This is a genomic window from Porticoccus sp. GXU_MW_L64 (genome assembly GCF_052983295.1).
Map to the genome: position 1 here is coordinate 1 of NZ_JBRKJK010000017.1, position 57,671 is coordinate 57,671.

At 55.4% G+C, this 57,671-nt stretch carries 56 protein-coding genes and 1 other RNA gene; 24 read left to right on the top strand and 33 right to left on the bottom strand.

Annotated elements, in window-relative coordinates; translation table 11 throughout:
• Positions 1-369: 369 nt before the first annotated feature.
• On the top strand, positions 370-534 hold the full coding sequence (locus tag ACVBEJ_RS12635) for a hypothetical protein (protein ID WP_447129999.1): 165 nt from the start codon (positions 370-372) through the stop codon (positions 532-534).
• A gap of 77 nt (positions 535-611) precedes the next feature.
• Entirely contained in the window at positions 612-980 is a 369-nt protein-coding gene (locus ACVBEJ_RS12640; protein ID WP_447130000.1) for a metal-dependent hydrolase, read from the top strand.
• Positions 981-1,111: 131 nt separating this feature from the next.
• On the opposite strand, the gene ACVBEJ_RS12645 is transcribed toward ACVBEJ_RS12640, so the two are convergent.
• The 3 genes from ACVBEJ_RS12645 to guaB all read right to left on the bottom strand — a co-directional run bounded on the left by ACVBEJ_RS12645 (position 1,112) and on the right by guaB (position 5,104).
• Positions 1,112-1,528 (bottom strand): integrase arm-type DNA-binding domain-containing protein, encoded by a 417-nt coding sequence (locus tag ACVBEJ_RS12645; RefSeq protein ID WP_447130001.1) that lies wholly within the window; start codon positions 1,526-1,528, stop codon positions 1,112-1,114.
• 308 nt (positions 1,529-1,836) lie between these two features.
• Entirely contained in the window at positions 1,837-3,414 is a 1,578-nt protein-coding gene (guaA, locus tag ACVBEJ_RS12650) for a glutamine-hydrolyzing GMP synthase (protein ID WP_447130002.1), read from the bottom strand.
• 217 nt (positions 3,415-3,631) lie between these two features.
• On the bottom strand, positions 3,632-5,104 hold the full coding sequence (gene guaB, locus ACVBEJ_RS12655; protein ID WP_447130003.1) for an IMP dehydrogenase: 1,473 nt from the start codon (positions 5,102-5,104) through the stop codon (positions 3,632-3,634).
• Positions 5,105-5,408: 304 nt separating this feature from the next.
• Here guaB and xseA point away from each other — a divergent pair, with 304 nt between their 5' ends.
• Complete coding sequence (gene xseA, locus ACVBEJ_RS12660) at positions 5,409-6,767, top strand: exodeoxyribonuclease VII large subunit (protein ID WP_447130004.1); 1,359 nt, start codon at positions 5,409-5,411, stop codon at positions 6,765-6,767.
• Between the two features lie 139 nt (positions 6,768-6,906).
• Here the strand turns inward: xseA and ACVBEJ_RS12665 are convergent, their stop codons facing one another.
• The 21 genes from ACVBEJ_RS12665 to trmJ all read right to left on the bottom strand — a co-directional run bounded on the left by ACVBEJ_RS12665 (position 6,907) and on the right by trmJ (position 26,850).
• Complete coding sequence (locus ACVBEJ_RS12665; protein WP_447130005.1) at positions 6,907-7,626, bottom strand: DUF481 domain-containing protein; 720 nt, start codon at positions 7,624-7,626, stop codon at positions 6,907-6,909.
• 32 nt (positions 7,627-7,658) lie between these two features.
• Entirely contained in the window at positions 7,659-8,396 is a 738-nt protein-coding gene (locus tag ACVBEJ_RS12670) for a DUF481 domain-containing protein (RefSeq protein ID WP_447130006.1), read from the bottom strand.
• A 2-nt stretch (positions 8,397-8,398) separates the two neighbouring features.
• On the bottom strand, positions 8,399-9,817 hold the full coding sequence (der, locus tag ACVBEJ_RS12675; RefSeq protein WP_447130007.1) for a ribosome biogenesis GTPase Der: 1,419 nt from the start codon (positions 9,815-9,817) through the stop codon (positions 8,399-8,401).
• A 111-nt stretch (positions 9,818-9,928) separates the two neighbouring features.
• Complete coding sequence (gene bamB / locus ACVBEJ_RS12680; protein WP_447130008.1) at positions 9,929-11,083, bottom strand: outer membrane protein assembly factor BamB; 1,155 nt, start codon at positions 11,081-11,083, stop codon at positions 9,929-9,931.
• Between the two features lie 13 nt (positions 11,084-11,096).
• Positions 11,097-11,792, bottom strand: a complete 696-nt coding sequence (locus ACVBEJ_RS12685) for a YfgM family protein (protein WP_447130009.1) — start codon at positions 11,790-11,792, stop codon at positions 11,097-11,099.
• A gap of 109 nt (positions 11,793-11,901) precedes the next feature.
• The gene (hisS, locus tag ACVBEJ_RS12690; RefSeq protein ID WP_447130010.1) at positions 11,902-13,176 is read right to left on the bottom strand and encodes a histidine--tRNA ligase; all 1,275 of its coding nucleotides are present in this window, start codon (positions 13,174-13,176) and stop codon (positions 11,902-11,904) included.
• Between the two features lie 60 nt (positions 13,177-13,236).
• Positions 13,237-14,361 (bottom strand): flavodoxin-dependent (E)-4-hydroxy-3-methylbut-2-enyl-diphosphate synthase, encoded by a 1,125-nt coding sequence (gene ispG, locus ACVBEJ_RS12695; RefSeq protein WP_447130011.1) that lies wholly within the window; start codon positions 14,359-14,361, stop codon positions 13,237-13,239.
• Positions 14,362-14,574: 213 nt separating this feature from the next.
• Complete coding sequence (locus tag ACVBEJ_RS12700; RefSeq protein ID WP_447130012.1) at positions 14,575-15,006, bottom strand: helix-turn-helix domain-containing protein; 432 nt, start codon at positions 15,004-15,006, stop codon at positions 14,575-14,577.
• Between the two features lie 39 nt (positions 15,007-15,045).
• Complete coding sequence (pilW, locus tag ACVBEJ_RS12705; RefSeq protein WP_447130013.1) at positions 15,046-15,831, bottom strand: type IV pilus biogenesis/stability protein PilW; 786 nt, start codon at positions 15,829-15,831, stop codon at positions 15,046-15,048.
• Between the two features lie 14 nt (positions 15,832-15,845).
• Positions 15,846-17,030: a 23S rRNA (adenine(2503)-C(2))-methyltransferase RlmN gene (gene rlmN, locus ACVBEJ_RS12710; RefSeq protein ID WP_447130014.1), complete on the bottom strand. Its 1,185-nt coding sequence runs from the start codon at positions 17,028-17,030 to the stop codon at positions 15,846-15,848.
• Positions 17,030-17,455, bottom strand: a complete 426-nt coding sequence (gene ndk / locus ACVBEJ_RS12715) for a nucleoside-diphosphate kinase (protein ID WP_447130015.1) — start codon at positions 17,453-17,455, stop codon at positions 17,030-17,032. Before ndk ends, rlmN begins: the two co-directional genes overlap by 1 nt.
• A gap of 563 nt (positions 17,456-18,018) precedes the next feature.
• Entirely contained in the window at positions 18,019-19,953 is a 1,935-nt protein-coding gene (locus tag ACVBEJ_RS12720; protein WP_447130016.1) for an EAL domain-containing protein, read from the bottom strand.
• Positions 19,954-20,197: 244 nt separating this feature from the next.
• On the bottom strand, positions 20,198-20,392 hold the full coding sequence (iscX, locus tag ACVBEJ_RS12725; protein ID WP_447130017.1) for a Fe-S cluster assembly protein IscX: 195 nt from the start codon (positions 20,390-20,392) through the stop codon (positions 20,198-20,200).
• Between the two features lie 104 nt (positions 20,393-20,496).
• Positions 20,497-20,835 (bottom strand): ISC system 2Fe-2S type ferredoxin, encoded by a 339-nt coding sequence (gene fdx / locus ACVBEJ_RS12730; RefSeq protein ID WP_447130018.1) that lies wholly within the window; start codon positions 20,833-20,835, stop codon positions 20,497-20,499.
• 2 nt (positions 20,836-20,837) lie between these two features.
• Positions 20,838-22,703, bottom strand: a complete 1,866-nt coding sequence (hscA, locus tag ACVBEJ_RS12735) for a Fe-S protein assembly chaperone HscA (RefSeq protein ID WP_447130019.1) — start codon at positions 22,701-22,703, stop codon at positions 20,838-20,840.
• 103 nt (positions 22,704-22,806) lie between these two features.
• Complete coding sequence (hscB, locus tag ACVBEJ_RS12740; RefSeq protein ID WP_447130020.1) at positions 22,807-23,337, bottom strand: Fe-S protein assembly co-chaperone HscB; 531 nt, start codon at positions 23,335-23,337, stop codon at positions 22,807-22,809.
• Positions 23,338-23,390: 53 nt separating this feature from the next.
• Entirely contained in the window at positions 23,391-23,711 is a 321-nt protein-coding gene (iscA, locus tag ACVBEJ_RS12745) for an iron-sulfur cluster assembly protein IscA (RefSeq protein ID WP_447130021.1), read from the bottom strand.
• A 21-nt stretch (positions 23,712-23,732) separates the two neighbouring features.
• Complete coding sequence (gene iscU / locus ACVBEJ_RS12750) at positions 23,733-24,122, bottom strand: Fe-S cluster assembly scaffold IscU (RefSeq protein WP_447130022.1); 390 nt, start codon at positions 24,120-24,122, stop codon at positions 23,733-23,735.
• Positions 24,123-24,239: 117 nt separating this feature from the next.
• On the bottom strand, positions 24,240-25,454 hold the full coding sequence (locus tag ACVBEJ_RS12755; protein ID WP_447130023.1) for an IscS subfamily cysteine desulfurase: 1,215 nt from the start codon (positions 25,452-25,454) through the stop codon (positions 24,240-24,242).
• A 36-nt stretch (positions 25,455-25,490) separates the two neighbouring features.
• Positions 25,491-25,970 (bottom strand): Fe-S cluster assembly transcriptional regulator IscR, encoded by a 480-nt coding sequence (iscR, locus tag ACVBEJ_RS12760; protein WP_447130024.1) that lies wholly within the window; start codon positions 25,968-25,970, stop codon positions 25,491-25,493.
• Between the two features lie 88 nt (positions 25,971-26,058).
• Positions 26,059-26,850, bottom strand: coding sequence for a tRNA (cytosine(32)/uridine(32)-2'-O)-methyltransferase TrmJ (gene trmJ / locus ACVBEJ_RS12765; protein ID WP_447130025.1), 792 nt, complete (start codon positions 26,848-26,850; stop codon positions 26,059-26,061).
• 174 nt (positions 26,851-27,024) lie between these two features.
• On the opposite strand from trmJ, the gene ACVBEJ_RS12770 reads away from it, so the two are divergent.
• Entirely contained in the window at positions 27,025-27,828 is an 804-nt protein-coding gene (locus ACVBEJ_RS12770; RefSeq protein ID WP_447130026.1) for an inositol monophosphatase family protein, read from the top strand.
• 177 nt (positions 27,829-28,005) lie between these two features.
• Here ACVBEJ_RS12770 and ACVBEJ_RS12775 read toward each other — a convergent pair whose 3' ends face one another.
• Positions 28,006-29,427 carry an aldehyde dehydrogenase family protein gene (locus tag ACVBEJ_RS12775; protein ID WP_447130027.1) on the bottom strand — a complete coding sequence of 474 codons (1,422 nt, stop codon included), beginning with the start codon at positions 29,425-29,427 and terminating at the stop codon, positions 28,006-28,008.
• 35 nt (positions 29,428-29,462) lie between these two features.
• Positions 29,463-30,728 (bottom strand): YihY family inner membrane protein, encoded by a 1,266-nt coding sequence (locus tag ACVBEJ_RS12780; RefSeq protein WP_447130028.1) that lies wholly within the window; start codon positions 30,726-30,728, stop codon positions 29,463-29,465.
• Positions 30,729-30,824: 96 nt separating this feature from the next.
• Between ACVBEJ_RS12780 and arsC the strand changes: the two genes are divergently transcribed.
• From arsC to sppA, 4 genes are all read left to right on the top strand, one after another.
• Positions 30,825-31,169: an arsenate reductase (glutaredoxin) gene (arsC, locus tag ACVBEJ_RS12785; RefSeq protein WP_447130029.1), complete on the top strand. Its 345-nt coding sequence runs from the start codon at positions 30,825-30,827 to the stop codon at positions 31,167-31,169.
• Positions 31,170-31,264: 95 nt separating this feature from the next.
• Positions 31,265-31,861: an NAD(P)H:quinone oxidoreductase gene (gene wrbA / locus ACVBEJ_RS12790; RefSeq protein WP_447130030.1), complete on the top strand. Its 597-nt coding sequence runs from the start codon at positions 31,265-31,267 to the stop codon at positions 31,859-31,861.
• 27 nt (positions 31,862-31,888) lie between these two features.
• Positions 31,889-32,305, top strand: a complete 417-nt coding sequence (locus ACVBEJ_RS12795; RefSeq protein WP_447130031.1) for a DUF2069 domain-containing protein — start codon at positions 31,889-31,891, stop codon at positions 32,303-32,305.
• Positions 32,298-34,142, top strand: a complete 1,845-nt coding sequence (gene sppA, locus ACVBEJ_RS12800; protein ID WP_447130032.1) for a signal peptide peptidase SppA — start codon at positions 32,298-32,300, stop codon at positions 34,140-34,142. Before ACVBEJ_RS12795 ends, sppA begins: the two co-directional genes overlap by 8 nt.
• Before the next feature lie 22 nt (positions 34,143-34,164).
• Here sppA and cysQ read toward each other — a convergent pair whose 3' ends face one another.
• The gene (cysQ, locus tag ACVBEJ_RS12805) at positions 34,165-34,962 is read right to left on the bottom strand and encodes a 3'(2'),5'-bisphosphate nucleotidase CysQ (RefSeq protein WP_447130033.1); all 798 of its coding nucleotides are present in this window, start codon (positions 34,960-34,962) and stop codon (positions 34,165-34,167) included.
• A 199-nt stretch (positions 34,963-35,161) separates the two neighbouring features.
• Between cysQ and yrfG the strand changes: the two genes are divergently transcribed.
• The 6 genes from yrfG (at position 35,162) to ACVBEJ_RS12835 (ending at position 41,699) form a co-directional block, all read left to right on the top strand.
• On the top strand, positions 35,162-35,917 hold the full coding sequence (gene yrfG / locus ACVBEJ_RS12810; protein WP_447130034.1) for a GMP/IMP nucleotidase: 756 nt from the start codon (positions 35,162-35,164) through the stop codon (positions 35,915-35,917).
• A gap of 2 nt (positions 35,918-35,919) precedes the next feature.
• Complete coding sequence (locus tag ACVBEJ_RS12815; RefSeq protein WP_447130035.1) at positions 35,920-36,300, top strand: RNA-binding S4 domain-containing protein; 381 nt, start codon at positions 35,920-35,922, stop codon at positions 36,298-36,300.
• Positions 36,301-36,470: 170 nt separating this feature from the next.
• Complete coding sequence (hslO, locus tag ACVBEJ_RS12820) at positions 36,471-37,355, top strand: Hsp33 family molecular chaperone HslO (protein ID WP_447130036.1); 885 nt, start codon at positions 36,471-36,473, stop codon at positions 37,353-37,355.
• 155 nt (positions 37,356-37,510) lie between these two features.
• Positions 37,511-39,073 carry a phosphoenolpyruvate carboxykinase gene (locus tag ACVBEJ_RS12825; protein WP_447130037.1) on the top strand — a complete coding sequence of 521 codons (1,563 nt, stop codon included), beginning with the start codon at positions 37,511-37,513 and terminating at the stop codon, positions 39,071-39,073.
• 256 nt (positions 39,074-39,329) lie between these two features.
• A complete protein-coding gene (locus ACVBEJ_RS12830; RefSeq protein ID WP_447130038.1) occupies positions 39,330-39,839 on the top strand; it encodes a hypothetical protein in 510 nt (169 codons plus the stop codon).
• A 678-nt stretch (positions 39,840-40,517) separates the two neighbouring features.
• Positions 40,518-41,699 carry an ATP-binding protein gene (locus ACVBEJ_RS12835; protein WP_447130039.1) on the top strand — a complete coding sequence of 394 codons (1,182 nt, stop codon included), beginning with the start codon at positions 40,518-40,520 and terminating at the stop codon, positions 41,697-41,699.
• Between the two features lie 292 nt (positions 41,700-41,991).
• On the opposite strand, the gene rnpB is transcribed toward ACVBEJ_RS12835, so the two are convergent.
• Positions 41,992-42,355: RNase P RNA component class A (rnpB, locus tag ACVBEJ_RS12840), an RNA gene on the bottom strand.
• 203 nt (positions 42,356-42,558) lie between these two features.
• On the opposite strand from rnpB, the gene ACVBEJ_RS12845 reads away from it, so the two are divergent.
• A complete protein-coding gene (locus tag ACVBEJ_RS12845; protein WP_447130040.1) occupies positions 42,559-43,710 on the top strand; it encodes an ATP-NAD kinase family protein in 1,152 nt (383 codons plus the stop codon).
• Positions 43,711-43,819: 109 nt separating this feature from the next.
• Here ACVBEJ_RS12845 and rsmI read toward each other — a convergent pair whose 3' ends face one another.
• The gene (gene rsmI, locus ACVBEJ_RS12850; protein WP_447130041.1) at positions 43,820-44,662 is read right to left on the bottom strand and encodes a 16S rRNA (cytidine(1402)-2'-O)-methyltransferase; all 843 of its coding nucleotides are present in this window, start codon (positions 44,660-44,662) and stop codon (positions 43,820-43,822) included.
• A gap of 11 nt (positions 44,663-44,673) precedes the next feature.
• On the opposite strand from rsmI, the gene ACVBEJ_RS12855 reads away from it, so the two are divergent.
• From ACVBEJ_RS12855 to ACVBEJ_RS12870, 4 genes are read left to right on the top strand one after another with little or no spacing between them, the layout of a single operon-like run.
• The gene (locus ACVBEJ_RS12855) at positions 44,674-46,527 is read left to right on the top strand and encodes a penicillin-binding protein activator (protein ID WP_447130042.1); all 1,854 of its coding nucleotides are present in this window, start codon (positions 44,674-44,676) and stop codon (positions 46,525-46,527) included.
• 21 nt (positions 46,528-46,548) lie between these two features.
• Entirely contained in the window at positions 46,549-46,914 is a 366-nt protein-coding gene (locus ACVBEJ_RS12860) for a YraN family protein (protein WP_447130043.1), read from the top strand.
• Between the two features lie 16 nt (positions 46,915-46,930).
• Positions 46,931-47,518 (top strand): D-sedoheptulose-7-phosphate isomerase, encoded by a 588-nt coding sequence (locus ACVBEJ_RS12865; protein WP_447130044.1) that lies wholly within the window; start codon positions 46,931-46,933, stop codon positions 47,516-47,518.
• A gap of 27 nt (positions 47,519-47,545) precedes the next feature.
• A complete protein-coding gene (locus ACVBEJ_RS12870) occupies positions 47,546-48,121 on the top strand; it encodes a BON domain-containing protein (RefSeq protein ID WP_447130045.1) in 576 nt (191 codons plus the stop codon).
• 179 nt (positions 48,122-48,300) lie between these two features.
• On the opposite strand, the gene ACVBEJ_RS12875 is transcribed toward ACVBEJ_RS12870, so the two are convergent.
• From ACVBEJ_RS12875 to ACVBEJ_RS12885, 3 genes are all read right to left on the bottom strand, one after another.
• Positions 48,301-49,035 carry a LytR/AlgR family response regulator transcription factor gene (locus tag ACVBEJ_RS12875; RefSeq protein WP_447130046.1) on the bottom strand — a complete coding sequence of 245 codons (735 nt, stop codon included), beginning with the start codon at positions 49,033-49,035 and terminating at the stop codon, positions 48,301-48,303.
• Positions 49,036-49,064: 29 nt separating this feature from the next.
• The gene (locus tag ACVBEJ_RS12880; protein WP_447130047.1) at positions 49,065-50,132 is read right to left on the bottom strand and encodes a sensor histidine kinase; all 1,068 of its coding nucleotides are present in this window, start codon (positions 50,130-50,132) and stop codon (positions 49,065-49,067) included.
• A 314-nt stretch (positions 50,133-50,446) separates the two neighbouring features.
• Positions 50,447-50,728 carry a hypothetical protein gene (locus ACVBEJ_RS12885; RefSeq protein WP_447130048.1) on the bottom strand — a complete coding sequence of 94 codons (282 nt, stop codon included), beginning with the start codon at positions 50,726-50,728 and terminating at the stop codon, positions 50,447-50,449.
• A gap of 216 nt (positions 50,729-50,944) precedes the next feature.
• Here ACVBEJ_RS12885 and ACVBEJ_RS12890 point away from each other — a divergent pair, with 216 nt between their 5' ends.
• Positions 50,945-53,104, top strand: a complete 2,160-nt coding sequence (locus ACVBEJ_RS12890; RefSeq protein ID WP_447130049.1) for a putative bifunctional diguanylate cyclase/phosphodiesterase — start codon at positions 50,945-50,947, stop codon at positions 53,102-53,104.
• A 92-nt stretch (positions 53,105-53,196) separates the two neighbouring features.
• Here the strand turns inward: ACVBEJ_RS12890 and cyaY are convergent, their stop codons facing one another.
• Entirely contained in the window at positions 53,197-53,517 is a 321-nt protein-coding gene (gene cyaY, locus ACVBEJ_RS12895; protein WP_447130050.1) for an iron donor protein CyaY, read from the bottom strand.
• A 251-nt stretch (positions 53,518-53,768) separates the two neighbouring features.
• Here cyaY and lysA point away from each other — a divergent pair, with 251 nt between their 5' ends.
• The 4 genes from lysA to xerC all read left to right on the top strand — a co-directional run bounded on the left by lysA (position 53,769) and on the right by xerC (position 57,619).
• Entirely contained in the window at positions 53,769-55,049 is a 1,281-nt protein-coding gene (gene lysA, locus ACVBEJ_RS12900) for a diaminopimelate decarboxylase (protein ID WP_447130051.1), read from the top strand.
• The gene (dapF, locus tag ACVBEJ_RS12905; protein WP_447130052.1) at positions 55,042-55,890 is read left to right on the top strand and encodes a diaminopimelate epimerase; all 849 of its coding nucleotides are present in this window, start codon (positions 55,042-55,044) and stop codon (positions 55,888-55,890) included. The genes lysA and dapF overlap by 8 nt, the downstream gene beginning before the upstream one ends.
• On the top strand, positions 55,887-56,585 hold the full coding sequence (locus tag ACVBEJ_RS12910; protein WP_447130053.1) for a DUF484 family protein: 699 nt from the start codon (positions 55,887-55,889) through the stop codon (positions 56,583-56,585). Before dapF ends, ACVBEJ_RS12910 begins: the two co-directional genes overlap by 4 nt.
• 122 nt (positions 56,586-56,707) lie before the next feature.
• On the top strand, positions 56,708-57,619 hold the full coding sequence (gene xerC, locus ACVBEJ_RS12915) for a tyrosine recombinase XerC (RefSeq protein ID WP_447130054.1): 912 nt from the start codon (positions 56,708-56,710) through the stop codon (positions 57,617-57,619).
• Positions 57,620-57,671: the final 52 nt, after the last annotated feature.

Sequence of the window (57,671 nt, forward strand, 5' to 3'; positions counted from 1 at the left end):
AGTCTTCTTACGGTGTTTCTCAAAGCCATCTGTCAGGGATTGTTGGCGCATCGGTATCTCTGGTTTGTGGATATGCTGCTATTATCGCTCAAACGATGAATTAATCAGAGTTGCCTTAGTATATTCTGCATACAAGATCAGAGATTGGCTTTGATCAACCACTATTTACGAGTAACGAACTATGGCAACAAACCCTCCGAAAGGCGACGGTCACCGCAATGGCGCGGTTCGTGGCCGCTCTCAAACCAAAACCCCTTCAGGCCACTATGTGAAACGGGACGCAGCAACCGGTCGATTTATGGATGTTAAGACTTCCAGCAAGAGCCCTTTCAAAGGCGTCAGGAAGGAAAAGTAAGGAAGAACTGATCAATGATGGATATTTCTTTTGAGATTAACGGCAGGAAGGTATCACCGCGCAATATGGGCGATGCACTGGAGTCTGCCATGCTGCCAAATCAGTTGGCACAGCTCGATGCCCAACACATGGCCAAAGGCCCAAAATCAAGGTCAAAGGCCGGAAGCTGGACTCCTTGAGCTTCGAGGTTTCCGGGTGCTGCGATCAGCTGATCGAAACAGTAAAGAAAAAGCTTAAATAGCGGTTAGGAGACGATATGAACGGGCCAACTCATCAGTTTGCGGGTGCGGTTGCCGCGCTGGCCATCACACAGGTTGATTCAGACGACAAATCTACGTTGCTACATCACCCTGCTGCTGCAATTCCTATTGGTGCCTTCTTGGGCAGATTACCGGACATGATTGAACCATCGCTGCGTAACCCAAATCATCGGCAGTTTTTCCACAGTGTGACGGTACTCGGGCTTATGGGAGCCGGAATGCATAAACTCTATCACTGGGATCCCCAGGATAAGTTCGACAAGCTATTACGTGGGCTACTCTTGATTGGCGGCGGGGCGTATCTGAGCCATCTTGCCCTGGATGCTTTAACGAGCAAGTCACTGCCACTTCTCGGCAAGCTATAAGTGCCAAAGGGCAGGAACCCTGTAAATTGATAATACAGTAGAGTTTTTTACATTAGATCAAGGATACAACCATGGCGACGGTCACCGCAATGGCGCGGTTCGTGGTCGCAGCCTTATTCAGCGTTAAAAAATTAGAAATACTTCTTCAACCGCTCAAACCCAATACGAACAGCTACCCCGAGCAGTAATGCAAACGGCAGAATAACGATTACCGGATTGATGCTGAACGGCAGGCTGATATAGACCACACAAGCAGCTACAAATGAAGGTACGACGGACCTCCTGGCCAGATTGAAGACATTACTTGATTTACCAGAAGCAATCATTTTCTTGGCTTCGTTAAGACGCTCTCTGGCCTCGGCCAAGCTAATACCACCGACGCCATAGCGCCCAATGGTCAGCGTTTCTTGGCGACCATTTAGTGAGTAGTTGTATCTGAAGGAAACTGTACCGGCCTTGGATACCGCAACGTAAAGCCCATCGCGGTCGACAACTTTGTACATTTTATCCCTGGGTTTCAGGTTTCGAAGCTTGGTATCAGTCAACATAAAGGCACCCTTTAAAAACACCCCTAATACCATGATAAAAACTAGCGATTTTTAGGGTGCTTTTCTCTTTAATAACAAACACTTACCAAAATCCAATACCATGAAGACCTTAAAAATCACTGCATGATATTGTCTTTGGTCATCGAGATTGAAAAAGACGATACCATGGAAAATTCCATGAAAAAAGTTTGCTTGGTGGTGCTAGAAGCTGCCTGAAAACACTAAACCAAAAAAGAAAAAACCCATTGTAAACAATGGGTTATAGGTGATTTGCTACTTGTAGATGCTTGGTGCTACCAGACGCGGAATCATTCCCACTCAATAGTCGCCGGCGGTTTGCTGGATACGTCGTAAGTCACCCGTGAGATACCGGAGATTTCATTGATAATGCGGTTGGAGACCTTCTCGATAAATTCGTAGGGCAGGTGCGCCCAGCGAGCGGTCATAAAGTCGATGGTTTCCACCGCGCGCAGGGCTACGACGTATTCGTAGCGGCGGGCATCACCCACTACGCCTACAGATTTTACCGGCAGGAAGACGGCGAACGCCTGACTGGTTTTGTGGTACAGGTCATTTTTGTAGAGTTCTTCGATAAAGATGGCGTCCGCTTCCCGCAGCAAATCCGCGTATTCCTTTTTCACTTCGCCGAGGATGCGCACCCCCAGGCCGGGACCGGGGAACGGATGGCGGTACACCATGTCGTAGGGCAGGCCCAGCTCCAGGCCAATTTTGCGCACTTCGTCCTTGAACAGTTCCCGCAGTGGTTCCACCAGTTTGAACTGCATGTCTTCCGGCAGGCCGCCCACATTGTGGTGGGATTTGATCACGTGAGCCTTGCCGGTTTTGGAGGCGGCGGATTCGATGACGTCCGGGTAGATGGTGCCCTGGGCCAGCCAGTTGACGTCTTTGAGCTTGGTAGCTTCATCATCGAACACCTCAATAAAAGTGTTGCCGATAATCTTGCGTTTTTTCTCCGGGTCCGCTTCCCCAGCCAACTTGCCAAGAAACAGGTCTTCCGCATCGGCGCGAATTACCCGCACCCCCATATTTTTGGCGAACATGTCCATCACCTGATCGCCTTCGTTTTTGCGCAGCAGGCCGTTGTCTACAAACACACAGGTGAGCTGATCGCCAATGGCTTTGTGCAGCATGGCCGCCACTACGGAGGAATCCACACCACCGGACAGACCCAACAATACCTTGTCGCCACCCACCTGGGCGCGAATGGTGGCGATGGCGTCTTCGATGATGTTGGCCGGTGTCCACAGGGCTTCGCAGCCACAAATATGCAGGGCAAAGTGCTCGAACATACGCATGCCTTGCAGGGTGTGGGTCACTTCCGGGTGGAACTGAATGCCGTAAAATTGCTTGTCCTGGTTGGCAATGGCGGCGATGGGGCAGCTATCGGTAGAGGCGATCAGGTCAAAACCTTCCGGCATGGCCGCCACTTTGTCGCCGTGACTCATCCACACATCCAGCAGCGATGCACCTGTTTCGTGGTCTACGTGATCGCGAATATCCCGAAACAACGGGCAGTCCTTGTCAATTTTTACCTGAGCGTAACCGAACTCATGCACATCAGAGCTTTGCACCTGACCGCCGAACTGCTCGGCCATGGTCTGCATGCCGTAACAGATGCCCAAAATAGGCAAACCCAGCTCAAACACACAGGCGGGCGCGCGGGGGGAATCTGCCGCATGCACCGATTCCGGCCCGCCGGAAAGAATAATGCCTTTGGGGTTAAACTCGCGGATTTCCTGCTCGCTAATATCCCAGGCGCGAATTTCCGAAAACACCCCCACCTCGCGAATACGGCGGGCGATTAATTGTGTGTATTGGGAACCAAAATCGAGGATAAGGATTTTTTGGTCGTGGATATTGGTCATTCTTGCGTCCTGGTAGTGCGGGCCAATTTCGTGGCTCATCATTAATTCAAACTCAAGTGTTCTTAACACCGGGTCGCACGTCTGACGTCGCACGTCGCACGCTTAAAACCAACCACTGATTAAACACCGAGGAATCGCCGCAGCTGTACTGAATTTAGCACTTGCAGAAAACCGTTTTTAGCGTGCGACGTCAAACGTGCGACGTGCGGCCAATCAATCAACGCCCCCCCACCGGGTAGTTGGGCGCTTCTTTGGTAATTTGCACATCGTGCACGTGGCTCTCACCCATGCCGGCGGAAGTCACGCGTACAAAGCGGGGTTTGCTGCGCATCACATCCAGGCTGACGCTGCCGGTGTAACCCATGGCAGAGCGCACGCCACCCATCATCTGGTGAATGATGTTTGCCACTGGCCCCTTGTAGGGTACGCGGCCTTCAATGCCTTCCGGCACCAGTTTTTCAGTACCGGCGCTGGCATCCTGAAAGTAGCGGTCGCTGGAGCCCTGGGTGCGCGCCATGGCCCCCAGCGAACCCATGCCGCGATAGGATTTGTAGGAGCGGCCCTGGTAAAGTTCGATTTCACCGGGCGCTTCTTCGGTACCTGCAAACACCGAGCCCATCATAATGGCGTGAGCACCGGCGACAATGGCTTTGGCAATATCACCGGAAAAGCGAATGCCGCCATCGGCGATTACTGGAATATCCCAATCCTGCAGTGCCGCAGCCACTTCACTGATGGCAGTAATCTGGGGAACACCCACGCCGGAAACAATTCGCGTGGTGCAGATGGAGCCGGGGCCAATACCCACTTTCACGCCATCGGCACCGGCTTCCGCCAGCGCCAGAGCCGCTTCGCCAGTGGCGATATTGCCGCCAATCACCTGAATATGCGGGTACAGGTTTTTGATGCGAGCCACCCGATCGAGTACGTTTTTGGAGTGGCCGTGGGCGGTATCCACCACCAACACATCCACACCCGCAGAAACCAGCGCAGATACCCGGTCATCGGTGTCAAGACTGGTACCCACCGAAGCGCCAACCCGCAAGCGACCCTGGTCGTCTTTACAGGCGTTGGGGTATTTTTCTGCCTTGTCGATGTCCTTGACGGTAATCAGGCCGCAGAGGTCGAATTGATCGTTAACCACCAACACTCTTTCAATGCGGTGCTTGTGCAACAGTGCCCGCACTTCGTCCGCAGGTGCGCCTTCCTTGACTGTCACCAGTTGTTTTTTGGGCGTCATGATATCACCCACAGTGGCGTCCACATTGGGTTCGAAACGCACATCCCGGCGAGTGACAATGCCCACCAGTTCACCGCCATCCAGCACCGGTACGCCGGAAATATTTTTCTTGCGGGTCAGTTCCATCAGCTCACGAATGGAGGTTTTCGATTCAATGGTAATGGGGTCTTTCACCACACCACTTTCGTACTTTTTGACCGCACGCACCTGGGCAGCCTGCTCCTCGATGGACATGCTTTTGTGAACAATGCCAATACCGCCTTCCTGGGCAATGGCAATAGCCAGGCGCGACTCGGTAACGGTATCCATGGCCGCAGAGACCAGTGGCAGATTGAGTTCGATATCACGAGTGAGGCGGGTTTTCAGACTGACGTCTTTGGCCGTCACCTCGGAATAACCGGGTACCAGCAGAACATCGTCGAAGGTAAGGGCTTCAGTAAGGGTGTGCAAGGCGCTTCTCCAGAATACGTTGGAAGTGGGCTTGTTTTAAGGGGCGTTTAAAAAACCGCGCATTATAGGTTTTTTTGCCCCTGAGAGATAGAGCTCAATTCAGTTTCTGTCATTCTGAGCGCAGTGAAGACAAATTGACAGGAAAGTCAATTTGGGCGCCATAGGCGGCCGTAGGCCGAGTGCCATGGAAGGCACGAGTCAATTTCGACTACCTTCACTACGCTCAGAATGACAGCCTGGCCCGATGTACCGCGACACGCAACACAGCGTAGCTTGCAACCCGTAGCTCTTATACAATTCACACATGAGCAAAGATATTGCGAAAACCGTTTATTCCATCTCCCAACTCAACCGCCAAACCCGTCAATTGCTGGAAACCCACCTGCCGCTGGTCTGGGTAGAGGGCGAGCTGTCCAACTTTGCCAGCCCCGCTTCCGGGCATTGGTATTTCAGCCTCAAGGACGAGCAGGCACAGGTGCGCTGCGCCATGTTTCGCAACCGCAACAGCCGGGTGCGGTTGGCGGCCGGGAACCGCCCAGGCAATGGGCTGCAAGTATTGGTGCGCTGCCGGGTGAGCCTGTATGAAGGGCGCGGCGAGTTCCAGCTGATTGTCGAGCACATGGAAGAAGCCGGGCTCGGTGCCCTGCAACGGCGCTTTGAACAGCTGAAAGCCAGCCTTGGAACCGAAGGTCTGTTTGCCGCCGAACACAAACAAGCACTGCCACCGCTGCCCCGCCGCATCGGTGTGGTGACTTCCGCCAGCGGCGCCGCCGTTCACGATATTTTGCAGGTATTGGAGCGGCGCTTTGCCGCTATTCCGGTGACGGTTTATCCCACCGCTGTGCAGGGAAATGAAGCCGTAGCCGGCATCGTGAACGCCATTGAAATCGCCAATCAGCAAAAACGCTGCGATGTGATTATCCTGGGTCGCGGTGGCGGTTCCATGGAGGACCTGTGGGCCTTTAACGAAGAAGCGGTGGCCCGGGCGATATTTGCCAGTGACATCCCCATTGTCAGTGCGGTGGGCCACGAGGTGGATTTCACCATTGCGGATTTTGTCGCCGATCTGCGCGCCCCCACACCGTCTGCCGCAGCGGAATTGTTAAGCCCGGACAGCAACGAACTCAGCGCCACCATCAACGGCTACCAGCAGCTTTTGGCAGACAAGCTAAAACAACTGCTCAGCCATCATCGCCACAACGTACAACACTTGCAAAAGCGCCTGCGTCACCCTGGGGAAAAGCTGCGCCAACAAAGCCAGCACCTGGACAATCTGGACATGCGCCTGCAAAACACCATGAAGGAAAACCTGCAACGTGCCCACAGGCCGCTGGACAAATTGATTAGCCGCCTGGTGCGTTTCCACCCCCAAGAGAAGATCAATGCTCTGACCCAGCGTTGCAACAATGCCAGGCAAAATCTGCAAACCGCTCTTGACCACTTGTTGGCCCAACGCCAACAACGGCTAGGTAACGCAGCTCAGCTGCTAAACGCCGTGAGCCCGTTAAACACTTTGGGACGGGGTTACAGCATTACCTTTGATAGCGAAGGCAAAGTGATAAATAGTATTACTGATGTGAAGATGGGTGACAAAGTTGCCACCCGCATGCGCGATGGAGAAATCTACGCCGAGGTAAGTGACGTCAAGACGTTTGACGTTTGACGTTTGACGTTTGACGAAGACACTGTAGGCCCGGCTTTAGCCCGTCAAAGCTGGCACTACGTAGACAGAGCTTTGACGACCTGAAGGCCGATCTACAGGGTAATACGCCCTCGTCAAACGTCGAACAACGTCAAAGCAACTAAAACTTATAATCCAGCGACACCGACGTCAGGGTATCGGTTTTTTCCGTACCCACCGGCACATCGCTGTTGTTGCGTACCAAGTAGCTGACTTTCAAACCCAGTGTTGAATTGATCGCCACACGAGCAGCAATTTCATTTTCCAAAAAAGTGTTGTCAGAGGCGGATTCCAACCGGAAGTTGTTACTCAACTCGGTGGTTTCGGTGGCCTGGTAACCCCATTTGGCGCTGCCCACAAAGGTGGGTTCGGTGGTTTCAATACCGGTGCCCTGCTCCTCACTGCGGCGATAACCGGCACCGGCTTCCAGGTTGAGGTTGTGGTCTTCTTGCTTGATTACATTCCAGCCCAAACCACCACTTAAGGTCGTTTGAGTGCGAAAGCCACCGAACTTGTCGTCGTTGTGACGCAGGTTGCCGAAAGCGTAGTAGGTATCGCCAAATTCGCGGTTGGTTTGCACTTCAAACAGCACGCTTTCCTTGGTGCGCACGCCGTCTTCAGAGCTGCGAATAGCTTCGATTTTGAACTCGTTGCGCCATTTCAGATAGCTCTTGTTGACCACCACACGGGCCAGCAGATTGTCGGTTTCGGAGTTACCGGTTGAGCGGTTAAAACCCAACTCTGCTCCGCCGCTCCAGCCATTGTCATCGTCGGCAAAAGCCACAGGCGCCAGTGACATAACCAAGCCCGCCAACACTGTGGTGGCAATTGTTGTTTTCATGGTGGTATTCCTTCCGGGAGGTATCGTTTAAATCAAAAGGCAAAGTCCAGAGACAGAGCAGTGAGGGTATCGGTGCCACTGATGCCCTGCTGTTCCTGACTGTTGTTACGCAAACGGTAGCTGACTTTGAGACCAAGGTCAGTGGTAATTTTTAAACGCAGAGCGGCTTCCGATTCAAACAGGGTATTTTCATCGCCCGCCTCAACCCTGACGTTGTTGAGCAATTGGGTACTGCCGGTGAGCTGGTACTGCCAATCCAGCTTCCCCTGCACCACCGCTTCTGATTGTGTCAACTCAGTCACTTGCTGTTGGCTGCGCCGCAGGCCCAAGCCACCTTCAAGGGAAAATTTGCGGCGCTCGCCCTGCAGAGGCTTCCAGCCAATACCCGTGGACACACTCGCCTGAGACGCAAAGGCACCGAAGCGATCGTCCATATAACGAATATTGGCAAAGGTGTAGCTGTGCTCGGAAAGCCGATAACCGGCCTGGGCCTCTACTGTGGCAGTCTGGCGATTTTTTTCGCCATTAGCAGAACTGACAATGGCCTCCAGTTTGAGGTCGGAATTCCACTGGCGGCCATCCCGCTGAAAACGCAGCTTGCCCAGCAGGTTTTGCACGCTGCTGTTGCCGGTAGAACGGCTAAAACCCAAAGATCGTTCGCCGTACCACCGGTAAAGATTATCCTGCGTTGTATCGTTGGTGTTTGCCTGTGCGCTACAAGCCAGCCCTGCAATCAAAAGCAGCAACAGGCTTTGAGACAGTGATTTCATTGTTATTTTTTTCCGCTTGGTTGTTTGGCCCTGGCCTGTCTGGTTTTGTCCAGACGGCGTTTTTTTGCCGCCTGGCGATCGCTCAGTTGTTGTTTGTCACCGTAAGGGTTAGCGCTGCCCTTGAATTCAACGCGCACCGGCGTGCCGTGCAAATCCAGCGCTTCGCGGAAGGTTTTTTCCAGGTAGCGCACGTAGTTGTTGGGCACTTTGTCCGTCTGATTGCCGTGAATCACAATCAGTGGCGGATTCTGGCCACCACTGTGAGCGTAGCGCAGTTTAATGCGCCGCCCCTGCACCATGGGCGGCTGGTGCTGGGCCACTGCGTCTTCAAGTATGCGAGTCAGCCAGGAGGTAGACAGCTTGTCGGTCGCAGCGGCGTAGGCCCGCTCAATGGAGGGGTAAAGTTTACCAACTCCGCTGCCGTGAAGTGCGGAGATAAAATGGATATCGGCAAAATCCGCAAATCGCAGGCGACGCTGTAATTCCGCTTTGATGCTGTCTTTTTGCTCCACCTGCAAACCGTCCCACTTGTTCACCGCCACCACCAGGGCACGGCCGGCATCCAGCACATGGCCCATCATGTGTAAATCCTGATCCACCAGGCCTTCGCTGGCATCGATCAACAGCACTGCTACATTGGCGTCTTCAATGGCCTGCAGGGTTTTCACGATGGAGAATTTTTCCACCGCCAGTTTGACGTTTTTGCGGCGCCGGATACCGGCTGTATCGATCAGGGTGTAGGGTTTGTCGTGGCGCTCGTAGTCGATATAAATGCTGTCGCGGGTGGTGCCGGGCATATCAAACACCACCACCCGATCTTCACCCAGCAGGCGATTCACCAGGGTGGACTTGCCCACATTGGGGCGGCCGACAACGGCGATTTTAATACCGCGCGGATCGCTGTCTTCGGTCTCCGCTTCTTCCTCCTGAGCAAAAGGTTCCAGCACCTGCTGCATCATGGCTTTTACGCCGCGACCGTGGGTGGCGGTGGTGGGGAATACGGTTTCAAAACCCAGCTCGTAAAATTCCGCCATAGCCACATCCGGGTTCACACCATCGATTTTGTTGGCCACCAGCAGCGCCTTGCGGCCCTTATTGCGAAGGTGCTCGGCAATCATGCGGTCGGCAGAGGTAAGACCCGCGCGACTGTCCACCACAAACAACACCACGTCCGCTTCGTCCATGGCCTGCAGGGATTGCTCGGCCATCACTGAGTCGATGCCTTCTTCGTCGCCACTGATACCGCCGGTATCAATCAGCATAAAGCGCTTGCCCGCCAGTTGGCCTTCACCGTACTTGCGGTCGCGAGTCAGCCCCGAATAATCCGCCACCAGCGCATCGCGGGTTTTGGTCAAACGGTTAAAGAGTGTGGACTTACCCACATTGGGACGCCCGACAAGGGCAATTACCGGCAGTTTCACAATGGCCTCGAAAAAGCTAGGAAAAAAATGGCCGCCTGGAAGCGGCGGCCATTTTAGCAGAACAGCAAGATTCGCACCTGTAAAAAGTGCGTCGCTTTTTCAGCTCCGCTTTTACTTGGAAATCACCTGGTAACAGCTCAAGCCACCACCGTGATCCTGAATATAAATGCGCTCACCATCGCCAATCATGGGCACACGCACACCGCTGCCATCCACTTTTTTGCGGCCCACAAAATGGCCATCGTTGCTGTCCATCAGGTGCAGGTAACCCTCGACATCTGCCACCGCCACATAACCGGCCACCACCGCCGGGGCGCTAAGGCCGCGCAGTTTCAGTTGGTCGTTCTCCCACAGAGGTTGCATACCGGTACCGCGCAGGGCACGCACGTAGTCACCCTCCTCCACCACAAACACCTGCGAACCGGATACCGCCGGGCCGTGATAACTGGAGCTTTTCTGGCTGCCCAGCTGGGAGCCACGACTGCGACTCAGGGCAACAGCAGTGCCCTGGTAGGAAGTGGCGTAAAGCACCTGGCCATCAACCGCTATTACGCCGTCCACGTCGCTGAGTTTTTCCAGCTCAGTGCGACCGCGGGGGTTGGAGATGCGACTCTCCCACAGGCGCGAACCGGTATCCGCATTGAGGGCAACAACCTGGCCATCGGCGGTACCCACCACCACCATATCCCCTATCAGCAGCGGCGAGCTGGTGCCGTAGTTGGTCAGTGGCGGGGTTTGGGTTTTGTATTGCCACAGCTCTTCGCCATTTTCCGCAGACAGCATGTACACAAATCCATCTTTGGTTTGCACCGCCACGCGCTCGCTGTCGCCACTGGCGGCGGAGAGCACTTCACTTTTCAAACTCACCTGCCACTGCTGTATGCCATCGCTGGCATTGAGCGCATACACTCGGCCTTCAATATCGCCCACATACACCTGAGAACCGCCAAAACCGACACCGCCGGAAAGTCCCTTGTCCAACTTGGCCCGCCACAGGCGTTTGCCGCTGTCACTGCTGAAAGCAGACACCCGGCCCTTGCCACTGGCGGCGTAGATAACACCATTGCGCAACACCGGGCGCATACCGGTGAGGTATTTGTTGTGAGCCCCGCCCACACTCTGACTCCACAGGCGCTTGATGGTCACTTCCTGAGGAAATTTGACCAACTTCGCCGGTTGTTCTTTTTCCTCTTTGGAACTGCACGCGGTCAACAGCGAAAACATGATCGCTGTGGCCAGGAATTTCAGTAGAGTGGTGGCTTGCATGGGGTGTCCCGTTTTATTGGTTGTTTTCAATATCGGTTGAGTTCGCGTCCGCTGATTCCTGTGATACGTGATCCGCAGGCGTGACGCGGTTGAGTTTCAAACGCAACAATTGGTTATCTCCAGCGCTACCGTTCAGTGCTTCCTGATAAGCCAGGCGCGCAGCATCGTTGTCGCCCTGCTGACGCTGAATATCGCCACGCAGCTCCGCGTAAGCGGCGCTCATATCGCCGTTATCCTGAGCGTTCAATAACACCAGTGCCTGCTCGGTATTTCCGCGAGTGACCTCCACTTTGGCCAGCCGCAGTCTGGCAATGGCGTTGAGACCATCGTCACCGGAACCGTCAATCACGTACTGCAATTCACTGGCTGCGGTGTCGTAATCCTGCTTTTCAAACGCCAGTTTCGCCAGCATCAGAGCCGCGTACCATCCGTACTGGCTGCCTTGTGCCTGGGTTTTCAGGGTACTGGCCTTATTCCACAGCTCTGTTTGCTGCTGTTCGCTAATACCGCTGGCTGCGGCCAACTGCTGCACCTCTGTATACAGCAGGGAGTTATTTTCCCGCTGGGTTTGTTGCTGCTGATTCCACTGCTGCAACCCCCACCAGGCGGCCACACCTACCACTACGGCGATGATTGTGGTGCGACCATTGCGCTGCCACCACCGCTTGAGGGCCTCTACCTGTTCTTCTTCTGACAAATGTGCACTCACATCAACTCCTAAAACATAACGTTGTAATGTAGGGTGGATTAGCGAAGCGTAATCCACCATTGTCGAATTGCCTGGCGGATTACGCTGCGCTAATCCGCCCTACAAGCTATCAAGCAAAGTAGTTGTTCAGCAGCGCGGCAATGTCATCACTGGCTAGCGTCTGCTGTGGCTTGTCTTCGCGCAGATATTTCACCGTCACCGTACCCGCTGCCACTTCATCTTCCGCCAAAATCAACGCCACCGGAGCGCCACTTTTGTCGGCTTTTTTCATCTGACTTTTAAAGCTGCCGCCACCACTGTGGCATTGAATGCGCAAACCGGGGCACTGGCTGCGCAGTTGCTCCGCCAGGGTCAGCGCCGCCACTTGCACATCACCCACTGCCGTGAGGTAAACATCCAGATTTTGGCCGATACTATCCGGCACCACTCCCAGTGCGTCAAGCATCAATACCAGGCGCTCCACCCCCATGCCAAAACCCACCGCCGGGGTGGGTTTGCCGCCCAACTGTGTCACCAGGCCATCGTAACGGCCACCGCCACATACGGTGCCCTGGGCACCAAGGCTGTCGGTGACCCATTCGAATACGGTTTTGCTGTAGTAGTCCAGGCCGCGCACCAAACGTGGGTTTACCTGGTAGGCAACACCGGCGGCATCGAGTATCTGGCAGAGGCGGGCAAAGTGCTCGCGGGATTCAGCGTCCATGTAATCCTGCAAACTGGGGGCGGCTTGCAGCAGGCTTTCCATGGCGGGATTTTTACTGTCCAGAATACGTAGCGGGTTGGTTTCCAGGCGGCGCAGGCTGTCGGCGTCCAGCTGATCGCGATGTTGTTGCAGGTAGGCCACCAATGCATCCCGGTGGCGGCCTCGGGATTCCGGAGTGCCCAGGGAATTGATCTGCAGGGTCACCCGGTCGGCGATACCCAGTTGACGCCACAGGCGCGCGGTCATCAGCAGAATTTCGCCGTCGATATCCGGCCCTTCCAGGCCAAACACCTCTACACCAAACTGGTGAAACTGGCGCAGGCGACCCTTTTGCGGTTTCTCGTAGCGAAACATGGGGCCCATGTACCACAGGCGCTGAGATTGATTATGCAGCAGGCCGTGTTGTTCGCAGGCGCGCACTACCGCAGCGGTACCTTCCGGGCGCAGGGAAACCTGATCGCCACCGAGGGTTTCAAAGCTGTACATTTCTTTTTCAACAATATCGGTGACCTCACCGATAGAGCGCTTGAACAGTTCGGTCTGTTCCACCACCGGGGTGCGCACTTCCCGGTAGCCGTACTGGGCAAACAGCGTGCGAACGGCAGATTCCAGGTATTGCCATGTGGGTGAGTCGGCGGGCAGCAGGTCGTTCATGCCCCGCAGAGATTGAATTTTTTTCAAGGGTGTTTTCCGTTGCTCGTATTTGGTTGTAACTGGTCAGCCTGAGATCCTTTGCTGAGCTCAGGATGACGCATCAGAGCGGGCAATGATCTGTTCTTGCTCCGCGGCTTTGGCGGCGGCTTTGTCGCGAATCAATGTTTCCAGCGTATCCACCAGGTTGTCCTGGCCGATTTTGTGGTCCGGTTTGCCGTCGATGTAGACCAGATTGCTGGGTGAAGCGCCGGTTAAGCCCAGGTCGGCTTCTTTGGCTTCGCCGGGGCCGTTGACGATGCAGCCAATCACCGCCACATCCATGGGCGTGGTGATATCTTCCAGGCGCACTTCCAGCTCGTTCATGGTTTTTACCACGTCGAAATTCTGCCGGGAGCAACTGGGGCAGGCGACAAAATTGATGCCTTTGGAGCGCAGGCGCAGGCTTTTCAGCATATCCCAGGCAACCCGTACTTCTTCCACCGGATCCGCAGCCAGCGACACGCGCACGGTATCGCCAATACCTTCCATCAGCAGCATTCCCAGGCCAATGGCCGATTTCACTGCCCCGGAACGAAAGCCGCCAGCTTCGGTAATACCCAGGTGCAGGGGTTGGTCAATCTGCTCGGAGAGTTTGCGATAGGCGCCCACCGCCATAAAAATATCCGACGCCTTGACGCTGACTTTGAAGTTCTGAAAATCCAGGCGATCGAGAATATCCACATGGCGCATGGCGGACTCCACCAATGCATCCGGGGTGGGTTCACCGTATTTGCGCTGCAGGTCTTTTTCCAGAGAACCGGCATTGACGCCGATACGCAGGGGAATATTGAGGTCGCGGGCCTTGTCGATTACCGCCCGCACTTTGTGTTCGCGGCCAATGTTGCCGGGGTTGATGCGCAGGCAATCCACCCCCAGGTCCGCCACCCGCAGGGCGATGTTGTGGTCAAAGTGAATATCCGCCACCAGTGGCACGGTCACTTGCTTGCGGATTTCACCAAAGGCTTCTGCCGCGTCCATGGAAGGCACAGATACCCGCACAATGTCGGCACCGGCCTCCTGAATGGCGGTCACCTGGGCTACGGTTGCGGCCACATCGGTGGTTTCGGTGTTGGTCATACTCTGCACCGAGATGGGGGCGCCGCCGCCCACAGGCACATCGCCCACCATAATCTGGCGGGTTTGTCGTCTCACAATGGGGGATTCAAACTGCACGTGCACTCACCGACTATCTTGCTTATCTTGTATAACGATTAAATTATTAAACCGGCAACCTTATAGATTGCGTTTAATAATGCGGCACAGGGATGTGCCACTGCTGGCGCAGCCAGCGCAAGCTCAATAAAATCAAGCACTTTCGCGCAAGTGCGTCACTTTCTTTTATGTGAAAGTTATTGAGCGAGCAATACAAAAGGCAGGACGCCTTTTCTATTGCCGGGTTAATAATACCACCAGAACCCCGGCCACCAACACTGCTGCGCCTACGGCCAACCAGAGTCTGGGAGTTTTCCACCAGGGCACTGCACCCGTTACCGTTTCTTCTGCCACTGTTGACGCGTTGCGCCCAGGCAGCTGCTGGCAATAAGCCTCGTAACTTTCCAGCACCGGTTGTTCATCCATATTCAGCAAGTGGCAATAACTGCGAATATATCCGCGCACATACACATCCGTGGGCAGGCGCTCAAAATCATCACTTTCCAGCGCTTTTAACACGCCAATACGCAAACCCAATTCCCGGCAAACCTCATCTTCAGTGAGGTTTTGGGCACGGCGCCCCTTGCGCAGTGCAATACCTGGCGTCTGCCAGCTCTGTTTCGCTTCTTCCCTGTCACTGCTTTGATCTTTATTGTTATCGTGCATGTGATGCCTTTTGGGTAAGTAAGACTCCGCTTATGACACTTATCGACGTTTGCGCCACTGCTGGTAGGCGAGGTTCTCCTTGGAGTCCGGAAACATTTTTTCCAGCGCCAGGCCGTAGCTGTGTTCACCGTTGCGGTTGTTGCGGCGATGTTCAACGCGCACTCCCAGCCACAAACTCCTGGCGTTGGGCCGCCGCACCAGGCGGCGGTAATTACTGAGGTAATTAAAACTATCCTGATAATTGCCGTCGGTGTATTCGAGCTCGGCAATTTCCAGATACGCCACTGCCATATTGCCGTTCAATCGCAAGGCCTTGTCAAAAGCAGCGCGCGCCGCGCCAGCATCCCCCAGCTTGGTTTCCATCTGACCGAGGCTTAAAAAAGCCAGCGCACGGTTGTTAAAGTCAACATCCTGAGTGACTTTGACCAACTGGTTTCTGGCGTCTTTAATACGTTGTTTTTCCAGCAAGAAAACCGCGTAATAAAAACGCGTCTGGGTATTTTTGCCGGAGCCACTCAGGGCTTTGCGGAAATGCCTGTCCGCCAGTTCGTCTTCGCCTTCCCGGTTATAAATAAGCGCGTAACCGGTATTGGCGCGGGCGGATTTTGGATCAATTTTCAGGGCTTTGCTGAGGTGGAAACGGGCTTTTTCCAGATTATTGCGGCCGATGTAGCGAAAACCCAGGTCAATCTGCTTGGCCAGCACCTTCTGTTCGTCAATGTCTTCCACCGGGCCCCGGGAAGTGACTTCTTCGGTCACACAGCCAGACAGCGCCAGCAACAGGCTAAACACCGAAAAACCTTTGAACCAACAGCTGAGCTTCACGCAAACCCCCTTTTTCAACGCTCTACAAAACGAACCGCCTGCTCGTCAGCCGCCTTTTCTGCGGCCTGCTGGCGGTAGCGTTCGCTGCGGCGGGTGCGGTCATTTACCGTACCGGCCAATTGCCCACAGGCGGCGGCGATATCGTCGCCGCGGGTGGTGCGAACGGTGACAGTGTAGCCTGCCCGGTACAAAATATCCCGAAAGCGGTGCAGGGAATTATTACTGACCCGCTTGTAGTCAGACTGACTGAACGGGTTAAAGGGTATCAGATTGATCTTGCAAGGCACATCCCGCATCAACTCTGCCAGTTGCCGGGCGTGTTCCGGGCGGTCGTTGACCTGATCCATCAACGTGTATTCCACGGTTACCTTGCGGTGGGTATCCGGCATTTTGTCCAGATAGCGTTTGGTGGAATCCAGCAGTACGGCAATAGGGTATTTTTTGTTGATGGGCACCAACTCATTGCGCAGCTCATCGTTGGGGGCGTGCAGGGAAATGGCCAGTGACACATCGGTGACATCGCCGAGCTTGTCCAACGCCGGCACCACACCGGAGGTACTCAAGGTCACCCGGCGCTTGGACAGGCCGTAGGCGTTGTCGTTGAGCATCAGGTTCATGGCGTCGACCACATTATCGAAATTGAGCAGTGGCTCACCCATGCCCATCATCACTACGTTGGTGACGGTACGCTCGGCCTTGGCTTCGAGCTGGCCAAACGATTTCGCGGCGATCCATACCTGGCCGATAATTTCTGCCGCTGTGAGATCGCGGTTAAAACCCTGCTTGCCGGTGGCGCAAAAACTGCAATCCAGGGAACAACCCACCTGGGACGACACGCACAGGGTGCCGCGCTCGCCATCGGGGATAAACACGGTTTCCACACAGCTGCCGCCGGTAACCCGGATCAGCCACTTGCGGGTGCCGTCGCTGGAATCCTGCTGACTGACCACCTCTGGCGCACGAATTTCTGCCTGCTCTTCCAGCTTGACGCGCAACGCTTTGGAGAGGTTGGTCATCTGCTCAAAGTTGTCCGCGCCGAGCTGATGAATCCACTTCAACACCTGGGTGGCGCGGAACGGCTTTTCGCCGATGGAAGCAAAAAATGCCACCAGCTTTTCAGCAGAAAGCCCCAGAAGGTTGACCTTCTGGGGCTCGGGTGCCTGGGTATCGACGACTTTAACAGTCGCTGGGTCAGACATCAGCGTTCGCAGATCTCGTCTGCGTTAAAGAAGTAGGCAATTTCGCGGGCGGCGGACTCCGGGGAATCGGAACCGTGTACCGCATTGGCGTCAATGGTTTCTGCAAAGTCCGCACGGATGGTGCCAGCTGCCGCTTCCTTGGGATTGGTAGCGCCCATCAGGTCGCGGTTGGCAAGCACGGCGTTTTCGCCTTCCAGCACCTGCACTACCACCGGACCAGAGGTCATAAATTCGATCAGAGCGGGAAAGAATGGGCGCTCTTTGTGCTCGGCGTAAAAGCCACCGGCGCTGTCTTCGTTGAGGCGAACCATCTTCATGGCCACCACTTTCAGACCTGCCTTTTCAAAGCGGGCATCGATTTCGCCAATCACGTTTTTGGCAACGGCATCGGGCTTGATGATGGACAGAGTGCGTTGAACTGCCATGGACTGCATTCTCCAGTAATGTAAAGGTATCAGATAGCGGGCTAAGCCCTTGAAATTTGGTGGCGAATTTTACTCTTGAGGGGGCGTTGTTACAAGGGTTGTTGTGCTTTTGGAGAACTGTGCTGAATTGCAGTGTGGAGGTGTTTGGCGAGAGGCTCGACGCCTGAAGTCGGACGTCTGACGTGGCAGCCTGCCGGCTGCGGTCAGTATGCTGCCCTCACATGGTTACTATTAACCCGGCAATACAAAAGCGATGGTTAAATCATCTATGTACCGGTCAGCCTGTTGCACACCCCACTCCCCCAAAGAATAAAGCCACACAGTTTCCATATCCTGCGTGGCTTTTGGGGACAGTCGGTAATCAGCGGACTTTGCTGGCATGTTTGGCAGCCATTTCTTGTTTGAATTTGCTACTGTCGAATGGCTGCGGCTCTCCGCTTTGTTCACCCCGTTGGGCGAAGCCCGAAGGCCATGGAAGGCCCGAGTCACTTCGAGCGTCCGACGTCCGGCCGGGTGCCAAACTCAGGAGATTGCCGCGTCGCTGCGCTCCTCGCAATGACGAATCAAGCCACCAGCAATTCGCGGAAGCGATCCACCGGCACTGGCATGCTGTAGTGGGCGCCCTGGTAGCTGTCGCAGCCTACTTTGGTGAGCACATTGAGGGCTTCGGCGTTTTCTACACCTTCAGCGATTACTTGCAGACCGTATTGACGGGACACCGCCATGATCGCTTCCACCACGCCGCGGCTTTCCGGGTCGCGGTGGATATTGCGAATAAACTCCCGGTCGATTTTCAGGTGGTCGAAGGGCAGCCGCTTCAGGTAGATCATGGACGAGTAGCCGATACCAAAATCGTCGATGGAGAAGCAGGAGCCTAAGGATTTGATGGCGTTCATTTTGCTCACCACCTCGTCCACATCTTCAATCAACAGATTTTCCGTCACTTCAAAATTGAGATAGTGCGGGTCGATGTTGTAGCTGGTGATACTGTGCTGCACCACTTCCAGCAGTTGCGGGTCGCGGAACTGGCGCGGGCTGATGTTGATGCCCATTTGCATGCCGTCGCGCCACAGGCCCTCGTCGATAAAGTTGCGCAGGTACTCACAGGCGGTGCGAATCACCCAGTGGCCCACGTTGACGATCAGCCCGGAGGATTCCAGCACCGGAATAAACTCCGAGGGCATATTGTGGCTTTTTTCGGTATTCACCCAGCGCAGCAGCGCTTCACCGCCGATAACGCGGCCGGTATCTACCTCGATTTGCGGCTGGATATAAAGGGCAAATTCCTGATTGTCCAGCGCTTTGCGCAGGCGGATATTGAGGCCGATCTGACGCTGGGCCTTTTCGGTGATGTAGGGGTCGAAAAAGGCAATGCCGTTGCGCCCCTTGCGCTTGGATTCGTACATGGCGCTGTCGGCGTATTGCAGCGCCCGCTCCGAGGTCAGCTCTTTGTCGGTGAGTAGCGCGATACCGATACTGGCGGTCAGTATCAGCTCGTGACCGTCAATAAAAATCGGCGTGGCAATGGATTCGCGCACTTTCTCCGCCATCGCCTGAGCGTCCCAGGCGGCCTGGGATACGCTGTCGGATATCTGCGGAATAAACAGCACAAATTCGTCGCCACCCAAGCGGGCCAGAACGTTGTCGCCACGCACGATATGAGCGATGGCGGAACCCACTTTTTTCACCACCTGGTCGCCAACGGTGTGCCCCCAGGAGTCGTTGATGTCCTTGAAATTGTCCAGATCAATCATCAACAGAGCGCCGCAGATTTCCTGCCTGCCGCTGGCCTCGAAATACCTGTTCAGGGACTCGATCAGGAATTGCCGGTTGGGGAGTTTGGTGAGGCTGTCGAACACACGATCCTGGTGAGTCTGGCGGGAGAGTTGCTCACCAATCGGGGACTGCTCCGCCACGGTTTTTTCCGGTTCAGGCTCCCCCATCGCAGGCTCTTTGCTATCACTTTCTACCGCGCGAGCAGCGGCACTCATGGCCGCCTGCAACATCTGTTCCGGGTCTTCTCCGGATTCCGGCTGACTGATGGCCGCCGGTTCTGAATCCGTGGGTTCGGGAGTAATAATCTCTGGCTCTGCAGCAGATTCTGGAGAGCGCCGCGCATCTTGCCGGGGCATTGGCTGGGCAAGCGTATTGGCCCGCGCTTCTATCAGGGTAACCACAAACTCCCGGGGGTTGTGGGGGACGGGTTCGATGCAAAGGTCGATATCAACGCCGTCACCGGCACCCTGCGGGCAGCGCCATTGCAGGCGTTTTTGGTCGTTTTTAACCGCACGCTTCAATTGCAGTTTGAGGTCGATAAGGGCGGAGGATTCGTCGCCGGAAATTTCGTCCAGGGAAGCGCCAATCAGGTGGCTGCGCTCGCAGCCCAGAAGAGTCATGGCCTTGTCGTTGCACTCGATGCAGACGCCGTAAACAAAGAACAGGGTGCCGTAGGGAGATATCTCCAAAAGTACTTTATAAAGCTCCTCTTTAGAGCTCATAGAATCCCCGCGGCGGTTTTATAGTTGGCGTTATTTTGAGTGTTATGGCGCTTTTGGCATTTTACGCCGGGGGATGGTTTAACAGCAAATGGTTTTGGACAACCGTACTTAGACCGCAGCTGGGCGTAAGGCCTTTTCAGACCGTTGGCCGCAAGGATAGTATTTGTAGGGTGGATTAGCGAAGCGTAATCCACCATTGAGATGGAGAATCGGTGGATTACGCTTCGCTAATCCACCCTACGAGCTAATCCATTTCCTCAATCCAGGCCATTTGAATGGCCTCCAGAATGCGCTCACCGCAGCGTTCCGGGTCGTCATCAAAGCCATCCAGCGCCATCACCCAGTTGCGCAGGTCGACAAAATTGACGGTGCGCGGGTCGACGTCCGGCTTACTGTCGGCCAGTTCGATGGCAATATCCAGGGTATCGATCCATTTCATTGGTCACCTTCCGGTTTATGCACTGCCATCCTGAGCGCAGCGAAGGATCTCACACTGCGAATTGAGCCCTGAGATTCTTCGCTTCGCTCAGAATGGCGTTGGAGTCAATGATTCTCCGACACCATATTGATGGTGTATTTGGGAATTTCCACCACCAGGTCGTCATCGGCCACCAGCGCCTGGCAGCTGAGGCGGGAGTCCGGGTCTACGCCCCAGGCTTTGTCCAGGTAGTCTTCTTCCAACTCGTCCGCTTCGTGCAGAGATTCAAAACCTTCGCGAACATGTACATGGCAGGTGGTGCAGGCGCAGGATTTTTCACAGGCGTGTTCGATGTGAATGCCATTTTTCAGGGCCGCGTCACACACGCTGATTCCCGACTCAACTTCTACCACTTTGCCTTCAGGACAAATGGTTTCGTGGGGCATAAATACAATCTTGGGCATAGTCAGCCTTCGGTTTTATCAAAATCTTCAAGGTGATGACCCGCCAGTGCCTTGCGAATACTGCTATCCATACGGCGAGCGGCAAATTCTTCGCTGGCTTTGGCCACGGCTTCGATATGGCGGGCGATGGCGCGGTGGTCGTTACCGCAGGCGAAATCCGCCAGTTCTGCAACGGCCACTTGCAGGCAATGGTACTCATCCGGCGACAACAGTGCAGCGCCATCCAGCTCAAGAGCGGCGTTCAAATCTTCCACCATACGCTGAGCCTCTACCTGCTGTTCGCGAAGGGCCCGCGCCTGCATGTCGTCGCGGGCGTGCTCGAAGGAATCCTGCAGCATGGTGGTGATTTCGCCATCGGTGAGGCCGTAAGAGGGTTTGACCTCGATACGGGCTTCCACATCGCTGGTCAGTTCTTTGGCGAAAACGCTCAACAGGCCATCGGCATCCACCTGAAAAGTCACGCGTATCTTGGCCGCACCCGCCGCCATGGGAGGCATATTGCGCAGTTCAAAACGCGCCAGGGAGCGATTGTCGGCCACCAGTTCCCGCTCCCCTTGCAGTACGTGAATGGCCATGGCGGTCTGGCCGTCTTTGTAGGTGGTAAATTCCTGAGCTTTGGCCACCGGTATGGTGGTGTTGCGATGAATCACTTTTTCCATCAAGCCGCCCATGGTTTCCAGCCCCAACGACAGGGGAATCACGTCCAGCAGCAACATTTCATCGTCGGGCTTGTTACCCACCAACACATCCGCCTGCAGCGCAGCACCGATGGCCACAACCCGGTCTGGATCAATGTCCGTCAGCGGCGGTTTGGCAAACAGCTCACTGACCTTTTCACGCACACGCAGGGTGCGCGTGGAGCCACCCACCATCACCACGTTATCGACATCCGCCACATCCAATCCCGCGTCCCGCAGGGATTTACGGCAGGCCCGCAGGGTTTTTTGTATCAGTGGGTCGATCAGTTCATTCAACTGTTGGCGAGTGACCGAACCCTGCCAGCCGACAGCACTCACATCAACGGACTCTGTGGTGGACAGCGCTTCTTTGGCGCCCTGAGCCGCATCCAGCAATTGTCGCTGTTGGCCGGGGCTCAATGATTCCCCCAAACCCGCCTGTTGCTGCAGCCAGCGAGCCAGTGCACGGTCGAAATCATCGCCGCCCAGAGCGGAATCTCCCCCGGTTGCCAATACTTCAAAAACGCCCCGGGACAGACGCAAAATGGAGACATCAAAGGTGCCGCCGCCCAGGTCGTAAACAGCAATAACACCCTCGCCCTGCTGGTCGAGCCCGTAGGCTACGGCCGCAGCCGTGGGTTCGTTGAGCAGGCGCAGCACCTTCAGGCCAGCCAGGGTAGCGGCGTCTTTGGTGGCCTGGCGCTGAGCATCGTCAAAATAGGCGGGCACGGTAATCACGGCGCCGTCCAGCGGGCCATCCAGAGTCGCCTCTGCACGGAAGGCCAGTTGTTTGAGTATTTCCGCAGAGGCCTCTACCGGACTGACCGTACCGGCTGCGGTGTGAAAGCGCACCATGCCCTCGCCCTCCGCCAGTTGGTAAGGCAATTCGCTACCCAGGGAAACCACATTTTCCCGGCCACGCCCCATAAAACGCTTGACCGAAAGCAAGGTGTTCAGCGGGTCGCGGGCGGCCACTTCACGGGCGCTGTGGCCCACCACAACACCATCGCTGGTATAACGCACTGCCGAGGGCAACAAATGGAGTCCCTGTTCATCGGGCAAGGTTTCGGCACTGGCACTGCGCACCGTGGCCACCAGTGAATTGGTGGTGCCCAGGTCAATGCCAACGGCGCGGCGACGCTGATGGGGTTCCGGGGAGAGGCCCGGTTCGGAGATTTGTAATAAGCTCATGGGTTGCCTTATCGCTGCCTGCAGCTGTCATCCTGAGCGCTGCGAAGGATCTCAGCTTTTTGGCAAACTGCGAGATTCTTCGCTGCGCTCAGAATGACAAAATTCACATATCTTCCAAGTCTTCTTCCAGCAGTTCCATTTCTGCCAGTAATTTGCTGGAGAACTGCATCTTTGCCACCTTGTCCAGCGCTTCATCATACTGGCTGGCATCATAGTGTTGAGCAAAACGCGCCTGCTGTTCCCGGTAGTCGTTGTTCACTTGATTGCGCAAATTGTCCAGAGCGGCAAATGGGTCGTCGTGGTCGCGCACTTCGACCAGTGATTCCCGCAGTTCCATTTGCGCCATTAAAAACACGGGGTCGCTGCTGACCGTGGACTCCCCGGTGCTGTCCAAACCTTTTTCGGCCAGCAGGTATTGAGCGCGCTTCAATGGGGATTTAAGGGTATCAAAGGCCTGATTGATGGTGGCGGACCACTGCACTGCACGGTTGCGGTCACGCTCCGGTTTGTCGGCAAAACGGTCCGGGTGAAATTGTTGTTGCAGCTCGCGGTAGCGACTTGCCAGCCTTCCGCAATCCACATGAAAGGATTCCGGAATGCCAAAAATTTCAAAAAAGTTGTTGCCTGTTACCACGGAATTGCGGGCCCTGGGGAAATGGTTTTACGTCACGACGAGGATAGAAGGAATTATACGTGAAAGGACTCGCCACAGCCGCATTCGTCTTTGACGTTGGGGTTGTTAAACTGAAAGCCCTCGTTCAAACCTTCTTTGACAAAATCCAGTTCGGTGCCATCCAGGTAGGCAAAACTTTTCGGGTCGACAAACAGTTTAACATCGTCGCCAATCACCGTATCCGCGTCATCCGCCTCGTCGACAAATTCCAGTACATAAGACAAACCGGAGCAGCCAGAGGTGCGCACTCCCAAGCGAATACCCAACCCTTTGCCGCGCTTTAACAGGTGGCTGCGAACGTGTTCTTGCGCCGCCGGCGTCATGGTAATGGCCATACTTACTGCTCCAAAATCCGCTTACTGCTCTTCGCCGCGCTTTTTGCGCACGTCTTTGATAGCCGCTTTGATGGCGTCTTCCGCCAACACAGAGCAGTGAATTTTTACCGGCGGCAATGCCAGCTCTTCCGCCAGTTCGGTGTTTTTGATTTCACCGGCTTGCTCCAGGGTTTTGCCTTTCACCCATTCGGTGAGCAAAGAGCTGGAGGCAATGGCGGAGCCACAACCGTAGGTTTTGAACTTGGCGTCTTCAATCACGCCTTCGTCGCTGACCTGAATCTGCAGGCGCATCACATCGCCACAGGCGGGGGCACCCACCATACCAGTGCCCACGTTGTCAGAGTTGTCGTCCATTTTCCCCACATTGCGGGGGTTTTCGTAGTGATCCAGAACTTTTTCGCTGTAAGCCATTTCTATTTCTCCCGGTAACGTGAAGTACGGCTACTTAGTAATTCAATGCGAGAAAAGAAAAATCACACTTTTTCTTTTCAACCCCGCGAAACGGCATGGATGCCGTTTCAGGGGAAATTAGTGCGCCGCCCATTCAACCTGATTGAGGTCGACGCCGTCTTTGTACATATCCCACAGGGGCGATAGCTCCCGCAATTTACCCACCGCGTGTTTGACTTTGTCGATGGCGTAATCAATTTCTTCCTCAGTGGTAAAGCGGCCAATGCTGAAGCGCAGGGAGCTGTGCGCCAGCTCGTCGTTCAGGCCCAGGGCGCGCAGCACGTAGGAAGGTTCCAGGCTGGCGGACGTACAGGCAGAACCGGAGGAAACCGCCAGGTCCTTGAGGGCCATAATCAGGGATTCACCCTCGACAAAGTTGAGGCTGACATTGAGCAGGCCCGGTACGTGGTGACTCTCTGAACCGTTGAGGTGCACTTCTTCAATATCTTTTAAACCGTTCCACAGGCGATCCCGCAGGCGGTTGAGGCGCAGCGCTTCATCGGCCATGTCTTCGCGGGCAATGCGGAACGCTTCACCCATACCAACAATCTGGTGAGTGGCCAGGGTACCGGAGCGCATGCCGCGCTCGTGGCCACCGCCGTGGGTCTGAGCCTCGATGCGAACACGGGGCTTGCGGCGTACATAAAGCGCCCCCATACCTTTGGGGCCGTACACTTTGTGAGCAGAGAACGACATCAAATCCACTTTCATGGCTTCCAGGTCGATGGCTACTTTGCCCGCACTCTGGGCGGCATCCACGTGGAAAAACACTTTGCGTTCGCGGCAGATTTCGCCAATGGCGGCAATGTCGTTAACGGTGCCAATTTCGTTATTGACGTGCATCAGCGACACCACCGTGGTGTCTTCACGAATGGCGTCGGCCACAACTTGCGGCTGAATAATGCCATTGCTGTCCGGCTCCAGATAGGTGACCTCAAAGCCTTCCCGCTCCAATTGTCGACAGGTATCCAGCACCGCTTTGTGCTCGATTTTGGAGGTAATGATGTGCTTGCCGCGCTTTTGGTTGAAGTGGGCACAGCCTTTGATAGCCAGGTTGTCGGATTCAGTGGCGCCCGAGGTCCAGACAATTTCCCGTGGGTCGGCGTTGATCAAATCCGCTACCTGGCGGCGGGCATCTTCCACCAGTTCTTCCGCCTGCCAGCCAAAGGCGTGGGAACGGGAGGCGGGGTTGCCAAACACCCCGTCGCTGGTAAGACATTCCGCCATTTTAGAAGCCACTCGCGGATCGACCGGAGTGGTGGCGGCGTAGTCAAAATAAATGGGTAATTTCATGGGTTACAACACCTTGCACACTTTCGCTGTGGTTCTTTAATGGCCAGTGGCCGCAATCAGGGGTTCAACACCCATTTGCGCCGCGCTGTTCTGGCGCAGGCAAATGGATTGGATATCCGCACGGGCGGTAAGGTCCGCCAGGCTGATACCGCTGAGAAACTGGTAAATCTGGTCGCTGAGTTCCTGCCACAGATGGTGGGTCAAGCAAATTTCCCCATCCTGGCAATTGCCCTTTCCGGAACAGTTTGTGGCATCCACGGATTCGTTGACCGCATCAATAATCGCTGCCACATCAATGCTGTCAGCGTTACGGCTAAGGCGATAACCACCGCCGGGACCACGGATGCTGGACACCAGATCGTTCTGGCGCAGCTTGGCGAACAGCTGTTCCAGATAAGAAAGGGAGATACCCTGACGCTTGCAGATATCCGCCAGGCTGATGGGGCCGGCATCGCCGTGCAGGGCCAGGTCCAGCATGGCAGTAACAGCGTATCGTCCACGGGTTGTCAGGCGCATAATGACACTCTAAATAACTCTAACCGGTGGCAATTATGGAAAAACCCACTTTTTTAGTCAAGTAAATAATTGACTGAATTAGTCGGGCTTATATCTGGCTGTTGGTTTTGTCACTGCCGCCCTTTTTTAACTGCCGTGCCGCCCGCTGAATAGAGGTCAGCATGCCCCGCAAAATTGCCAGCTCCATCTCGTCCAGACGAATGCGCCCATACAGTCGTCGCAACCGCGCCATGGTCTGACGGGGGTTGTCGCGGTTGTGGAAATCAATATCCACCAAGGCCTGTTCCAGATGTTCGTAATAGCGCTCCAGGGCATCGTGTTTGGCGGGGGGAATATCCCAGTCATTGAGGTCGGGCAGCTTGCCATCTTCTGCCGACAGCGCCGCCATTCGGGTTTCATAGGCGAGCACCTGCACCGCCGCCGCCAGATTCAGGGAACTGTAGTCCGGGTTGGTGGGAATATGTACGTGGTAGGTGCAGCGCTGTAACTCTTCATTAGTCAGGCCGCGATCTTCGCGCCCAAACACCAGCGCCACTTCGTGTTCCACCGCCTCCGACACCGCTTTTTCACCGCACTCGCGAGGATTGAGCATGGGCCAGGGAATCCCCCGGCTGCGGGCGCTGGTGCCCACCACCAGGCCGCAATCCACCAGGGCTTCATCCAGTGTGTTTACAATCACCGCGTTGTCGAGAACATCCAGCGCATTGGCGGCCCGCTGAAACGCCCGGTGAGAGGGAAACTCCTTGGGCTCCACCAGATACAATTTTTCCAATCCCATATTTTTCATGGCGCGGGCAACACCCCCAATATTGCCGGGGTGAGTGGTGTTTACCAGTACAACACGCACTTTTTTGAGAAGGTCAGTCTTTATTTCAGTCATGGCAGCCTCGAAAAATCGGCGCGGATATTATCATGAGGGGAGCAGAATACAGAATACAGGCGCCACTTTTTTCTGCCCTCTGCCTTCTGTCCCCTGTCTTCTGCATGCTAAAATCCCGCGCCCGGCCACTGCGCCACGTTCTTTACAGCCCTCATATCACTAACGGGAACAGCCATGGAACCCACGGTAAATATTGCCCTGCGCGCAGCGCGCAAGGCAGGCGAGCTGATTGTGCGCGCCACTGAACAACTGGATAAAGTCAGAATCCAGCAGAAAGGCCACAACGACTTTGTGACCGAAATCGACAAGGCCGCCGAGCGCGAGGTACTGCATCACCTCAGCAAAGCCTACCCTGACCATCGCTTCCTCGGCGAAGAAGGCGGCGAAACCGGCAACCCGGATAGCGATCACCTGTGGATTATCGATCCCATCGACGGCACCACAAACTTTATTCGCGGCATTCCCCACTGTGCGGTTTCCATTGCCTGCTCAGTCAACGGCCGCCTGGAACACGCCGTTATTTACGACCCGTTCAAAAACGAAGAATTTACCGCCAGCCGCGGCCGCGGCGCGCAACTCAATGGCCGCCGCATTCGTGTCACTGGCCGCACCAGTATGGAAGGCGCACTGCTTGCCACCGGCATTCCCTTTAGCGAGCCCTCCTTCAGCGAAATGGACAACTACCTGGCCTGCATGAAAGAGCTGGCGGAAAACTCCGCCGGCATTCGCCGCATCGGTGTGGCGTCACTGGACCTGGCTTATCTGGCGGCAGGCCGCTTTGATTGCTTCTGGGAAATGCACCTGAAACCCTGGGATATCGCCGCAGGCGTACTTATGATCAAAGAAGCCGGCGGCCTGGTGTGCGACTTTCAGGGCGGTGAAAACTATATGGAAAATGGTCATGTGGTGGCAGCCAGCCCGCGCCTGCTGAAGCCAACGCTGCAGGTTGTTGGCAAGTATTTGGGGCACCTTAAATAGCAGCGTGCTACGGACAGGTATGGTGTTATTAACCCGGCAATATAAAACCTGACGCACTTGCGCGGAAGTGCTTGATTTTATTGAGCTCGCGCTGGCTGCGCCAGCGGCGGCACATCCCTGTGCCGCGTTATCAAACGCAACCTATAAGGTTGCCGGTTTAATAGAAGACCTGCAGCCTTAAAAACCATTTATGGCTTTTATCTCAAGAAAGTCCTCAAACCCATAAGCCCCCCACTCCCGGCAATTGCCGGATTGTTTGTAACCACCGAAAGGCGCGTCGTAGCCCTGGTAGGCACCGTTCAGGTGCACCATGCCGGCTTTCAGGCGGCGGGCGACGCGGCGACAGCGCTCCTGGTCGGAGCCCTGCACATAGGCCGCCAGGCCATAAACTGTGTCGTTGGCAATGGCAATACCTTCCTCCTCATCGCCGTAGGGAATAATTGCCAGCACCGGGCCAAAAATTTCTTCACGGGCGATGGTCATATGGTTGTGCACATCAGCAAAGATCGTGGGTTTGGCGTAGTGACCCCGCTCAAAACCTTGCGGCTTGCCAAGGCCACCACACAGCAAGCGTGCACCCTCATCGATACCTGCCTGAATATAACGCTGCACGTTGTCGTATTGCTTTTTACTGGCCAGCGGGCCGAGATGACGCCCCACCTGTTGCGGGTCACCCACCTGAACTTTGGCAGCAATACGGCCGGCAACTTCCAGAGCCTCCTCATAGCGGGACTGGGGCACCAACATTCTGGTGGGCGCATTACAGGACTGACCGGTGTTTTCCATGCAATTGAACACACCCCATTTCACCGCCTTTTCCAGATCCGCGTCATCGAGGATCAGGTTCGGGGATTTGCCACCCAACTCCAGTGCCACCCGTTTGATGGTATCCGCCGCCGCTTTTGACACCAGCGCGCCAACACGGGTGGAGCCGGTGAGCGACACCATATCCACCTGCGGATGAGTGGACAGCACCGCTCCCACATCCGGGCCGGTGCCGTTGATCATATTGAATACCCCCGGGGGAATGCCCGCCTGGTCAACCACTTCAGCAAACAGCATGGCGGAGACCGGCGTATCTTCGCTGGGTTTGACCACCATGGTGCATCCGGCGGCAATGGCCGGTGCCACTTTGCACACCACCTGATTGATAGGCCAGTTCCACGGGCAGATAAAACCGCACACACCGATGGGCTCTTTTACCACCCGGGCGCTGCTGATGTCTTCCTCAAACCGGTAATTCTTCAAAGCGTCGATGGTCGCCTGAATATGGCCGCGCCCAGTATCCGCCTGGGCCGCTTTGGAAAAGGAAACCGGTGCGCCCATTTCCTGAGTAATGGCCGCGGCAATCTCGTCGTAGCGCTCCATATAGCCAGCCAACAGCCGCTCCAGCATGGCCAGGCGCTGTTCGCGGCTGGTTTGCGAAAAACCATCAAATGCAGCCCTGGCCGCTGCGATGGCTCGCTCCACATCCGCCGCTCTGCCCAATACAGTGGTGGCAAATTGCTCCTCTGTAGCCGGGTTTTCAACCGGGTAGTCGGTTGATTCCAGCGGCTCTACCCACTGACCATCGATATAAAATTTACGCAGGTTTTCCATGGTTCTCCCAGATTGGTTTTCTCAAGTCGGTTTAGTCAGGTATTTTTCTGCTGCAACAAATCCGCCACGGTTTTTTCCAGCAACGGTGCAGACTGATTGTGAAAGTCATCCAGCAATTCTCGCAGCTGGCCGCACCAAGGGTAACGTTCCAACACGCTCCAGGCTCCTGCCGTGGGTTCGGTGGCAAAGTGTTCACCGAACAAATCCACCACATAGGCCAACTTCAGGGAGCTGAGCTCCCGGGCCAGTACGTAGCGGCCGTTGGCTGTGCTCACCAGAATTTGCTCACTGAGAAACAGATCGCGCAATTGCTGCCAGTGCAATTGATCCACTCCGGTCTGCAACATGTGATGATCGGAAATGGTGTCTCCCTGGCGCTGTTGTTTGGCCGCTTCGGAGAAGATCATTAACGCCGCCACCAGATTGGGGTAACTGTATCCGCGCACCGAGGTTTTAAAGGTTTCCAGACCACGCACCAACTCCGCCCCCAACAGCACCAAAGTCCAGATCAGGTAAATCCACAGCAGAAACAGCGGCACTACCGCAAAAGTACCGTACACCTCCTGATAGCTGGAATTGGCCACCACCCAGCTAAAGCCCTGTTTGAGCCCCTCGAACAACAGCACCGTAACCAGGCCGCCAAACAGGGCAAAGCGAATTTGCACCCGGCAGTTGGGCACCGCCACAAACAACAGGGTGGCAGCGGCCCAGGAAAACAGGAACGGCACAACCTGCAACACCGTGGCACCCACTTGCGGACTGCCGGCATCTTCCAGCAAAAAACGGTCGATCACGCCGTAGGCATTGATGGACAAACCCACGCCAAGGAGTACCGGCCCCAGGCTGAGAATGGCCCAGTACAGCAAAAAACTCGACAACCCCTTGCGACCGCCGGCGGTACCCCAGATTTTGTTAAAGGTCTTTTCGATATTGGCGAGCATCAGATAGGACGTGACAATCAACACACCAATACCTACCACGCTGAGTTTGCGCGCCTGCGCCATAAAGCTGGTGAGATATTCCTGTACGCGGGTACCGGTGTCGCTGTCTGCTCCGGTTTCCGGCAGAAAATTACTGAACAACAGAGATTGCAGTTTTTCTTCCAGGCCTTGAAAAGCGGGCACCAGTGAAAAGGTGGCGAACATCAGGGTAAGCATGGGCACCAGGGCAAACAGCGTCATGTAAGTAAGCGCCGCCGCGCTCTCCGGGCAGTCATCGCGAAAAAAACGCCGGGTCAGGTGAACAATAAACTGCCAGCAGGTTTCCAATAAGCTGCGCAGTTTTTGATGCCATTGGCTCATGGAGAAGAATCCCTTTAGAATCAACGTCCGATTACAGCATACAAATCTGTTTTAATGCCACCGGCCTAATTCCACTGACTTATAGCCAATCCACCTATGACGACTATTTACCACAACCCACGTTGTTCCAAATCCCGGCAGACATTACAACTGCTGCAAGACAACAGCGTTAACCCGGAGATTGTTCTTTATCTGGAACACACCCCGGATGCCAACACCCTGCAAAGCATTGTGAGCAAACTGGGCATTGCTCCCAGAGAACTGCTCCGCAGCGGCGAAGATGCCTATAAAGAGAACAACCTGGCGAACCAATCCCTGAGCGACCAGCAGCTAATTGACGCTATGGTGAAATACCCCAAACTGATCCAGCGCCCGATTGTGGTAAACGGCGACAAAGCCGCCATTGGGCGGCCACCGGAAGCAGTGTTGGAGATTTTGTAAGACGTTGGACGGCATCACTGCCGAGTCAAAGGTTTTGCGTCAAACGTCAAACATCAAACGTCGAGCACCAAACACCAAACCGCCAAGGCAAAACCATGAGTAACAGTTACATCCTGATCCTCTACTACAGCCGCTCCGGTAACACCCGCGCCATGGCAGAGCTGATTGCTCAGGGCGTGGAAGCCGCCGGCATGGAGGGCCGCCTGCGCACCGTGCCTGCGGTATCCGCCAACTGCGAAGCCAGCGAGCCGGACATTCCCGCCAGCGGCGACCTGTACGCCAACAGCGACGACCTGATTCACTGCAGCGGCCTGATGCTGGGCAGCCCCACCCGTTTCGGCAATATGGCAGCACCCATGAAGTACTTTCTCGACAACAGTGGCGAGCAATGGCTCAACGGCGATTTGATTGGCAAACCCGCCGGGGTATTCACTTCCACAGGCAGTCTTCACGGAGGCCAGGAAAGCACCCTGCTCACCATGATGGTGCCACTGTTGCACCACGGTATGGTGATCGCCGGGCTGCCCTATTCAGAGTCCGCGCTGCACCACACCCAAAGCGGCGGCACCCCCTACGGCCCATCGCATACCGCCGGCAGTGACAGCAACACCCCCATCAGTGATGATGAGGCACAGCTGTGCATCGCGCTGGGCAAACGCATCGCCACCCTGTCACAAAAACTCATCAGGTAAACAAACACCACTATGACAAGCAGCGACATGCCCACAAGTACAGGCTTTAAGGTACTTAAAAATCTCACCTGGCTGAGTTTTTTTGGCCTCTGGATCACCCTGGCGTTCAACGGCATGCGGTCACCACTGGTGGTGCAACTGGTGACTCTGCTACCGCTGCTGATTTTTCTGCCGGGCATGATCAAACAAAAGCACAAAACCCTGTCGATGCTGTGTTTCGTGTGCCTGATTTACTTTACGGCCATTACCCTGAACCTGTTTAAAGCCGACAGAAGCCTGTTGGATATTCTCGAAATGGTGTGGGTAGTCACGCTGTTTATCTCTGCCATGCTGTACAGTCGCAGCATTCAAAAACACCGCTATCAAGTGGCCATGCAGTCTCAGCAAAACCCGGCCGCCGATCAACCGAGCGAGCAATCAAGCGAGGACAGTCACCATGACTAACAAACCCAAAGGAATATTCAGGCGCTTCTTTGGCTTTATCGGCAGTACCCTGTTGGGGCTGCTGAAAAGCATTGCCCGGTTGTTGATTTCCGCAGTGGTGATACTCACTCTGGCGGTTGTCATTATCGCCTTGCTCACCCGCCCGCAGCCCATTCCCGACAGCGCTGCTCTGGTGATTGCCCCCCAGGGCAACATTGTGGAGCAACTGACCACATCGCCCTCGCCCATGGGTCTGCTGTCCGGGCCACCCAGGGAAACCCGCCTCGGTGACCTGCTGGGCAGCATTCGCGCCGCCGCCAAAGACGAGCGCATCAACTCCCTGATACTCAATCTGGACAACCTGTCCGGGGCCGGCTTCAGCAAGCTCAGCGATATTGGCGATGCCTTGCAGGAATTTCGCGACAGCGGCAAGCCGATTACCGCCACTGGCGACAACTTCAGCCAGGGGCAATACTTCCTCGCCAGCCACGCAGACCGCATTCTGCTGAACCCGTTCGGAGCCGTGGAAGTGATGGGCTTTGCCCGCTACCGCCCCTACTTCAAGGATGCTTTGGACAAGCTCAAGGTCAATGTCCACGTGTTCAAGGTGGGCAGCTTCAAGGATGCCGTAGAACCGTTTCTGCGCAACGACATGTCGGAAGCCTCCAAACTCCACAACAGCGAGTGGCTCAATTTGTTGTGGGCGGACTACACCAGCCGTGTGGAATCTCTGCGCGGGCTGCCCAAAGGGGCCGTCAACGGTTTTATCAGCTCCATGGACCGCGACTTGCAACAACACAACGGCGACACCGCCAAACTCGCTCTGGAAAATGGCCTGGTGGACCAACTGGCCAGCAGCCAGCAGATGCACGCCGCACTGGTGGAACTGGCCGGCGATGACGGCAACGGCGGTTATCGTCAGGTGGGCATGAAGCGCTACCTGAAGGATATTATTGCCCAGCGCCAGGCAGACAACATGTTTGTGAACGACAAAGTGGCACTGGTGGTGGCCAGCGGCGAAATTCTCGATGGCGAGCAACCCGCCGACAAAATTGGCGGCGACAGCCTGGCCAAGTTGCTGTCCCAGGTGCGCGACGACCCGGCCATCAAAGCCCTGGTGCTGCGGGTGGACAGTCCCGGAGGCAGTGCCTATGCCTCCGAAGTGATTCGCCAGGAAATACTGCAAATCAAAGAACAGGGCATTCCCGTGGTGATTTCCATGGGCAGCCTGGCGGCTTCCGGCGGATACTGGATTTCCGCCAACGCCGACCAGATATGGGCCAGCCCCACCACCCTCACCGGCTCCATTGGCGTGTTTGGCATGGTGCCCACCTTTGAGAACAGCTTTGCGGAACTGGGCATCAAAAGCGATGGCATTGCCACTACGGAACTGGCGGGCTTTGGCGACCTCACTCGCCCCATGAGCGACAAAAGCGCTGCGGTTATCCAATCCGCCATCGATGGCATTTACCAAAAATTCCTCACCCTGGTGGCGGAAGGCCGCAACAGCAGCAGCGCAGAAGTCCACAAAGTCGCCCAGGGGCGCGTGTGGACCGGTGCCAAAGCCAAACAGCTGGGCCTGGTGGATGAATTGGGCAACCTGAAAAGCGCCATTGCCGCCGCCGCAAAACTGGCAGAGATCAGCGAATACAAAGTAGAACTTGTACAACCGCCGTTGAAATTTTCAGAAGCACTGATGCTGGGACTGGCGGAAAAAGTGCAGCTGGGAGACTGGCTGAACGTCGACGGCTTGATTCCAGACAGCCTGATGAAAACCGCAAACCCGCTGCTTGAAGCACTGAATGACCTCAATGACCCCAAGGGCTATTACTTGCGCTGTTATGAATGCAGTGAGTAGCACGTAGCCCGATGAGATCACCTCATCGGGCCAACACACCCAGCCAGGGAATCCGCGTATCCCCCAGCGCCACAAAAAACGGGTTGAGCAGGGATTCCTTGCGGTTGTAACTCAACGGCTCGCCATCAAGGTTCACTACTTGCCCGCCAGCCGCTGTCAGCACTGCTTGAGCCGCCGCGGTATCCCACTCGCAGGTGGGCGCAAAACGGGGATACAGGTCCGCCCTGCCCTCGGCAATCATGCAAAACTTCAACGAACTGCCCACCTGCATCAACTCAACACCGCCAAAGTGACTTTCCAAACTGACCAAGGCATTTTCACCCTCTGATGAACCGTGACGGCGGCTCGCCACAACCACCGGACAGGCTTCCTCTGGCAACTGGCGGCAGTGAATGGGTTCGCCATTTTTAAAGGCGCCGAGGCCAGACACCGCGCTGTACACAACCCCGGTCACCGGCACCACAACCACACCAAGCACTGGCTCACCATCCTCAATCAGCGCCACATTCACCGTAAATTCGCCATTGCCGTTGATAAACTCCTTGGTGCCATCCAACGGGTCTACCAGCCAATAACGCTGCCAGCTTTGCCGCTCGGCAAAATCCGGGAGCCGGGATTCCTCCGACAACACCGGGACATCCAGAATACCCGGCAGCCCGGCAACCAACACTTTATGGGCCGCCAAATCCGCCGCCGTTACCGGCGAATCATCCTGTTTGGCAGTGACCTGCCAACTGTCTTTTTGCCGGTAAACCACCAGCGTTGCCTGCGCCGCCTCAGCGCACAGGGCCTCTACCTTCTTCAACAACTCAATATTCATAGATTTCATCATACTGCCCACAAAGCCTGAAGGCGTGAGTCTGGAGTAACTTGCTGTGACCGTAGCCAGCAAGGATGCTGGCTCTGAGCTTACATGGATGTACTTGCAGCCTGTCACAGCAAGTTACTCCAGATTCATGCCCTGCACCAAAGGTTTGCATATCAACACCATAGCCTCAGTGAATTTTCACTGTCTGTTTATGAAACAGCAACGAGATTGCTTTTACCTGCGGCAACAGCGGTGCATACTGTATGCCATCAACCACCTGCCAATCACGCCGACATTGAACAATATTCTCGACTGGAACACTATCGACACCGTACTGCTGGACATGGACGGCACCCTGCTGGACCTGCATTTCGACAACCACTTCTGGCTCGAATACCTACCCCGGCGCTACGCCCAGCACCACAACATCTGCCCGGATCAGGCCACCCGCGACCTGCACAACCGCTTCGACGCCAAACGCGGCACCCTGGAATGGTACTGCCTGGAACACTGGTCGAAAGAACTGGCGGTGGACATTCGCCAGGTCAAAGAAGAAGTCGATCACCTGATCAGCGAACGCCCCTTTACCCAGGCCTTTCTGTCTTTTCTGGGCGACCAGCACAAGCAGCGTATCCTGATCACCAACGCCCACCCCCAAACCCTGGAACTGAAACTTCAGGTAACCGGTATCGAACCGCAACTGGATAAAATCATCAGCTCCCACCAATACGGTGCCCCCAAGGAAGACCAACACTTCTGGCAACAACTGCACCAACAACTGAATTTTGACCCCACCCGCACCCTGTTTGTGGACGACACCGAAAACATTCTGGCGGCGGCGCAGCAGTTTGGCATTGCCCACCTGCTATGCATTCACCAACCGGACAGCAAAGGCCGCCACCGCCAGATAGAGCGCTTTCCCGCCATCGACCACTTCGATGAACTGATTCCCGCTGATTATCACTGACCATGGAAAAAGTACGCATAGACAAATGGCTGTGGGCGGCGCGCTTTTTCAAAACACGCGCCCTTGCCAAAGCCGCCATCGAAGGTGGCAAGGTACATATAGACAGCCAACGCACCAAACCCAGCAAAGAAATCACAGTGGATACAGTGCTGCAAATTCGCCAGGGCTGGGACATAAAAACAGTAACCGTCATCGCCCTTTCCGACCAACGCCGGGGCGCGCCAGAGGCCAGCAACCTGTACCGGGAAAGCGAAGAAAGCATTGTCAAACGGCAAACCGAAGCCGCCCAGCGCAAAGCCCTGCGAGGTGGCGATGCCGCCCCGCTAAAACGCCCCACCAAAAAGCAACGGCGGCAAATTCACAATTTTTGGGAAAAAACATAGGTTACAGGACGGGCTGCGCCCTACAGGAAACAGACTGCAGGGCCGCACCTGTCACCTGTAGCGCGCAGTGCGTCCTGTAATCTGAACCCCTCTCACAATCTGCTCAAATAGTAGACAATCGCTGCAAACTTCCCTACAGTGCGCCTCCCTGAAAAACACCCCCCATATCTATGAGCGATAGCGACAAACTGCAGCGGTTTGTGTTCGACCACTGCGATATCCGCGGCGAAATCATCACCCTGGAGCAGAGCTACCAGGCGGTCCTGCAAACCGGCCAATACCCTCGGGCGGTGCAACAACTGCTGGGGGAATTTCTCGCCGCCGCCGGGCTGCTCAGTGCCACTCTCAAATTCGACGGCGTTATCACCATACAGGCGCGGGGTGATGGCCCACTCAAACTGATTGTTGCGGACTGCACCCGCCACCACAACCTGCGCGCGGTTGCCGAACTAAACAGCGATGACCTCTCTGGCGCCAACCCCGACGAGTACAGTCTGGCTGAACTGATCGGCAACGGCCAATTGGCCATCACCATCGACCCCAGCCGGGGCGAACGCTACCAGGGCATCGTGCCTCTGGAACAACCCACCCTGGCGGGCTGCCTGGAGCACTACTTTCAGCAGTCGGAGCAACTGCCCACCCGCCTTTGGTTGAACGCCAATGGCCAGCGCGCCGCCGGGCTGTTTTTACAGGCCCTGCCCCAACAAACTGCCAGCGAAGAACAGAACCAACAACAGTGGCAGCACCTTACCCAACTGGCAGAGACCATCAGCCCTCAAGAGCAACTGCAACTGGCCCATCAGGATCAGCTCTACCGCCTGTTTCACCAGGATGCAGTACGCCTGTTCGACACCACCGACCTGCAATTTGCCTGCAGCTGTTCACAACAGCGCACCGCGCAAATGCTGGTAAAAATGGGCCGGGAAGAACTGCACAGTATTCTCGCCGAACAGGGCCGAATTGAAGTGAACTGCCACTTCTGCAACCAGCAGTACCGCTTTGATGGCAACGACATCAACCAGCTGTTCAGCGGAGAACCGCCCACCATTCATTAGCAAAAGCCGTCGTCAAGGCCCGTGGAATCTGCGATACTTGACGCCTTTTTTCACCCCATTAAGGGAATGGCATGGGGACGACGACAGGGGCACTCTGTCGCGCTTTGACATTTAAATCTGTTACAGCAACTCAAGACCTGGAAGGATCAACACCAATGACCCAAACAGAAGACTCAGTAACCACCGTATTAACAGACCCCAGCGCCGCCAAACTGATTGAGCAAGCACTGATACGCGGTGAAGGCACCCTCTCTGACACCGGCGCTTTTTCCGCCATTACCGGCAAACGCACTGGCCGCTCACCGGGCGACCGCTTTGTGGTGGAAGAACCCAGCACCGCTGAAGCCATCGACTGGGGCGGCGTAAACCGCCCCTTCCCGCAGGACAAATTCGATGCCATCTGGGACAGAGTTGCCACCTATCTGGCAGAGTGCGACCGGGTTGTGCAACACCTGCACGTGGGCGAAGATCCAGAACACTACCTTCCGGTCAAAGTATCCACCGAAACCGCCTGGCACGGCCTGTTCGCCAAGAACATGTTTATCAACCCCACCAAGTTCAATCCGGCGGGCAAAGAAAAGTGGCATATCCAGCACGCCGCCAACTTTGTCTGCGACCCGGAGCGGGACGGCACCAATTCCGAAGGCTGTGTAATCATCAACTTTGCCCAGCGCAAAGTGCTGCTGGCGGGCATGCGCTACGCCGGTGAAATGAAAAAAGCCATGTTCTCGGTGCAGAACTTCCTGCTGCCGGAAAAAGACGTAATGCCCATGCACTGCGCCGCCAACGTGGGCGAAACCGGCGATGTGTGTTTATTCTTCGGGCTCTCCGGCACCGGTAAAACCACCCTGTCTGCGGACCCGGATCGCTACCTGATTGGCGACGACGAACACGGCTGGGGCAAAGGCTCGGTATTCAACTTCGAAGGCGGCTGCTACGCCAAAACCATCAACCTGAGCCAAAAGAACGAACCGGTAATCTGGGACGCCATTCGCTTTGGTGCCATTATCGAAAACGTGGTGTTGTCCGCCGACAACCACACCGCCGACTACGACGACACCTCGCTCACCGAAAACGGCCGCTGCAGCTACCCGCTGCACCACGTGGAAATGCGCTGCGAAGCCAACCGCGCCGGCGAGCCCAAAAACATCATCTTCCTCACCTGTGATGTTTCCGGGGTGCTGCCACCGGTATCCATTCTGTCCAAAGAAGCCGCCGCCTACCACTTTCTCAGCGGCTACACCGCCCGGGTTGGCTCCACCGAACTGGGCGCAGAAGCGGGTATCCACCCGGCCTTCTCCACCTGCTTTGGCGCGCCATTTATGCCACGCCCTGCGGGTGTTTACGCCGAACTGCTGATGAAGCGCGTGGAGGAATTCGGCGCCAAAGTCTATCTGGTAAACACCGGCTGGACCGGCGGCGCTGGCGGAGCCAACGGCACCGGCTCCCGCTTCCCCATTCCGGTGACCCGCGGCATCGTTGCCGCCATTCAGAACGGCGCACTGGAAAACACCCCCACAGAAACCCTGGATTTGTTTAACCTGTGCATTCCCACCGCAATCGTGGGCATCGACAGCAAATACCTCAACCCCCGCGAAGCCTGGGAAGACAAAGCCGCCTACGACGAACAGGCGCGCAAACTGGCTGGCCTGTTTGTGGAAAACTTTGCCAAGTTTGATGTGTCTGAAGATATCGTTGCGGCTGGGCCACAGCTGTAAATTCAGAGCCCCGTATCGAAAAGAGCGCCCTCTATTGAGAGTGGCGCTCTTTTTTTGCCCAGAGTTTTTTAATTGTCAAACCCCTGGCGCAAGACATAAATCCGGTGTGACTTTCTGTGACAGGCTACAAGTACATCCATGTAAGCTCGGAGCCAGCACTAACCTTTTGCATTCTGATCAGTGGCCTTGCAGAGCGATACTGAATTTCGATAGGATTTTCGTTCGCTAACCACATTAAACTACAAGGCAAGGAAGCATGATTGCGTCAACTAACCAGTGGATCGACAAGACCAACGCTCGATACGCCTCCCTCAGGCAACCCTGCACCCGCTTTGCACACACCTTCAAAAACTACTTCACCCCGGAACTGCTGCAGTCCGCCCACTTTGTTGTGGTGGATGAAATTCCAAAACCGGAGCTGCGCGAACTGAAAACAAACCCAGAGATAAACAACTTCCTCAACAAACCGGAAGACTCCATCACCTACAAAAACACCTACTACATCCTGCGCAGCCAGGAAAACCGCGAAAGCCTGCACTTTCACGAACTGGTACACGTGGTGCAATGGCAACAACTCGGCGAGCAGGAATTTTTGCAACGCTATATCGACGAACTACAAACCTTCGGCTACCAAAACGCCCCACTGGAAAATATGGCTTACAGCCTGCAGGCGTATTTTGAAAAAGGAATTGCGGTGGATGTGGAAGGGTTTGTGCGGGACTCGTTGCAGGAAAATGCGGGCAATGGGAGTTGGTTTCGGCGGTAGGTCGATATGGTGGGCCACCTTATAAAAAGAATATTTTCCCTTTCCTGACACGCCGTGAATACATCCATGTAGGCTCGTTGTCAGCATCCCTGCTGACAACGGTCAGAAAAGGGAAAATATTCTTTTCTTCCAATTTTGCAGCAAGCACACAGTGTATTCAGAATCAAAAATAATCCTACCTAGTCCAATACTCTGACGCGTATCTCGCCATCTCAATATACAGGCCCTTGTTCTTCAAAATGGACTTCTTGTCCGTTGTAATCCGCAACGTTTTTCTTTTGTGTATGTATGAAATATTGTGTTCATCAAGGTGCCCTTTGGCTTTATCCATAAGATGCGAAAACACTCTGAAAACAAGCAAGACTTTTCCAGAGCTTCGCTTTTGAAGCCAGAAGTAATTATTGTTATGTGACGTAATTGAAACGTAGTGCTTTGTGTAATTCTGGGCTGTTTCGCCAAGAATATCTGATAGTTCGTCTTGCAATACTTTTGCCGCGTCAATTACCCATTGAGCTTTTGATTGCCAGTAAACCTCATCAAATGTTTCATTAGATACTTGTGGCAAATATGTGGCAAGACCTATTTTGTTCGGTGGCTGAATGCTTTGCCATTAACTGCGGGGGTAAGAGTTTATATTTTTACCTTGCAATATGGGAATCATAATGTCAAATTACAAAGATGATACATCGTTCACTAGAAAGAAAAATTATCCAGGCGTTAAATGCCGTACCTGTGGTTTCTATATTGGGGCCGAGACAGGTTGGTAAGACAACGCTTGCGCTTGAGATTGTTAAGGATAAGCTGGGCAAGGAGATAGCTTACCTCGACCTGGAGCTTGATTCTGATCTGGCAAAGCTCAATGAGCCGGAAGATTATCTCAAGCGTTTCAGTAACAAGCTGTTGATTATCGATGAGGTTCAGAGAAAACCTGATCTGTTTAGGGTTTTGCGTAGCTTGGTCGATATCAGAAAGCGCAATGGAGAAAGGGGGGGACATTTTCTGTTGTTGGGGTCAGCCTCCCGTGACCTGCTCCAGCATTCAACAGAGACATTGGCTGGTCGTATTCGCTATTTGGAACTTTGCCCATTCTCTGTTCCTGAAATCAATCAGCATGATCCTGAAAACCTTGATATTGATCGGCTCTGGTTTAGAGGCGGTTTCCCTGACAGTTATTTAGCCAGCGATGAAGATGAGAGTTGGGATTGGCGCTCAGATTTTATCTCCACCTATGTTGAACGTGATATCCCTTTGATGGGGCCTAAAGTACCGGCTGCCAGAATGAAGCGGTTCTGGAGTATGTTGGCCCACTGGCATGGACAGCAAATCAATATGTCATCGTTAGGCAAGAGCTTGGAAGTGGATCATAAAACCATACGCTCGTACCTGGATATCCTCACGGATTTTTATATGGTCAGGCAACTACAGCCCTGGTCTGGGAATACCAAAAAGCGGCTGGTGAAATCGCCAAAGGTCTATATTCGTGATAGCGGTATACTGCACCGGCTGCTGAATATATCTGACCATGAAACCCTGTATGGGCATCCTGTGCTCGGTGCAAGTTGGGAAGGTTTTGTGTTGGAAAGTATCCTTTCCAACCTGTCGAGCAAGTGGCAGTACAGCTATTACCGAACCTCCAGCCAGGCCGAAATCGATCTGGTGTTAGAGGGGCCTAAGCGGGAGGTTATTGCTGTTGAGATAAAGCGCTCTTCTTCGCCTAAGGTCACCAAGGGTTTCCATCTGGCTAGTGAAGATATTAGGGCTACAAAGAAGTTTGTTGTCTACCCCGGTGGTGACAGGTTTCAACTGACCAACGATACGCAGGTCATAGACCTAAATAAATTTTTATCAGAGATAGGCTGAGTGGCCGAGGTCGACCCATTTCGGATGTTGGTTTTTTACACTGCCCCCAACTGCCTTGCACGCGAGGCAAGCTCGCGCACAAAACAGCAGCTTCCTGGTGCACTGATTCGTATTTGATGGGCGACAAGTCTCCATTCGACGAATGCAAACACTCCGTGCTGTAGTAGCGCATATACTCCGTTACATCTCGTTTCATGCAGTTGCGTGTTGGCTGAGGAACCTTGAACACCACCTCAGAGCCGAGGTGTGGAGAAGGTGGCCAGAAGCCCCGTATTACGGGGACTTCCAGCACATTGAGAGATCAGCACATAAGCCGGGTTCTGTCGTGGGCAATCATTCCTCTACGATGTACGTCACCGCACACCTTTAGCAACCTACCCGCCCACAGTGCGGGTCACACCTGTAGTGGGCCTATTTGGTCTTGCTCCGAACGGGGTTTACCATGCCGCGAGCTGTTACCAGCCGCGCGGTGCGCTCTTACCGCACCCTTTCACCCTTACCGGTCTTCCGAAAAAGACTTAGGCGGTCTACTCTCTGCTGCACTTTCCGTAGGCTCGCGCCCCCCAGGTGTTACCTGGCGTTCTACCCTGTGGAGCCCGGACTTTCCTCCCCTCCGCCACACAAGATAGCGGAGCAGCGATTGCCTGGCCGACTCCCGGGGGCAGTATACAGTCGACAGAGGACAGAGGACAGAGGACAGAACGAGTCTACATGGATGTATGTACTGCATGCTGGTACAGGAGGTTTGTCATCCTGAGCGTAGCGAAGGATCTCACAGCATGCGGCTAGTACGAGATTCTTCGCTGCGCTCAGAATGACAGTGCGGGTTACGGAAAAGGCAGGATTCGGAGCACCTCTTTTGGTAAACTCCCACACCGTCAAAACCAATAAAAAAATCATGTTCAAACTCGGCCTGATTGTTAATCCCTTCGCCGGTATCGGTGGCAGTGTGGCGCTGAAAGGCAGCGATGGTGCGGATACTGTGCGCGAGGCGCTGGCTCGCGGTGCCGAGCCCAAAGCCGGGGTGCGTACTTTGCAGGCATTGGAACCACTGCAAGGTTTGCCGCTGGAAATCATTACCTACCCCGCCGAAATGGGCGCTGATATTGCTCGCCAGGCCGGTTTTGAACCCAGGGTTATCGGCACCATCGACAGTGGCAACACCACTGCCGCAGACACCGAAAAAGCGGCACTGGAACTGGCTGCCGAGCACATCGACCTGCTGCTGTTTGCCGGTGGCGACGGCACCGCACGCAATCTGTGCAACGTACTGGACAGCCAGGTTCCGGTACTGGGTATCCCCGCCGGAGTAAAAATCCATTCCGGCGTTTACGCCCTCACCCCAAAAGCCGCTGGGCAGCTGGTGGCCGAACTGGTGCGGGGCGAATTGGTAAGCCTGGGTGAACAAGAAGTGCGGGATATCGACGAAGCCGCCTTCCGCCAGGGCCAGGTGCGCGCCCGCTACTACGGCGACCTCACCGTGCCCAACGAACACCACTATATCCAAAGCGTTAAAAACGGCGGCAGGGAAGTGGAAGAACTGGTGCTGGACGATATTGCCGCCGACTTTATGGAACAAATGGAAGACGGGGTGCGCTACATCATGGGCTCTGGCACCACCGTTGCCAACATTATGGAACAACTGGGTTTGGCCAATACCCTGCTGGGTGTGGATGTCATTGAAAACGGCCAGCTGATCGCCAGTGATTGCACGGCCCAACAGCTGTTGGAACTGACGGACAGCCACCCCAGTCAACTTGTGATTACCATTATCGGCGGTCAAGGCCATATTATCGGCCGCGGCAACCAACAAATCAGCCCGACATTATTGCAACGTCTGGGGCGCAACAACCTCTATGTCGTGGCCACCAAAACCAAAATCAAAGCGCTGAATGGAAGGCCGCTGATTGTCGACAGCGGCGACGAAGCCACCAATCAAATGCTGGCGGGGTTGATGCCGGTGCATACCGGTTACCACGATTCGATTTTGTATCGGGTGGCGGAGTTTTAACTAACCAAACCAAGTCATCGCGAGCGCAGCGCCGCGATCTCCATCAAGTTACTGCCACATTAAAAAGATTGCCGCGTCGCTGCGCTCCTCGCAATGACGAAGAGTGTAATTAACCTGCATCTTTCATCTCCACAGCCAGTTTATACAACTCTTTTTTGTTACCACCAGTAATCTTCGCCGCCAGCGTCGATGCCTGTTTTACCGACAATTCTTCCAGCAGCAGACCCAGAACACGCTGTTGTTCCAGGTTATCGGCAATCTGCTCTTTGGGTTCTGCGCCAGCCACCACCAAGACAATTTCACCCCGCTGTTGATTGCTGTCGGCAGCGACAATCCCTACCAATTCCGCCAGTGGTTTGCCGTGGAATGTCTCGAAGGCTTTGGTCACTTCCCGCGCCAGCACTGCATCGCGATCACCACCAAACAGCGCCGCCATATCCCGCAGGCAATCCAGCACCCGGTGGGGGGCTTCGTAAAACACCATGGTGCGGGTTTCACTGGCCAGTTGTTGCAGAGCTTTGCAGCGGCCAGCACTTTTGGCGGGCAAAAAGCCCTCGAAGGTAAAACGGTCGGTGGGCAGCCCTGCGGCGCTCAAAGCGGCAACTGCGGCGCAGGGGCCGGGAATCGGTGAAACGGCAATTCCCTCCTGGCGCGCCTGGCGGACGATGCGATAGCCCGGGTCAGAGATCAACGGCGTACCGGCATCACTTACCAAAGCCACATTTTTGCCATCGCGCAACGCCTGCAACAGACTGTCTGAACGGGCGTTGCCACTGTGGTCGTGGTAGGCTACCAGTGGTTTGTCGATACCCAAATGATCCAGCAAACGACGGCTGTGGCGGGTATCTTCCGCCGCCACTATATGCGCCGATTGAAGCGCCTCCACGCCACGGGGTACCATATCCCCCAAATTGCCAATTGGCGTTGCCACTACGTACAGTTCACCTGCCATTGAAGGTTCCCATGAGGTTACTATTTTTGCGCAAGCCCCTGACCACACTCGCTCTCTGCGGGTTGGTACTCAGCGGCTGTCAGTCCCCCAAACCGGGTGGCTCAGAATACACAAACGGACAAGACAAAGTACAGCGAGTACAGCGCGCCAACGAATTACTGCAACGGGCCGCCAGCGCCGACTCCACCCAGCGCCAGGCGTTGCTGCTGGATGCTGCACAGCTGCTGTACAAAGCTGAAAATTACAGTGCTGCCAGCCGTGTGCTGCAACAGGTTGAACAAGACAAACTCACCTTGCACCCCCTGGCTCGCTACAGCGTACTGAGTGCGGAGCTGGCCTTGCAGCAAGACAACTTTTTTGTCGCCCGCCATCACCTCACCCACCCGGCACTGGAGCGCATGTGGCGCGACCTGCCGGTGGAATTGCGCCAGCGCTGGCACCGCCACCGGGCCACAGTATTTGCCATCCTCGGTGAAGAACAGCGCAGTATTGAAGAATACGTCGCCCTGAGCAGCAGCATTGATGATGGTGCCGAAATCAGCAGTATTCACCAGCAATTGTGGCAACTGCTCACCCGCATTCCCCAGCTGGATTTGCAAAAACTGGTCAACAGTGAACAGCAGCAAGTATTGAAAGGCTGGTATCAGCTGGCGCAGATAAGCCGCAGCAATCAGGGCAACATCGAAGGTCTGCAACAGTCCATTGATCGCTGGCAGAACAGTTGGGCCTGGCACCCCGGTGCACTCTACCCGCCGGCGGGCCTGGATGATATTCGCGCCATCGCCAACCGCCTGCCACAAAAGCTGGCCCTGCTGCTGCCCATGAGCGGCAGCCCGGAATTGGCCAATGCCGGTAAAACCATCCGCGATGGTTTTATGGCCGCCTACTATCAGGTACTGGAACAAGGCCACCGGCCACCAACCATTCAGCTGTACGACACCGCCAGCGACCCGGACGTCGAATCCCTGTACCGCCAGGCCGTCACGGATGGCGCCGAAATGGTGATCGGCCCACTGGCAAGAAATAACGTTGCCCAGCTCAACGCCATCGGCGACTTGCCCGTGCCAACCGTCTCACTCACCTACCTGCAGGACGCCGAAACTCCGGTGGCCAACCAATTGCTGCAATTTGGCCTGTCAGCCCCCAACGAAGCCCGCCAGGTGGCGGACCGAGCCTGGCTGGAAGGCCACCGGCGCGCCCTGGCCATTGTGCCCAACAGTGCCCTGGGGCAGCGCACTCTTGCAGCCTTTCAGCAACAGTGGGAAGGCAATGGCGGCGAGTTGGTACAAATTCTTAACTATCAGCGCGGACAGGTGGACTTCAAAGCAGCGGTGAAAAAAGCCCTGCTCATCGACCAGAGCCAACAGCGCAGCAACCGGCTTGCCAACGTGCTCGGCAAGCGCCTCAAGTCCGAGCCCTTTCACCGCCGCCGCGACCTGGATATGGTGTTTCTGTTTTCCTTCCCGGAAGAAGGCCGTCAGGTAAAACCCATGCTGGATTTCTTTCACGCCGATGATCTGCCGGTTTACGCCACCTCACACATTTACGATGGTAAACCCCAGGCCAGCAAAGACCGCGACCTGGACGGCGTGCGCTTTGCGGTAATGCCCTGGGCACTGCCCGGCACCATCGCCGAGAGCATGATTCCCAAAGCCAACTTTGTCGCCAACTTTTTTGCCCTTGGCCTGGACGCTTACAAAATTCACCAGGCAACCCTGCAAATGCAGCTGCTGCCGGAAACCCAGCTGTTTGGCAGTACGGGCACTCTGAGTCTGGACAACAACCAGGTAATCAGACGCCAACCCTGGGCGGAATTTCGCGGCGGCAAGGTGCGCCGCGCACGGCTGCCGGATAAAGCTCAATAACTCTATATTGGAAACTAAACCATGGACGGAGACAAAGCAGAGCAGTTGGCCCGCGGACATTTAAAAAAAGCCGGCCTGCAAATTATCGAATGTAATTATCGTTGCCGCCGTGGGGAAATTGACATTATTGCCCGCGACGGCGACAGCCTGGTTTTTGTGGAGGTACGCTACCGCCGCCAAAGCAAGTTTGGCAGCGCCGCTGACAGCATTAACCCACGCAAGCAGGCGCGCATCATCGCCGCTGCACTCAACTACCTGCAACGGCACCAATTGGCTGAAAAACTCCCCTGCCGATTTGATACCATATGCATCGTCCCGCAGGCAGGCGGCTGGCGACAGCATTATGATATCGACTGGCTAAAAGATGCGTTTCAAGCAAGCTATTGAATGTAATTGAGAACTTATGGAACAACGGGTTATCGAACTGTTTCACCGCAGCATTGAAGCCAAGATGAATGTCGGCGAAGGCCTGGCTCCGCTACTGGCCAGTGCCAGCCAGCGCTGTGTGGCGAGCTTGCTGGAAGGCCGCAAACTGCTGTGTGCAGGCAACGGCGTCAGCGCTGCCATGGCCAGCATTCTCTGCCAGAATTTACTGCACCAGTACCGTTTGGAGCGGCCCGGCTTTGCGGCCATTAGCCTGTCCGGGGAGGCAGGGTTGCTAACAGGTATTGGCAGCCAACATAATTTCAGCGAAGTGTTCAGTCGCCAGGTAAAAACCCTGGGAGAAACGGGCGACCTGTTGGTACTGTTCAGCACCGGCGAAGATCCCGCCAATCTCAGCCAGGCCGCCCACGCCGCCCACGACCGCGGCCTGAACATAATCGCCTTTACCGCCCCCGGCGACCACAACCTGCGTTCGCTGCTGGCGGATGATGACCTGGATGTCTGTGCCGATCACCCAGACGTGCACCGGGTTCAGGAAATACAGCTTTTGAGTTTATTCGCCCTGTGCGATTTAATTGATGATCAATTGTTTGGAGGGATAGATTAAATGGGCACGATTTTCAGAAGTACCCACATGCTGCGCGTTTTCACCGCCACGCTGCTGGCTGCATGCCTGGCTGTGGCATCCGGCTGCACCACCATTGTCGATGCAGTCACCACCAAGCCCATTGAACCCGACCACAACGACACCGCCATCGGCACTGATTTGAACGATTTGCAGATCGAAGTCTCGGTAGGCGTCAACATCAAAAAAGCACACCCCCAGCTGGATCGATCTCACGTCAATGTACACGCCTACAATGGCATCGTGTTGCTGACCGGGGAAGTACCCAGCGCCGACCTGCGTACCCTGGCAGGAGATACCGCACGCAAATTTCGCGGCGTGCGTCAGGTGCACAACGAACTGCAGATTTCCGGCAAATCGTCGCTGTTGGCACGCACCACCGACACTTGGTTAACCACCAAGGTGCGCAGCAAGTTTATTCTGGAAAAAAACTTCAAAGGCTCCGACATCAAAATCATCACCGAAGGCAACGTGGTCTACCTGATGGGAATTGTCAGCCAGGCTCAAGGCCGCCAGGCCGCCAACATCGCCAGTCGCACCGGCGGCGTGAAGCGGGTGGTTAAGGTGTTTGAGTATCACGAGTGAATAGCTGCGGGTTGCGGGCAGATCGTGCAAGCCTGTCATCCCCACGCAACACGCCATCCCCGCGCAATACGTCATCCTGAGCGCAGCGAAGGATCCCCGAATTCAACCGCACGCCCTGAGATTCTTCGCTGCGCTCAGAATGACAATTACGCTCGACCTGCCCGCAGCTCGCAGCTATTTTACAACTTATCCAGTAACTTCCTCAGCTGCGATACATGCCGGCGGCTCACTTGGGGCTTGATATCCAGCCCCGCCAGGCGCACAAAGTACTGGCCGTCCTGATTGCGTTCCAGGCCTTCAATATGGGGAATGGACACCAGGGCATTGCGGTGAATGCGCTCGAACAACCCGGCAAATTCCGTTTCCAGGTCTTTCAGTGTTTCATCCAGCAGCGCTTCGCCTTCGGTGTGGTAGGCGGTAACGTATTTGTTGTCTGCCTGAAACAGGCGAATATTGGACACTGGTACCAGCTCAACACCGCGGCGATTTTTGGAACTTACGTGGGCGCGGCGGCCCGATAATCCGGGCACCTGTTCCAATTCATCGAGCTGGGCTTTGTTGAGGCGCCGGGCCCGGGAAATAGCCTGTTCCAGATCCAGCTGTTTGACCGGTTTCAGCAGGTAACCCACGGCCTGTGAGGAAAACGCCTGCACCGCGTAGTCATCGTATGCCGTGCAAAAAATCACTGCGGGGGGAGGGTCAAACTCCGCCATGTGCTGAGCGGCTGCCAGGCCATCCATTCCCGGCATGCGCACGTCCAGCAAAATCACATCCGGCGACAGCATACGGACCAGTTCGATAGCATCACTGCCGGAACCCGCCTGGCCTACCACCTCACAGTTTTCTACCAGGCCGGTCATCCTGGCCAGGCGCTCCCGCGCTAGCGGCTCGTCATCAACAATCAGGATTTTCATATTTCCCCCAATCAACCTGTGGCTTGTTTTTATACTTCAGTGATTGAATCAATTACCGGGTAGCTGATCCGTGTAATGTAGCAATTATCGCCTTCTTCTGCAGTAACTGTAGCGCTGCTGCCAAAGTGCGCCTCCAGGCGATGACGAATGTTGGTCAGCGCTGTGCGGCTGCCACGATGACTTTCCATAATGGGCGAGCGGGGGTTATTCACCTCAAAAGTGAGACGATTGCCCTCTCGCTGCAAAGATATTTTGATGGTGCCGCCATTCGGCAATAACTGAATGCCGTGATAAATGGCGTTTTCCAACACCGGCTGCAGCGCCAGCGAAGGTATGCGCACTTCTTCGCCGTAATCGCCAATCTGCCACTCCACCTTCAGGCGATCCCCCAGGCGCAGCCCCTCCAGTGCCAGGTAGCGGCGGCACAGCGCCAGTTCATCCCGCAACGGCACCAGGGTGTGAAATTCGCTCAGGGCACAGCGAAACAGATCGGAGAGGTCTTCCACCACCCGCTCGGCCTTGGCCGGGTCAGAGCCAATCAGCGAGGCGATCATGTTCATGCTGTTAAACAGAAAGTGCGGGCGAATGCGCGACTGCAACGCCTGAATACGGGATTCCAGTTCCGCCTTCTGCTGCAAGCGCAACTGCTGTTGCAGGTACAGGTAACGCAGCAGGATGCCCGCAGGTATCACCGTCACTACGGCAATATCCAACAGCTGCAAACCGTCCAGACCATCACCCACACCCAGCAAGTGGGTTAGCCACATCAGCAGGGCACTGCACAGCAGCGCCACCAACACAATGGCCACCAGACTGACAATGGCCGCTGTACGCAGCCCCCAGCGAGCGAAAATGTTGCGGGTTTTGCACAGTACCACCGCACTGAGCAGGGAAATCCACAGGGCCAACATGGAGACTTGCCCCAGATGAACCCAGTCGAAGCCAGCAACACCGTTACCGGCAATCACAATCAGAATGGCGAGTAATTCGGTAATAACAATCACCGACAGCAGGCCATCTCCGCCGCGACACAAATCGGGCAGCAGCGAGTCCGGCGCAGGGGTGGGCAAATGCCCCTCGAATTCGTCCAGATCCATAGGGTATCCCGGATTAAGTCCGGTTTGGCTGTTGTGGTTGTTATTATCGACGAGTTTACAGCACTCGATCAGCGCCGCAGTATCCACTCAAACAGCGTTTGCGGCAATGGGAATAGAGTATGATTTTTACTGGGAAAACAGAAAGATAAGCAGGTTTACAAAAGAAAAGACTACAGGGCGCTTATAAAAATAGTGATATTTTCGCGAGAGCAAGGCGGTGGCGCACGGAGACCCGCAGTGTATAAGACATACATGAGGACTCGAGTACGACACCAACGCCGCTATCGCGGAAATAGTGCATTTTTAGAAGTGCCCTACACAATATCGTCAACAAACTCACTGAGCACCTGATCGGCACTGCGAACCACCTCCACCGACGCCTTGAACGCCAGCTCCTGCTGGCGCAATTCCACCAGTTTTTCCGCCACATTCACATCTGACGTCGGGCGGCTGCTTTGCCCATTGTCCAGCTGGCGGTTGTCGGTTACAGCGGCGCCGGCAATATCTGCCGCCGTCTGATCCAACTGCTGACGACTGTTTTGTATACCCTGAAGCCCAGCACTGAGGGCGGTATTGGGGGTAGAGCTGATCTCCATAACGGACTCACAAATAACGGCGTTACTATCAATATAGCCTCGCAACCAGCACTTGTCATCGACCAGTTCACAAAGCCGTCAATGGGTATTTGTGAGGCTTTCATTCAAGATTTAGGATAAATGCGTCGATACACCCTGCTGATACATGAATATTTGTATGAATATTTGTATGAATATTTGCTGGCAATCCATAAAATAATACGACAGCCAAGTAGCATGGACGAAATCAAACTGAGCGACATCAACTGGAATCTGACTGAAAACAGCAGCTTCCTGACCACCACTGCCATTCGCCTGGCGCAATGCATTAGTGCAGATCATGTACTGATTGGCGAAATAGACAGCAATGGCCAGCAGTGCACCACTCTGGCCTACGTTGTCAATCAGCAAGCGGTGGATAATATCCAGTACGACTTAAAGAACACCCCCTGCGCCGATGTGTACTGCGGCGAAGTCTGCCTGGTCAACGGCAATGTTCAACAACAGTACCCGGATGATGCCCTGCTGATTGAATTGGGCATTACCTCTTATATTGGCTTACCGCTGATCGACCGCAGCGGCAAAGTCATTGGCATATTCAGCGCCCTGTTTAACAGTGCATTGCCCGCGGGCAGCGAAGATAATATCCGCACCCTGTTCATCATGGCTGCAGAACTGATCACCAGCCATATTGAGCACATCAAGGAGCATCAGCAGCTGGCGCTTACAGAGATTATTCTCGACACCATTGGCGAAGGCATCAGCATATGCAACCCGCAACGGGAATTTATCTTTACCAATCCGGCGTTCTGCCGTCTCTCCGGCTACAGCGCCGAAGAGTTGCAGGGTAAACCCACCTCATTTCTGCACAGCAACTACCACGACCCTGAATTTTACGAAGACATGCACAACACCATGGCTTCGGAGGGTATGTGGGCCGGCGAGGTTTGGGCCAAACAAAAAAGCGGTGACCTGGTACCCACCTGGCTAACCAACACCCCCATCCAAAATGACCGGGGAGAACTTGAGTGCTACATTATCCTCGCCGCCGACATCAGTGACCGCAAAGCGGCCGAGCAAAAAATCCGCTTCCAGGCCAACTACGACCAAGTCACCCAATTACCCAACCGGCACCTGTTTCTGAGCCAGCTCAAAGATGCCATTGCCTCCAGCAAACGTCATGGCAAACAGTGCGCGGTGCTGTTTCTTGACCTGGACATGTTCAAAGCCATCAACGATTCCCTGGGCCACCAGGCGGGGGATGAGCTACTTCGTCAGGTCGCCAAGTGTCTGACTGGCCAGTTGCGGGAGAGCGATTCCGTTGCACGTCTGGGGGGTGACGAATTTACCGTTATTCTCAACAACCTGAGCAACGCCCAGGAAGCACAAATAGTTGCCGACAAACTGCTCACTACACTGGCACAACCCCTGCAACTGGAGCATCACCCGGTTACTATCACCGGCAGCATGGGCATAGCCGTATACCCACAGGATGGTGAGGATCCAGACAAACTGCTCGGTTACGCCGACCAAGCCATGTACAGCGCCAAGCGACTCGGAAAAAACTGTTTCAGTTTTTTCACACCCGCCATGCAACAGCAAGCAGAGCGACGCCTGGTTTTGAAGCACCTGCTGGAAAAAGCCATTGTCAACAACGATATCTGTGCGGCCTACCAGCCCATTATCAATATCGTCAATGGTCAGATCGAGAAGTTTGAAGTACTGGCTCGCTGGCCACATGAGGGCGGCTACATCTCGCCCATGGAATTTATTCCGGCGGCGGAAGAATTTGGCCTGATTGCAAAAGTTGGCGAGATCATTCTGGAAAAAAGCTGCCAACTGCTGCGCCAGCTACACCTGGAGGGCTTTACCAACCTGCAGTTTGCCATCAACCGCTCCGCCAAAGAATTTCCTCGCTCCGGCGAAGCGGAACCCAATTGGTTAGATGTACTGCAACAGCATCAGCTACCCGCCAGCGCCATCTGTTTTGAAGTGACCGAAAGCATTCTGGCTCCCGATAATATGGATCAAAAACGTTACTTCAACAAACTCAAAAATGCCGGAGCGCAAATCGCTATTGACGATTTCGGTACCGGCTACTCCTCGTTGAGCTACCTGCGCAAATTCCCGGTGGACATTCTCAAGATCGACCGCTCCTTTATCGCCGAGTTTACCAACCGGGAAGACGACCTGACCCTGGTATCCACCATCATCGCCATGGCCCGCAGCCTCAACCTGACAGTGGTGGCGGAAGGCGTGGAAGATCAACAACAACTGGATAAACTGATGGAGTTGGGCTGCAACTACGCCCAGGGTTTTTACTTCTCCAAACCCATTGATGCGGAGCAGGTGCTGCCCTATTTACACAAGTGGGGTGAACAGCTTACTGCCACCTGACGTCATTGTGAGGAGCGAAGCGACACGGCAATCTTCATCTACAACGCGCCAAAACCACGAAAATTCCACAACGCCCAAACAGTCGACAGAACTTAAAAATCCAATTCCACCGACTCCCCGGCCTGCTCCGTACACACCCGATTCATCAACTGCAACAACGTCTCGCCGGTGGTTGTACAGTGCCAGTGGTCATGCTGCCACACAAAGTGGAATCCGCCACTGCGCGCCGCCACCCATATCTGCGCCACTGCGGTCTGGCGCGACACAATCACCACCGAGCCGTTAGCTTCCATGGTAAGCGTCAGCACCCCATTATTGCCCTCGTAGTCGATATCGGCACCACTGTCCTCCACCGCCTCCTCAATATCAATCATCAACTGGTCGGCAATCTGGGTGAATTCGCTTTCATTCATGGCGCTTCTGAATCCCGGTAAGGTCTTGTTTTAAAGGACGAAGTATACGTGCCGGAATATGGCCGGTATACTCCGGAAATCATCAATTTTTGCACGATACAGACACCATGAACCGTTTTACACCCTGTCGGCTGCTGATGGCGGCACTGCTGCTTGTCAGCTTGGGAGGCGTGGGTTGTGGCAACAAGGGGCCGTTAAAACCGCCGCCCTCAAGCAACACTCCCGCAATCCATCATTAACAGAGCCGACCCATGGATCATTTCAACTCCCTCAATGGCCAGTTGCATGGCGAGCAGGTGCCGCTGGCAGATATTGCCGAGCAATACGGCACCCCCACCTACGTCTACAGCCGGGCCACCCTCACCCGCCACTTTCGGGCTTATCAGAAAAATCTGGCGGATCGCGACCACCTGATCTGCTATGCCGTAAAAGCCAATTCCAACCTGGCGGTACTCAATGTGCTGGCGCGTTTGGGAGCGGGCTTCGACATCGTTTCCGGCGGCGAACTGGAACGCGTTATTCACGCCGGTGGCGACCCGGCCAAAGTGGTGTTTTCCGGGGTTGGCAAACAGCCCCATGAAATATCCCGCGCCCTGCAGCTGGGCATTCACTGTTTTAATGTGGAATCCCAGGGAGAGCTGGAAACCCTCAATCGGGTGGCTGGCGAGCTGGGCTGTGTGGCACCGGTGTCCCTGCGAGTCAACCCGGACGTGGACGCCGGCACCCACCCTTACATTTCCACCGGGCTGAAAGAAAACAAGTTTGGCATCGATATTCGTTCCGCCAAAACCGTGTATCGGCTGGCCCACGCCCTGCCCCACCTGAAAGTGTTGGGCGTGGATTGCCACATCGGTTCCCAACTCACCGAATCCACCCCTTTTGTGGATGCCCTGCAGCGGGTGCTGCTGCTGGTGGACGAGCTGGCCGCCGAAGGTATTGTACTGCAGCACCTGGATATCGGCGGCGGTTTGGGGGTGCCTTACAAAGACGAGCAACCGCCGCACCCGGATCAATACATGGCAGATTTGCTGCCCTTCCTGGAAGGTCGCGATCTCAAATTGATTGTCGAACCGGGCCGTTCCATCGCCGCCAACGCCGGAGTGCTGCTTACCCGAGTAGACGTGGTGAAACTGGCGGAACACAAAAATTTTGCCGTGGTGGATGCCGCCATGAACGACATGCTGCGTCCGGCACTGTACCAGGCGTGGATGAAGGTTGAGCCGGTGCAGCCCGACCCCGCGCTGCCCGAGCGCCACTACGATGTGGTGGGCCCGGTGTGCGAAACCGGCGACTTCCTCGCCAAAGATCGCCAGCTTGCCATTGAGCCCGGCAGCCTGCTGTGCCTGCGCGGTGCCGGTGCCTACGGTTTTACCATGAGCTCCAACTACAACAGCCGTGGCCGCGCCGCCGAGGTAATGGTGGACGGCGACCGCGCCCACCTGGTGCGCCGCCGGGAAACCTTTGAAGACCTGATTCGCGGTGAGTGCCTGCTGCCAGAATGCGATAAAAAGCACGGTGAGCACAGTGGTTAATTCGCGGAAGAACCTGATCCACTTCAGCAAAATGCACGGCCTGGGCAACGACTTTGTGGTGATCGACGCGGTCACCCAGCCGTTCGCCATGTGCAGCAGCAAGGCGCGCAAACTGGCGGACCGCCATTTCGGTGTGGGCTGCGATCAAATTCTGCTGGTAGAGCCACCCAGTCAACCCGACATGGACTTTCGCTACCGCATCTTCAATGCCGACGGCAGCGAAGTGGAACAGTGTGGCAACGGCGCCCGCTGTTTCGCCAAATTTGTGCGCGACCGCAAGCTCACTGGCAAACAGCACCTGAAGGTGGAAACCTGCAAAGGCACCATTGAACTGCACTGCGAAGCCAACAACCGCTACCGGGTGGATATGGGCGTGCCGGAGCTGGAACCGCAGAACATTCCCTTCCGGGCCGAATCCCGTGCCAGCAGCTACAGTTTGCCGGTGGCCGGTCGACAATTGACCATCGGCGCGGTGTCCATGGGCAACCCCCATGCAGTTTGTGTGGTGGACGACATCCAATCCGCTCCGGTGGCAGAACTGGGGCCGCTGATTGAAAACCACGAGCAATTTCCCCGGCGGGTCAACGCCGGCTTTATGGAAATTGTCAGCCGCAACGAAATCAACCTGCGGGTTTACGAGCGCGGCGCCGGGGAAACTCTGGCCTGCGGCAGCGGTGCCTGTGCAGCCGTGGTTATCGGCTGTCTGCAAGGTCTGCTGGAGTCACAGGTAACCGTCAATCTGCCCGGCGGCAGTCTGCAAATCCAGTGGCAGGGTGAGGGCCAAAGTGTCACAATGGCCGGGCCAGCATCCACGGTGTATCAAGGGCGTATAAGAATATGACAGCCGACAACGAACACTCCAATATGAACCAGACCAACATGGACGAAGCCACCATTGTGGCGTACCTGCAAAGCAACCCGGATTTTTTTGAAAGCCACCCGGACCTGCTGGAACTGATTCAGCTGCCCCACGAAAGTGGCCGCGCGGTATCGCTGGTGGAACGCCAGGTGGCGGTATTGCGGGAGCGCAATATGGAAATGCGCCAGCGCCTCAACAACTTGCTGGAAGCCGCCCGCACCAACGACAAACTGTTTGAAAAAACCAAACGCCTGGTGCTCAACCTGCTGGATTCCCGCGACATCAACAGCCTGGTAGACACCCTGTACGAAAGCCTGGGCAACGACTATCAGCTGCAATACTTCAGCCTGGTACTGCTCACCGACACCACCCGCCTGCCGGACAACCCGGCTCGGGTTGTCGGCCTGGACGAAGCGGAAAACCAGGTAGGCACCCTGCTGCGCAGCAACCGCGCCATCTGCGGCGTACTGCGCCAGGAAGAACTGCAATTTCTGTTTGGCAACAAAGCCGGGGAAATCGGTTCAGTGGCGGCAGTCCCCCTGACCCGTGGCCAGAACTACGGCATTCTGGCCATCGGCAACTCCGACCCCAACTACTACCGCAGCAGCATGGGCACCCTGTTTTTAAGCTATATCGCCGAAGTGCTGAACCGGATATTGCCGAAGTTTATTAAGTGACAGGGGGGCTCATCCCTTTGTCATCCTGAGGCCACGCAGTGGCCGTGAGGATCTCACAACTACCCAAACACGAGATCCTCACGTCGCTACGCTCCTCAGGATGACGCAACCCAGGAACAAGTGTGGCCGACAACAAACCGTTCGCCAAACAACTATCAGCCTTCGAGCAATACCTGCGCTCGGAGCGCAACGCCTCTCCCCACACCATTGCCAATTACCGGCGCGACCTGAAAAAGCTGCAAGACTATTGTCAGCAACAGGGTATTAGCCAACTAAAAAACATAACCCCATCGGATATCCGCCTCTGTCTGGGGCAGCTCCACCGTCAGGGGCTCAGCGGCACCAGCCTGCAACGTTGGCTGTCGTCCAGCCGCAGCTTTTTCACCTTTGCCAGCCGCAAATGCGGTTTATCGCTCAACCCCGCCAACGGCATTCGCGCCCCCAAGTCACCGACAAAGCTGCCCAAAACCCTGGATGCGGACCAAACCCAGCAATACCTGGAGACCCGAGGCGATCACTGGATTGATTGCCGTGACCGCGCCATGGTGGAGCTGTTTTACTCCTCTGGCCTGCGCCTGGCAGAATTGGTGGGGCTGGATTTAATGCACCTCGACCTGGCCGATGGCAGCGCCCGGGTGCTGGGCAAGGGCAACAAGGAGCGCCTGGTGCCCATCGGTCGCTTCGCCTTAAAAGCCTTGCAGGAATGGCTGAAACGCCGCACAGAGGTTGCCATCCACGACCACCAGGCGGTATTTATCAGCAAGCGGGGCAACCGCATTTCGCCGCGCAACGTGCAACAGCGCCTGCAAAAACTGAGCCTGGAGCAAGGCATGGACGGCAAAGTTCACCCCCATATGCTGCGCCACTCGTTTGCCAGCCACCTGCTGGAATCCAGTGGCGATCTGCGCGCGGTACAAGAACTGCTTGGCCACGCCAATATCTCCACCACCCAGGTGTATACCCATCTGGATTTTCAACATCTGGCCAAAGTGTACGACCAGGCGCACCCGCGAGCACAAAAACGCAAAAAGTAACCCCACCGCCTGCTAAAGCGTTTACCGGAAAACCACAAACAAGGAGTCTGCG

Bases quoted from the DNA above. Each gene is read 5' to 3' on its own strand.
- arsC (WP_447130029.1), top strand. From the start codon at position 30,825: ATGACGACTATTTACCACAACCCACGTTGTTCCAAATCCCGGCAGACA.
- ACVBEJ_RS12645 (WP_447130001.1), bottom strand. From the start codon at position 1,528: ATGTTGACTGATACCAAGCTTCGAAACCTGAAACCCAGGGATAAAATG.
- ndk (WP_447130015.1), bottom strand. From the start codon at position 17,455: ATGGCAGTTCAACGCACTCTGTCCATCATCAAGCCCGATGCCGTTGCC.
- iscU (WP_447130022.1), bottom strand. From the start codon at position 24,122: ATGGCTTACAGCGAAAAAGTTCTGGATCACTACGAAAACCCCCGCAAT.
- ACVBEJ_RS12885 (WP_447130048.1), bottom strand. From the start codon at position 50,728: ATGGAGATCAGCTCTACCCCCAATACCGCCCTCAGTGCTGGGCTTCAG.
- yrfG (WP_447130034.1), top strand. From the start codon at position 35,162: ATGAAACAGCAACGAGATTGCTTTTACCTGCGGCAACAGCGGTGCATA.
- cysQ (WP_447130033.1), bottom strand. From the start codon at position 34,962: ATGAATATTGAGTTGTTGAAGAAGGTAGAGGCCCTGTGCGCTGAGGCG.
- ACVBEJ_RS12860 (WP_447130043.1), top strand. From the start codon at position 46,549: ATGGACGGAGACAAAGCAGAGCAGTTGGCCCGCGGACATTTAAAAAAA.
- ACVBEJ_RS12870 (WP_447130045.1), top strand. From the start codon at position 47,546: ATGCTGCGCGTTTTCACCGCCACGCTGCTGGCTGCATGCCTGGCTGTG.
- ACVBEJ_RS12755 (WP_447130023.1), bottom strand. From the start codon at position 25,454: ATGAAATTACCCATTTATTTTGACTACGCCGCCACCACTCCGGTCGAT.
- ACVBEJ_RS12795 (WP_447130031.1), top strand. From the start codon at position 31,889: ATGCCCACAAGTACAGGCTTTAAGGTACTTAAAAATCTCACCTGGCTG.
- ACVBEJ_RS12700 (WP_447130012.1), bottom strand. From the start codon at position 15,006: ATGCACGATAACAATAAAGATCAAAGCAGTGACAGGGAAGAAGCGAAA.
- ACVBEJ_RS12635 (WP_447129999.1), top strand. From the start codon at position 370: ATGATGGATATTTCTTTTGAGATTAACGGCAGGAAGGTATCACCGCGC.
- ACVBEJ_RS12835 (WP_447130039.1), top strand. From the start codon at position 40,518: ATGATACATCGTTCACTAGAAAGAAAAATTATCCAGGCGTTAAATGCC.
- iscX (WP_447130017.1), bottom strand. From the start codon at position 20,392: ATGAAATGGATCGATACCCTGGATATTGCCATCGAACTGGCCGACAGT.
- sppA (WP_447130032.1), top strand. From the start codon at position 32,298: ATGACTAACAAACCCAAAGGAATATTCAGGCGCTTCTTTGGCTTTATC.
- ACVBEJ_RS12910 (WP_447130053.1), top strand. From the start codon at position 55,887: ATGACAGCCGACAACGAACACTCCAATATGAACCAGACCAACATGGAC.
- ACVBEJ_RS12875 (WP_447130046.1), bottom strand. From the start codon at position 49,035: ATGAAAATCCTGATTGTTGATGACGAGCCGCTAGCGCGGGAGCGCCTG.
- ACVBEJ_RS12815 (WP_447130035.1), top strand. From the start codon at position 35,920: ATGGAAAAAGTACGCATAGACAAATGGCTGTGGGCGGCGCGCTTTTTC.
- hslO (WP_447130036.1), top strand. From the start codon at position 36,471: ATGAGCGATAGCGACAAACTGCAGCGGTTTGTGTTCGACCACTGCGAT.
- trmJ (WP_447130025.1), bottom strand. From the start codon at position 26,850: ATGACTGAAATAAAGACTGACCTTCTCAAAAAAGTGCGTGTTGTACTG.
- bamB (WP_447130008.1), bottom strand. From the start codon at position 11,083: ATGCAAGCCACCACTCTACTGAAATTCCTGGCCACAGCGATCATGTTT.
- ACVBEJ_RS12890 (WP_447130049.1), top strand. From the start codon at position 50,945: ATGGACGAAATCAAACTGAGCGACATCAACTGGAATCTGACTGAAAAC.
- ACVBEJ_RS12775 (WP_447130027.1), bottom strand. From the start codon at position 29,427: ATGGAAAACCTGCGTAAATTTTATATCGATGGTCAGTGGGTAGAGCCG.
- ACVBEJ_RS12770 (WP_447130026.1), top strand. From the start codon at position 27,025: ATGGAACCCACGGTAAATATTGCCCTGCGCGCAGCGCGCAAGGCAGGC.
- cyaY (WP_447130050.1), bottom strand. From the start codon at position 53,517: ATGAATGAAAGCGAATTCACCCAGATTGCCGACCAGTTGATGATTGAT.
- wrbA (WP_447130030.1), top strand. From the start codon at position 31,265: ATGAGTAACAGTTACATCCTGATCCTCTACTACAGCCGCTCCGGTAAC.
- ACVBEJ_RS12880 (WP_447130047.1), bottom strand. From the start codon at position 50,132: ATGGATCTGGACGAATTCGAGGGGCATTTGCCCACCCCTGCGCCGGAC.
- ACVBEJ_RS12825 (WP_447130037.1), top strand. From the start codon at position 37,511: ATGACCCAAACAGAAGACTCAGTAACCACCGTATTAACAGACCCCAGC.
- ACVBEJ_RS12780 (WP_447130028.1), bottom strand. From the start codon at position 30,728: ATGAGCCAATGGCATCAAAAACTGCGCAGCTTATTGGAAACCTGCTGG.
- ACVBEJ_RS12670 (WP_447130006.1), bottom strand. From the start codon at position 8,396: ATGAAATCACTGTCTCAAAGCCTGTTGCTGCTTTTGATTGCAGGGCTG.
- xseA (WP_447130004.1), top strand. From the start codon at position 5,409: ATGAGCAAAGATATTGCGAAAACCGTTTATTCCATCTCCCAACTCAAC.
- guaA (WP_447130002.1), bottom strand. From the start codon at position 3,414: ATGACCAATATCCACGACCAAAAAATCCTTATCCTCGATTTTGGTTCC.
- rsmI (WP_447130041.1), bottom strand. From the start codon at position 44,662: ATGGCAGGTGAACTGTACGTAGTGGCAACGCCAATTGGCAATTTGGGG.
- hscA (WP_447130019.1), bottom strand. From the start codon at position 22,703: ATGAGCTTATTACAAATCTCCGAACCGGGCCTCTCCCCGGAACCCCAT.
- iscA (WP_447130021.1), bottom strand. From the start codon at position 23,711: ATGGCCATTACCATGACGCCGGCGGCGCAAGAACACGTTCGCAGCCAC.
- ACVBEJ_RS12640 (WP_447130000.1), top strand. From the start codon at position 612: ATGAACGGGCCAACTCATCAGTTTGCGGGTGCGGTTGCCGCGCTGGCC.
- ACVBEJ_RS12665 (WP_447130005.1), bottom strand. From the start codon at position 7,626: ATGAAAACAACAATTGCCACCACAGTGTTGGCGGGCTTGGTTATGTCA.
- fdx (WP_447130018.1), bottom strand. From the start codon at position 20,835: ATGCCCAAGATTGTATTTATGCCCCACGAAACCATTTGTCCTGAAGGC.
- ACVBEJ_RS12830 (WP_447130038.1), top strand. From the start codon at position 39,330: ATGATTGCGTCAACTAACCAGTGGATCGACAAGACCAACGCTCGATAC.
- ACVBEJ_RS12720 (WP_447130016.1), bottom strand. From the start codon at position 19,953: ATGAGCTCTAAAGAGGAGCTTTATAAAGTACTTTTGGAGATATCTCCC.
- ACVBEJ_RS12855 (WP_447130042.1), top strand. From the start codon at position 44,674: ATGAGGTTACTATTTTTGCGCAAGCCCCTGACCACACTCGCTCTCTGC.
- lysA (WP_447130051.1), top strand. From the start codon at position 53,769: ATGGATCATTTCAACTCCCTCAATGGCCAGTTGCATGGCGAGCAGGTG.
- rlmN (WP_447130014.1), bottom strand. From the start codon at position 17,030: ATGTCTGACCCAGCGACTGTTAAAGTCGTCGATACCCAGGCACCCGAG.
- ACVBEJ_RS12865 (WP_447130044.1), top strand. From the start codon at position 46,931: ATGGAACAACGGGTTATCGAACTGTTTCACCGCAGCATTGAAGCCAAG.
- iscR (WP_447130024.1), bottom strand. From the start codon at position 25,970: ATGCGCCTGACAACCCGTGGACGATACGCTGTTACTGCCATGCTGGAC.